The following is a 48,952-nucleotide window of genomic DNA, read 5'->3' on the forward strand; positions in this document are numbered from 1 at the left end:
TATCTTAATGAGAATATTTTTGCTATCTTAAATAAATAAAAACGCAATATTAGCTTACTGGAGCCGCTATGAAAACTCTTACTGTAACAGCATTACTAGCAACCGCTGGCATTTTTGGTCTCTCAGGCTGTGCTTCTACGGGTAATATTACGCCGCAATACATCCCGCCAAGCACCTATCAGAGCTATGATTGCCAAGCATTAAATCAAGAGTATATCCGTGTCAATAGTTATGTGAATGCTGCCCGTAACGAGCAATCAACCTTAGCATCGACAGGTGTGGGTGTTGGGATATCTGCAGGGCGCTGGGGCATCTCCCCTAATATCAGCTTTGGGGTTGGTCAAAGCAACAATAATAAAGCGCGTGATGCCAAGTTATCGCGTCTATACGGCGAACGTGATGCGATTATCCAGTCAGCACGTATTCAACGCTGTAGCTTTGCTAATGGCATCAAGATTTATGGTGAGTAGGCTAAAACTGCTCTAATTCATCCAGCATAATAAAAAAGCCAATACGCAATACACGTATTGGCTTTTTGTTGAATTCAATAAAGTCAGAGTTATGAGACAGCATTTATGGCAATAACAACTACTTTAAGCTTTGTACCCATTGCACGATTTGATGGCTTGGTAACGCTCCCGACTGCCGTGCTATCTCTTTCCCATTTTTAAACGCTACCATCGTTGGTAAACTGCGAATAGTATAAGGCGCCGCTGCTTGCTCATATTTATCGGTTTGTATTTTAGCAAACACGATTTGTGGCAACTGGCTGGCAGCTATCTTGAACTCCGGTGCCATCATAAGACAAGGTTGACACCAACTGGCCCAGAAGTCCACGATGGTCAGCACTTCATTTTTTTGAATAACTTTACTCACCGTTTGGGCATTTAACTCATGCGGCGTTGCAGTCAGTAAAGGCTTCGCACATTTACCGCAGTTTGGTGCAGCACTGAGTTTGGAATCTGGTACACGATTCGTTGCTTGGCAATGTGGGCATACTACATGAGCATTTTTTTCACTCATAATAAGACTCCGTTAAATTATCATAAATATGGAATTATCATAAAAATGCAGAATTAGATAACACTGTACTAACACGGTGTTTATTCCCCAAGGACATTGATAGGTACTTTTAGATAACGTGTACCATTATTCTCAGGTTTTGGAAAATGACCAGCATCGATATTGACTTGTACTGCTGGAATAATGAGTGTTGGCATCTCAAGATTGGCATCACGGCGCTCACGCATCTCTACGAACTCAGCTTCGTTGATACCCTCTTTTACATGAATATTGCCTAATTTTTGCGCAGCGACCGTCGTAGTTGGACAATGTTTACGACCCTTACTGGGATAGTCATGGCAAAGATACATCATCGTATCTTCGGGCAATTCGAGCAGTTTTGTAATCGATTGGTATAGAGTTTTGGCATCCCCACCTGGGAAGTCACAGCGCGCCGTACCCACATCAGGGGCAAATAAAGTATCACCGACAAACACCACGGTTTTTTCGTCGTCAGTGGCCAGATAAGCCATGTCAGCACGTGTATGACCGGGGACATACATAGCAGTAATAGTAATGCCGCCTAGCGCTAAAGTGTCGCCATCATCGGTCAAAACATCAAACTGACCGGCATCGGTGCGAAAACTGCTATCAAAGTTAAAAATCTGCTTAAATATTTTTTGAACTTCAGTAATGTGCTGACCGATTACTAACTGCCCGCCAAGTGTCTCTTTGACATGAATAGCTGCCGATACATGATCAGCATGGGCGTGAGTTTCGATAATATAGATCAGCTCCCAACCATGCTCTTTGACAAATTCAACCACTTCATCGACGCTCGTTGTACGCGTACGTCCTGACTTGGCATCAAAATCCAATACGGGATCAATAATCGCACACACTTGCTGCTCAATGTCGGCGAGCACATGGGTATAGGTTTCTGTATCGCTATGTAAGAATGAATGAACTTGCATGGCTACTCTCCATTTTTATATGAATGTTTTAATTTTCGATGAATTGTTACGTATAATAGGACGATATCTATCGTATTTAAAATAAGTCTATCAATTGGCTATGAGCCTCAATATAGCAATTATTTTATGATATATCAATTTATATAATGTAAATAATGATAACTTGCTATAGATGGCGATATGATTGATAATTAACCCTATACAGTTATATACAATCTTCCCATTTATATTTTTATCTCTTATCTCTTATCTAAGGAGCTCGCTCTGATCACTTCTACTTCAGTACTGAGCACATTTGATACCAATGGTGACAGCAATGAAGGCTTTGCGCCAAAAGACCTTGCTGAAAAAATGCAGCAAGCATCAATGCAAGCCAGCCAACTGCTTAAGTCACTCTCGCACCCTGATCGCTTGCTCCTCCTCTGTCAGCTAACTCAAGGAGAGTACTGCGTCAGCGAGCTTGAAAGCTTAGTCGGTGTTGGGCAGCCAAGCTTATCGCAGCAGCTTGGTATTTTGCGTAAAGATGAGCTAGTGACGACACGCCGTGAAGGCAAGCAGATTTACTATAGTATCGCTAGTGATGATGCATTAGCCATACTAGAGCTGTTATATCAGCGTTTTTGTGCCCCTGCTGAGGCATAGATGATTGGCTAAATCTCATTGATTAAATTCTGATGTTCATGAACATTTTTTATTGTGAGGACGTACTGCCATGCCCTCTATTGCCACTCGACTGATACCTGTTTGGCTACGTCAATATCAGCTGTCTGCCTTGCCAACCGATATCATTGCAGGGATCGTCGTTGGCGTGCTCGTTATTCCGCAAAGCTTGGGCTATGCGGTCTTGGCAGGCTTGCCTCCAGTCTATGGCTTATACGCGGCTATCGTGCCTGTGGCGGTATATGCGTGGCTCGGCTCTAGTAATGTACAAGCCGTCGGACCTGCTGCTGTGACCGCCATTATGACTGCAAGCGCGCTGCATCCTTATGCGGATAAGGGCGCTGAGCAGTATATATTGATGGCAGCCCTACTAGCACTCATGATGGGTGCGATTTTGTGGCTGGCAGGACAGCTGAAATTGGGCTGGATTATGCAGTTTATCAGCCGCGGCGTCTCTGCTGGATTTATCAGTGGTGCCGCTGTGCTTATCTTTATAAGCCAGCTTAAATATCTAACTGGCATACCTATTTCAGGCGATGGCTTAATCGGTTATTTATCGAGCATGCAGATGTATGCCAATCAGCTGCATCCGTTGACGCTAGTAATTGGTATCAGCGCCTTTGCACTCATGCTTCTTAATCGCTATGGTAAAAAATGGGTTTGGCAGTCTTGGTTATCCGCCTCTTATGCGAAATGGGCAGAGCGCCTGTTCCCTCTTATATTGCTGACCGCTGCAATCGCTCTCAGTATCGTTTTACATTGGACGACAAGCGGTGTGGCAACGATTGGTAATGTACCGCAAGGACTGCCAAGCTTTACAGCGCCATATCTGCCAGACTTTCATGAAGCGCTCAATTTATTACCGACTGCAGGACTGATGGCGCTGATTGCGTTTGTATCGAGCAGCTCTGTTGCTAATACTTATGCACGTTTGCGCGGTGAGCTATTTGATGCCAATCGCGAGCTGACAGGGCTTGGACTGGCTAATGTTGCCGGTAGCTTTTTTCAAAGCTTTCCTATCGCTGGCGGATTTTCGCGTACGGCTATCAATGTCGATTCAGGTGCCAAAACGCCTTTAGCGAGCTTGGTCACAGTGTTAGTTATGATAGCTGCCTTGATAGCATTCGGGTATCTGCTTGCCCCGCTGCCCTATGCGATTTTGGGCGCAACCATCATGGCAGCTATCATAGGTCTTATTGACATAGCGACGCTAAAGTCGGCATGGCACCGCGACCGCTTAGATGCAGCAAGTTTTATCGCCGCGTTTGTCGGTGTATTGATATTTGGGCTAAACACGGGGCTCGTCATTGGACTTATGGTGTCATTTGCTAGCTTAATTTGGCAGTCAAGCAAACCGCATGTCGCCATCGTTGGGCAGCTCGCAGGGACAGGTCATTTTCGCAATATTAATCGTCATGACGTAGTGACCTTTCATAATCTATTGATGCTGCGTATTGATGAGAGCTTGTTTTTTGGTAATAGCGAATCAGTGCATCGTCACGTGGTACAAGCCACGCGTCAATATCCAGAGGCAAGCGAGATTATTCTTATTATGTCGGCCGTTAATCATATCGATTTGACCGGACAAGAGATGCTTATCAGCTTAAACCAAGAGCTATTAAATCAAAATAAGCATTTGAGCTTTAGCTTTATTAAAGGCCCTGTCATGGACATCATTGAGCACACACCGGTGATTACTGATTTATCGGGACACGTTTATTTAAGCACTATGGATGCAGTTAATGGTTTAAAAGACACTCATTAATGTCATTTGTACTGTTTATTAGGCTAAGAATAATTAATGGCTATCTATAACATATAGATATGATAAAAGCTGTGTTATGCTAAATTATTAGGACTACTAAAAAAACTACTAGCCTGTAGCGCTTTTTTTGAACTCATTATATCCTCTACTTTTTTATAACCTTTATTGATATTACTTATGACCGATGACTTAACTATTTATAAGCAAATTTACCCAAGCCAATGTATCAAAATTGCAGAGCTTGGCTACCGCTCTGTGCTCAATATTCGTCCTGACGCTGAGGTTGATTCGCAGCCTAATAGCTGTGACTTTAGCAGTGCAACGGCGAAAGCCAATTTGAATTATCAGCATTTACCCTTTGATGATGAGCGCTTGAGTATGGCGACTGTGGAGCAGTTTGCTGCTTTTTATCGTACGATGCCAAAACCCATATTGATGTTTTGTGGTACGGGCGCACGTGCCAAACTGTTGTACCAAAGCGCATTGATGCAAGGGCTGCTATAAGCGTTGATATAAAAAAGCAATAAAGCTTACATACTTTATCTTTAGAAAATTATCCATTGCGCTTAGGCTTTGTATTCTCGTACTATCCATTTAATTTTAATATAAAAAATAAAAGGAGCTCTTATGAGCCATCAAGTAAGTATCACCGGACAAATCACCCCTGACCAAGTACCGATGATTGCAGAAAATGGTTTTAAAACCATTATTAACAATCGTCCGGATGGTGAAGAACCGAACCAGCCAACCAGTGCTGAGATTGCTGCTGCCGCCGAAAAAGCAGGACTTGCTTATAAAGAAGTGTCCTTTGCTGGTAGTGAGCTCAATCAGAACCATGTTGAAGAGTTTGCTGACTTTTTTAATCAAGCTGAGCAACCAATGTTGATATTCTGCCGTACGGGCAATCGCTCAACTGGCATCTATGAAGCGGCTAAGCGTATGGATTTGCTAGACGACTGATATCATAATCAATAATTTAAAGCAATAAACCAAGAAGCCCATATAAACATATGGGCTTTTATAATATTTAAGACTATATTTTAGATGCTGTAAAGCAATATATCGCCACAAGGAATGGGCGTTATAAATATAATGCAAGTATAACCGTTAACTTTACAAGGAATGTTCCATGAGTAATACCGCATTAGCTCTGCTGCCATTAGCCCTTGCTTATATTATGTTTACCTTAGGAACAGGGCTTAAGCCCAGTGACTTTAAAGTTATCGCAAGTCACCCCAAAGCATTCTTTATAGGGTTGATTAACCAAGTTGTCTTTGTACCACTCGTGGCTTTAGCGGTCGTCTTACTGATGTCGCCACCACCTGCCATTGCCTTTGGTATAATGCTGATTAGCTTTTGTCCCGGCGGTGTGACCAGTAATATGCTCACCTACTACGCCAAGGGTAACGTAGCATTATCAGTAGCCCTCACAGGCGTAGTCAGTCTATTATCAGTGGTGACCCTGCCTATCTTAATCACCTTGGCTTTCAATCACTTTATGAAAGACCAAGCAGGCTCTATCAGTGCAGTAAAAATCGGCGTTGTAATGTTTTTATTGACCACCTTGCCAGTGACGATAGGTATGCTCGCCCGTTATAAATTCGCTGATTTTATGGTACGTAGAAGCGGCATCCTGAACGGATTAGCCAGTGTCTTTTTTGTCTTAATCGTCCTTGCTGCTATTGCTACCAACTGGCAATTACTACAGGAGCAATTGGCTTCTATTGGACTTGAGCTTGTGCTGATTATTGTCACCTTATTTATCATCAGTATTTTGACAGCAAAGGCGTTACAGCTAAGCTGGTTTGATACCAAAACCATCGCTATAGAAACCAGTATTCAAAACAGTACGACCGCGATTACCTTAGCCCCTATTATTATGGGCGTGAGTACATTGCCAGTCATTGCCCTACCCGCTGCTTTATATGGCGTACTGATGTATGTGATTGCGCTGCCAATTATTTTTCTGATTAGGAATAAAAACTGATTGAATAAGTAAGCCTGAATGAGACTATGAGCTATGCCCGTCTATATCGGATGGGCATTTGCACAATGAAATACCTAAATAACAAAATCGTTTAATTCAAGTAGCCTATAAGTGCTACTTTTTAAAAAACTATAGAGTATGACTATGAAAAAACCGCTACTCATTATCGGTAATAAAAACTATTCATCATGGTCACTGCGAGCTTGGCTACTACTCAAAGCATTCAATATTGACTTCGATGAGCAACTGATTGAGCTGTTTCATCCATCAGCGACACCCATTCTCAATGAACATGCGCCAACAAGAAAAGTGCCGGTTTTGATCTATGGTCAAGGTGATGAAAAAGTTACGATATGGGATACTTTAGCGATTGCTATTCATGCCAATGATTATCTGACAGACTTAGATATTTGGACAGGGTTGAGTAAATCTAATACTGAGAGTAATAATAGCAACAGAATAAATAGTGCTTATTGTCAAAGTATCATTGCTGAGATGCACTCAGGGCTGATGGGTATCCGTAGTGAGATGCTGATGAACATTCGAGCGACTGCTAAAATACGTCCGAGCGCTGCTTGCTTAGCTGATATTGCCCGTATTGAGCATATCTTTGTAGAATGTTTGACCAACAGATCGTCAGATAGCTATTTGTTTGGTGATTTTACTGCCGCTGATGCGTTTTTTGCTCCTGTTGTTTTACGGCTGCAGACCTATGCCAAGGCTTCAGGAATCATATTAACACCGCTTACTGAACAATATTGCCAGACTCTTCTAGACAATCCCCATGTCCAAGCATGGCAAAAGTCAGCACTTAAAGAAACTCGTATCATTGAAGAAGATGAAGCAGGTGAGATACTATCTGTAGAAGGGATATTGGCTGAATAGCATTTACTTAACGTCTATAAGTAACAAAGCTCCGATACCTATTAGGATATCGGAGCTTTTTATTTTAGAAAATATTAAAGACTGGCTTACTGCATAACCAAGTATTCGAAAGCTGATAATGCCGCTTTACTACCTTCACCCATCGCAATATTAATCTGCTTAAAGGGTACGGTCGTGACATCACCACAAGCAAAGATACCTTTGCGATCTGTACGGCAGCGCTCATCAATTTCAATCTCACCAAAGCGGTTTAAATCGACGAAGCCTTTAACGAACCCAGTATTTGGTATCAAGCCAATCTGTACAAACACCCCTGCAACATCAAGATCTTTATTCTCGCTGCTATTGCGATCTTGGTAGACGATAGACGATACTTTACCATCAGTCGCTTTAATTTCTTGGGTCGCTGCACTGGTAATGATATCGATATTCGCCTTTTCTTTGGCTTTATTAATCAATACCTGATCCGCTTTCAAATCATCAGCAAACTCAAGCACGGTCACATGCTTCACGATACCAGCAAGGTCTAATGCCGCTTCGATACCAGAGTTGCCACCACCGACGACGGCAATATCTTTACCTTTGAAGAATGGACCATCACAGTGCGCACAGAAAGCCACGCCTTTACCGATGTTTTCTTCTTCGCCAACGACCCCAAGCTTACGCCACTGAGCACCAGTCGCCAAGATAATACTACGCGTCTCAAAGGTCTCACCGGTATTTAGATGAATGCGATAGTTTTCATCAGCTGTCTCACTAATCTCTTTGACGCTGACGTGCTCTTTAAGCGTAATATTATATTCACGCAAATGCTTTTCGAAGTTCATCGAGAGCTCGCCACCTGTGGTTAAAGGTACTGAGATTAAGTTTTCAATATCTTGCGTATCTTTTACTTGCCCCCCAATACGGTCAGCCACCATGGTGACTTTTAAGCCTTTACGCGCGGTATAAATCGCAGCAGCAACCCCAGCTGGACCCGCACCAATAATCGTCACATCTTGTTGCTCTAACTGTTCAGCATCATCTTCAGCTTCTGCTAACAAATCAGGGAATTGCTCTTGTAACTTCTCAATCAATTTAGCCGTGTCGATCAGACCATTAGCAAACGGCTTGCCGTTTAAGAATACTGCTGGTACACCTTGGATATTATTCGCTTCTACTTGCTCTTGGAATAGTGCACCATCGATCATCTCATTACTGATGTCATCGTTTAGCAGCGCGAATTGGTTTAGTGCTTGCACAACTTCTGGGCAGCTGTGGCAAGAAAGCGACACGTAAGTTTGAAACTGTAGTGGCTTATTAAAGCGTTTAATCAGCTTTTGAATGCCTTCGTCAAGTTTTAAGGTATGACCACCAGCCTGTAAAATTGCCAATATCAATGAGGTAAATTCATGACCGCCTGGAATACCACTAAAGACAATACCTGTATCCGTCAAAGCACCATCGATGTGACTACGCACGGCAAAACTGATTGGGCTTGGCAAACTGTCATCGTTAGCTTGTGCGTCAAAATTAATCTTATCTGTCGTACCAGCGATTTTGCTCAAAAAATCAATCAACTCAGCACGTTTGCTATGCTCGCCACTACCTAAGACAAAGCTGATTGGGCGGGTCATATTTACACTATAGCTCTTTACGGCATCTAATAAGCTTTGGTCTATCATAATTGTTCCTTGTTATTATCGAATATGTAACGTCAGCATCAGTGCTGCGCGTTTAAATGAGTAAGAGTCATATGCCAATACTTCTATTTATATGCGGCATATAACCTTTGATACGTCTATTATCAAAGGTTTGAGAGTTTTGAGCAAGCGGATAAACTCAAACCTTATGTTTTATAAAACCTATCATAAATCAATATTTTTATTTAATTTCAAAATTACTTCTAAATGATAATCAATACTAACTATAGTATCTAAGTATTTTTTTCGCTACAATCGAGTGAAGCGGATAGAAGAATTCTATGCGTGTTATGGCAGATTTACTTTTATAAGTATGCGATAAATCTGTTTATCAAACATACTTTTTAAAAGTAGATTCGCTGGCATTAAGCCTCATCGTTATTCAGTTAAATAACGGTTCGGTTCCATAAAATCTAAGTCTCATAATTATAGTAATTCATCAAAACAATCTTAAGACCATGCGCGGATGCTTATACAAGCTTGCGCTTCATAACAAGGATGACAAGATGAGAAAGACAGATACATGGCAAGATAACAAAGATATTATTGCTGAGCTTAAACAAAAAGACAGTCACTTTGCGACTATCTTTGATGAGCATACCCAGCTAGACCAGCAAATCAATCAGCTTGATAAAGATGTGGTCACGCACGCTAGCCGTGAAGAAGAAATCGAGCAGATGAAGCGTCGCAAGCTGCATCTAAAAGATGAGATTTATAAAATAATCGATAAAAATAAATTAGGATCTCATGCCTAACTAACAGCTATTTAGACTATTAGCTCTCATGAAAAGTGATAAAATTTAGATAAGAAAAAACCCCATTAGCATAAGTTAATGGGGTTTTTTATACTTTATTTAGTATGATGAATAAGCAGATACTGCCTTCTTTCACACTATCCAAGCAATAGTTGCTTAGATTTTACCAACCAGATCAAGACTTGGTTTTAAAGTCTCTTGACCAGCTTCCCAAGCGGCTGGGCAAACTTCGCCGTCGTTTTCACGAACATATTGTGCCGCTTTTACTTTACGTAGCATATCTTTTGCACTACGGCCAATGCCGCCTGCATGGATCTCAGCAACTTGAATTAAGCCGTCTGGATCTACTAAGAATGTACCGCGCTCAGCTAGACCAGCTTCTTCGATCATGACGTTAAAGCCACGAGTGATACGGCCAGTAGGATCACCGATCATTGGGTAAGTTACTTTACCGATTGCTTCTGAAGAATCATGCCATGCTTTATGGGTGAAGTGTGTATCCGTTGATACTGAGTACACTTCTACGCCTAAACCTTTTAACTCGTCGTAATGACCTGCCATGTCTTCAAGTTCAGTTGGGCAAACAAAGGTAAAATCGGCTGGGTAAAATAGGAAAATTGCCCAGCTGCCTTTTACGTCTTCTGAAGTAATGGTTTTAAATTCACCATTTACGAACGCATCTGCTGAAAATTCTGGGATTTCTTGATTGATAATAGACGCCATGGGTGGCTCCTTTTTTTGATTGATTAAAGTTTCGTTAATTTAAATTTATTTATAGATTTGCATCTATTAACCCTTACACTATCGGGGCTACCTGACAAACTATACGCGAATTCTATGGTTAATCCAGTTAAAAGTTTTTAATGTGATGTTTTGTTTTATTAAACTTGTTAAACTATTCTCTCTACTTTTTATATCTATACATCAGTGAACATTGATAGTGTACACAAGATAAATAAGTAAAACAAATCGCCTTACAAACCCATTGATAGAGAGGTTTTATGATTACTTTACGTCAACTTGAGTTCGCCTTAGCCGTCGCCAAACACCGTCATTTTAAACGTGCAGCAGAAGATTGTAATATCTCGCAATCAGCGCTGAGCTTGGGTATCGCTGAGTTGGAAAAACAGCTTGATACACAGATTTTTGAGCGAAATAATAAACAAGTCTTGATCACCCCTATCGGTGAAGATATCTTGGTGCGGGCGCAGCGGGTGTTTTCTGAAGTCAACGACTTGACCACCCGTGCGCATAGCCATCAATCGCCCCTTGCCTACCCTATGACCGTTGGTATTATTCCAACGATTGCGCCTTATCTGCTACCAAAAGTGTTGCCTGCGCTGCGTGAGCACTATCCAGAATTTCGTATGACTATCGTTGAGCAACAAACAGAACGCTTGCTTGAGCAAGTGCGTTATGGACATATTGATACCGCTATTATTGCCCTACCTTATGCGGTAGATGGTTTACATAGTTTTGAGTTTTGGAGCGAAGACTTCTTTGCCGTCTTTCCAAAAAATGATGTACATGCCAAGCTCAAAACGATCAACGCTGATGAGCTGGCAACGGCAAATCTCATGTTACTTGGCGAAGGGCATTGCTTGACTGACCAAACGCTATCTGTCTGCCATTTTGACCGTGCGCAGATGAAATCCAGCTTTTCAGATGCCAGCTTAAACACACTTATTCAAATGGCACTTGCTAATATGGGTACGACGTTAGTGCCAGAAATGGCGTTAGACCAGCTGCATCTACAGAACCAAAATGCAGTCGCGATACCACTAGCTGAGCAAGGCCCTCATCGTCATATTGCCTTTGTCACACGTCTAAATTATGCCCGTGTCGATGATGTCAATTTGCTTGGTAAAGTGTTTAAGCAGGCATTTGAAGACACTACCAATAAGAAGTAAGTAACAATTTCTAAATGATAGACAATCATTAAACGAAGGTTGAATATGGACGGATTGTCACAAATAGAGACTGAGCTTGGTAAGGTTTTTGAGTGGCATTTAACAGCTATTAATAATGCTATCAAGCTCGCGAAAGTTAAAGCGCTTTGGCAAGATATCGCCGTGCGCTATAACGCAACCCAGCGTGCTTATCATAGCTTGCAGCATATTCAGCAATTATTTTCGCAGTTCGAACAGATTAAGCATCAGCTGCATGAGCCGCATATTATCGCTTTGGCGCTCTATTATCACGATGTCATTTATGATCCAAGGCGCTCAGATAATGAACTAAAAAGTGCAGAGTATATGGTAGAGGCATTAAGATGCTATCTGAGTGATGAGCAATGTACCACTATCTATACGCTGATTATGATGACTGCATCTCATGAGCTGCATGAGTGTCTAGATAAAGATACTGTCAGTGACGCCGCTTATTTCTTAGATATGGATTTAAGTATTTTGGGTACGCCTTGGTCTGAATATCAGGTCTACGCACAAGCGGTGCGTCAAGAGTATCGCCATATAGCAAACGAGGATTATCGTACTGGGCGTATTGCGGTCTTGCAGAAATTACTCGCACACCCAGTACTTTATTTGACAGCGTATTATCATAACCACTTCGAAGTGCAAGCTCGAGACAATATCAAGCGTGAAATCACTCTTTTACGTGCATCTTGATAAAAAGCTCACTGCCTTGCCGTGCTGGGTGTGAATTGTAACTCGGCTCCATAATATCAATGTCAAAATGAGTCGCAAAACGCTGCTGATATTCATCTGTTGTACCGCCAAACGGTGGCTCATCTCGCCCAAAATCTTTGTCAAATAGCAACCCAATCAGCTTACCATTCGGTTTCAGTAATGCTGCCATCTGCTGCACATACTCGTCACGGCGTGATGGATTTATCGCACAAAAAAACGTCTGCTCAAGCACCCAATCAAACTGATATTGCTCAGGCGATAACTCAAAAAAGTCGGCACAGATTAGATGCTTAGCTGGAAAGTCAGGATAACGCTCAGCAAACGCTGCAATCGGCGCAGGAGCAAAATCAACCAAGGTAACATTGGTAAAACCTTGCTCATGCAGATAACCGACCTCGTAAGCGTTACCTGCTCCCGGCACTAAGACAGCCTGACTTTTAGCAGATTCAGGCAATTGGTCAATATAGGCTTTGAGCGGTGGTGACACCTGTCCCATATCCCAGCCGATACTATCCTCTTCATAACGCTGCTGCCAAAACTGCGCTTGATTGACGTTTTCCATATGACATCCCTGTAGATAAATCTATTATTTAAACGACACGATTCGTACCGTTATGTCTTATCATATCAGGCTTATCGACATTACTGAAACCACCTAAGTATTATTTCTAATCGAGCTGACCACCTTTACCTGCCAGCATATCGTGCCAATGCTGATAGTCAGGCATCGCAGTCGCTACGGTTTGCCAGAACGCGCTACTATGATTGGCATGATGTAAATGACACAGCTCATGGACGATGACGTATTCTGTGCACTCAATAGGATAAGCAGGCAGATACACAGATAACCAAATTCGGCGCGCACGCGTGTTACAGCTGCCCCAGCGCGTATGCATTTTTTTTAGGCGTATCTCATTGGCTGTCGCACCGACAATCGGTTGCCACTTTGCAAATAATGCAGGCATTGCTTCAGAAAGATGTTGCCGATAATAGGCAATTTTTTTATCGTGGTTTAAGGTGAATGGTTGCTTTATCCCCCACAATAGCAAGGTGCTGTCAGCCGTTGAAGATTCCTTTGAAGGAAATTGTTGGCGCTTATATTGTTCTAAGACTTGTGGGTGGTTTTCTATCGCCCATGGCACGCGCCTTGCTATAGCCTGTGCGACTTGTGCTGAGCTAATAAACGATGGCACAGACACCATTAGCTTATGTGGCTTTAAGCGAAAATTAATATTTTTAACCCGCTTTTTGCTTATTTGTAATTCAATGCTTGCCTCTGACAAACATTGAATAGTGTTTTGCAACAAAGGACTATGGTACTCAGGTGTCACATTCATATCATAGTGCTTGCAAATGGTTATCAAAAGACATTGTATGGCGTCTACTATCTATGCCGATATTGTCATTTTTGGCGATAGCGTCTGATTTTAGTTCTGAGTCTAATATTGTTAAATCATTGACCGTTAATCTGGTTAATTGACCTTGCCCATCACTAACGATAAAGCCAGATTGTTGCTCTATATTAGCCTTAACAACATCGTTACCACTGCATATATTACGGCTATAAACGGAAGCACCTGCACAATCTGGCAAACTGATAGAGTTGATTAGAGCTCGAGTCGTTAAATCAAATATTGCCGCACAGCCACCCATTGGCGTGGTTACACATAGTAAATTGCGTTTACTATCAACCGCGATGCTAGCGATATATTGGTGGAAGCGTTGCCATTGGTTATTTGGCATCATAAGGGGTTTAAAGCCAATATCACCGCGCTTGTGTGTCAATACTAATGGCACATTGATATGCTTTTCACCTTGGAACTGAATGCCTATCATCACTGTGCCATCATCGTGCATGGCTAGATGACGCACACTCATTTGATTATGCTCAGGCATAATTTGTTCAAGTAAATCGCCATTATGGCAGTTTAGGTACACCAATGATGGGTGCATAGTATCGAGATTAAGCTCTTCACGCGATGCTCTCTCGGTCTTGATACCGCCATTAGCAACTACCAACGTTTTACCGTCTGGATGCATAATAAGCTCATGTGGACCGATACCATACGATTCAAATTCTGCTATTTTTTGATAACCATTTTTAACATCATAAACACCGATTTTGCCGTCTAGAATTAGCGTATCATTTTCAGTCACGTATAACTTTGAGCCATCTGAACTATAGCAAGCATGACCATAAAAATGACGGTTGTTTGCAGCGTTGATCACAAATTTTACTTGTCCTGTCGCAGTATCAAGCACCCAGAATTTTTCACTAGGACGACGACCCATGACCACAACGTCACGATTTTTGTTATGATTAACAAAGGTGTTTTGAGAATCAAAGGCAGGTTGGACGACGATATCATGGACACGTTCAGGCATGGTCGTTTGCCAAACGATTTGTCTATCAGGATCGATACCAACCACACCAAAATCATTTTCATCACTCTCACTTAGCAGTGAGATGTCTTTTGGCATAGAAGCCACGCCACTGACCCAGTATACAGGGCGAGTCAGCATAGTAGTGGTATGCATTGACCTAAAATCATTCGCAGACAAATCACGGCTACTAGGCTGGTTATCATTCATTGGTAGACGATACGCTTGTTGCCACGTTGACGCTGCCTGCTTGCAGGCGTAGCGCAAACGTCTAAGCATTGACTTGGAACCAGTAGCAGCTGATTGCACAGCATTCAATTGAGCATAAATACCGCTCACATAATCTTGCAGGCGAGCGTCAGCTAGGCGTTGCTTACGATAACGATGATGAATACCGACGAATGTTGCCGTACCAAGCGCTGTCAATAATGAGGTTGTCAGCAGCTCATGGCTAAACGGTTTTGCTTTTAGCGCATACCACTGCCTATGATTTTTATTCACTGAGACCTTTTGACTCGCTTTGATAATAGCCATTATTTAATCACCGTCGTTACTGTTAAAGCCGACACGGAGACCAAGTGCCGGAATCAATTGACGCTTAATTAAGCGCGTAACGCTAGTAAGATGATCATACAGCTCTTGCTGCGTGGCTTTATCAGCAGTGGCTAAATCTTCTGGCATTTGTGCCAATAACGTAGTGGTATCAGCGAGCGCAGTCGATAGATTGTCAGCCACGTTATTTTCACTATTGCTGCCCAAGATAGCAGTCAGTACCGGATCGGTCATGGCTTTATTTAAAGTCGCTAATTTTGCATTGATAATCGCGCGGCTTTGCTCTGCGGTCGCAGCAGGTAGATGACCTTTGGCTTTACCGCTCAAGCCTAATGGCTGATCAACAGCGTTAGATTTCATCGTCTCAACCAACGACAGTAGGGAATTAATCCATTGGTTCAATCCTTGGTCGCTTTCAGCAGTTTTATCAATTGCTAATAGCTTAGTCGCATTTTGTTGCCAGTTTTTCTCAATAGCTTTTAAGCGTGTGCTCAGCGCACTACTCGCGCTTATAACATACGCACACTGACCAGCGTCCAAGCTGTCATTGGCATAAAGCACCTCTTCTAAACCGGGCACACCTTGGACAACGGCACTTTCGTTAGCAAGTTGTTCGGCGGTCAGTTTTGGATTGGCAGCGATAAGATCCGCCACTCCGCTATGTACCAAGCCGCGCTCGTCAGGGTAATAATTGATATAAAGATTACTCATACTGGCGGTAGCAGGACCGAAGTTGACCATTTCAGCACTTGCCCATGCTTGTGCCAATACTAGCCACTGGTCACGTAGCGCTTGCAATTCATCACCGCTGACTGGCGCTTGTTGACAATGTTTTTGTGCCAAATCATGCAACAAATCACTTTGTTTCGCCGCGTCAGCATAAGCAGGTATGACAATCTCATTAGCTACATGGGTTAAATAGGTTTTTTCAGTCTCAGCACTGATATCGACAGCGACTATTTTTTCAACATTCTTATCTGTATTGCCATCAACCGCAGCATTTTCGCCAGTTTTCAGCTCAGCACTATCTTGTGCAACTTGGCTATCTACTTCAGCCGCTTTATTGTCATCAGCAGGTTTGACGCAGCTAATAAGTATACCCGCACTTAATGCCGAGAGCGCCATTGCTAGCGCATGATTTATTTTCATAGATTTCTCAGTAATATTATCAATCGTTATCGTCGAGTATCAGTATCACAGTGATATAGCCGTCAGGCGGATAACCTTATCTATCTGTCATTCAAAGATTAAAAAATACACAGTCAGATGCTTATAATGACTGTAAAAACGCACTCAATTCAGTACGTCCTTGTTTATCAAGCATCAGCACTTTTTGCTGCTGTTTTTTTGCTTCGCCGCCATGCCATAATACCGCTTCCATCAGCGTGCGGGCACGTCCATCATGTAAAAACGTCGCTTGCGGATCAACGGTATGGGCAAGTCCAATTCCCCATAAAGCCGGCGTACGCCACTCATAAGAATTGGCTAAAAACTCAACTTGCCAATTTTTTGGCGGCAGTTTGCCAGCGATAGTGCGATCCGCAAGCTCATCACCCATGTCATGTAACAGCAGATCTGTATAAGGATAAATCACTTGTCCATGCTGCTCAAGATGATCATCAGCGGTTTTTGGTAGCTGATATCTTGGCGTATGACAGCTTTGACAGCCCATATCGTAAAAGCGTTTTTTACCTGCTAATACCAATTTATCCTCTGCATTACGGCGGTGCGGTACTGCCAAATTGCGCGTATAAAATTCTACAAATTTTGCCACCTCATCATTGACTTCAACCGCAGGCTTACCATTGCCTTGCTCATCTGCGCCCGTTATCGCATTCTTACAAGCGGTTTGCGCTGGCGTGCAGGATTCATGTGGGCGGATATTTGAAGTTAAACCCATGTCTTCATTAAAGGCGCTTTGATTTTGAGTAATCAGCTTGGTTTGCCCTGCTTTCCAGCCAAAGCGACCTAAGGCAACTTTACCCGTTTGTGGATCCATGACCCAGTTAAATTTACCCTTAATATCATTGCTGTTTTTATGATTGCTAGCCGCTTGTTTTTTAATATCCGCATCGGGTATTTGTTCGAGTAGCCCAAGCCCAATCATAGGTAAAGCAACACGTGGCGATACCATCATCTCATCATCAAACGCACCATACCCTGGATTGGTCAAGTTAAAGGTTGGTGCGCGCAAGGTTTCGATATGTCCATCGGCAAAGGTAACCGTTTTATCTGTCCACTGCACGGCAATTCTTGCTTCTGCTGGCACGCCTTGAATACCGCGATCTTGCAATTGACCACCATACATAGGATGAGCAACTTTCTCAATAAGTGAATCTTTTAACTGCTGACGCTGTTTATCCGTGGTCGCTGGCATCGCCAAACGAATCAGGAAACTATCGGCATCGTCCTCAGCAGTCATAGGAGCATGACCACGACCGTCTTTGACATGGCATGACTGGCAGGCAGCGACGTTAAATAACGCACCAAGACCATCACGGCTATCCGTACTGGCAGGCGCAATTACCCACGGCTGACGGAAAAACGCATTACCAATAAAGAACGAGCCTTTGCGAGATGCGGTAATGTTCGATGAAGGTTTAGAGTAGCTCTCACTACTGCTAATAGCAATCCCAGTATCACCGCCTTGCTTGATTTCTTGCGGATCAAAGCTTGCAAGCTGCTGCATAGGTACGCCAGCCAGCGCCTCAATCGTCTGAATACGCTCAGAGCCCAGCAATTCAACGCCTTCCGTATTTAGCTGGTCTTTGTTGGCTGCGTTATCATTAGCATCTTTGACTGGCTGACAAGCACTGAGTGATAAGACACCCACTAATGCCAGTGATAAGGTAAATGGCGCAGACATGCCGACAGAGGCAGTTTTAAACTGAGATATAAGAGAAGAGTGGAGTATGGGGCGTGGTTTGCTGATAACACCTTTTTTGATGTGCATAGAGTACCTTAGTTCTGGTATAGAACCATTAAAATCGCATGCTATAAAATTTTTTATTGCTAGTCGATAAGTGGCAGCGGCACGCTGATTTATCTGGCTATTTTAATACGCTATGAAAAAACACGTTGCCAAGCAAAATTGACAACGTGTTCATTATACCTATATTGTTTTCTTATGAAAATAAGTCTCATTCACTGTTAGCGACTCATTAGGCATTATCGATCAATGCTATGCTTGCTGTTAAGACAGTAGATTAGTGAGCAATTAAAACTGCGAACCTGCATCTGCATCTAAATTGTCAATACCGACGGCTTTTGCGGCATTTTCAATTCCAGCTGTCAGCTCTTGCAGACTTGTGATACTGGTTTCAATCCAACCGCGACGCTTGTTTTGCTCTTCAGCAGAAACACCATGTTTACTCGCCTGTCCTACAGTGGCAATCATTTGATCAATCTTGATATTTTCCTTCTCGCCTTTTTCAACAATGACATTAAAGGCCGCTTCTACTTTTGCAAAATCAGCAGCCAATTTATCAGCAGCTTCGGTATTGCCAGTATCGACAAGATAGTTTTTCAGTCCATAACCACCTACGGTTTTGCCCGCGACTGTTTTGTAGCTACCATTAAAGACATTTTGGATACCGCGAGCGTTATTGGCATAGCTTAAGTGTGTCAAGTCACTAAAACACTCATGCTCATCTTCAGTAGAGCCAGTGACGAACGCTACTTGGATGCGCTGAGAGGCAAGCTCCCCAAGTGCTAAGCTGCCCATTTGATACATAATTTGGCGTAAACTATTGCTATCCCTACGTGCCATCATATCGCTACGCAAGGTGTTTTCACTGTCAGGTTGCCACTGCGCTTCCATCGCGGTCAAATCATCAACCAGTAGTTGAGTTGCTGCTTTTAGATACTGTCCGCGGCGCTCACAGATACTAGCGTCAGGATTGACATTCTCGCCGCTAGTGCATTGACCATCAGTCGTTAGATAATCACTGAACGGGCGGTTGCCAGCACCTTCAGCGACGCCATTGGTATCTTGACCCCATAGCATAAACTCAATAGCATGGTAGCCTGTGGTCACATTGGATTCACTACCGCCAATCTCATTCATCTCTGCGAGTAGCTCAGGCGTGATGGTACTGGTATCTTGCTTGAGGCTACCAACGCTAATGCTATCGCTATTAATGATGTTGTCTTTACTATTGTACTCGCCTTCATAGTCAGCGCTTACGTAGTCAATCAATGCTTCATCTAAAGGCCAAGCATTCACCTGCCCCTCCCAGCTGTCCGTACTACCAATATTACGATTGTCGTTGGCAGTCACAAAACCTTCATCGAATCTAAATACTTCAGTCTGTGAGTATGGCTGGCGCGCGGCTTTATAAGCGGCTTTTGCAGCATCCAAATTTGCTTGCGTTGGGGTTTCTACATAAGCATCGACGGCGCTCTGTAAAAGCTTTGCCATCTCTAACGAATCTTTGTATGCAGCATGTGCCATATCCGCATAACTGATAAGCAAGCGATCCATATGAGCTTTATCAGCAGCTGATGAAGTTTTGCTAGCTGTCTTCTCTGCGGTTTCAACTGGTGCATCTGTGGTCGCTTTTTCATCAGATTGTTTGCTACAACCTGATACCATCAATATCCCTGTCAGTGCAGCAGCTAAAGTAGTCGGTAAGATTTTACGGCTTGTCACTGTCGTGATATTCATAGATGTCCTTGATGGGCTACAAAATAAAGAAGAGATAAGATAAATCTTTCACATCGATACTAGTAATGAAAATAGGCGAAACCAGCACTGTATCGGGCATTGAAACAGCTTGATTATAGATAATAGCAATGATCAGTTTGATATTAAAAACTGAAAAAATAGCTATCCGCAAAATAAATGCATGGGAATTATAATGTTATTGATAACTATTATCAAATATAATTTCTTAATGAAAGACAAAATTCAAGCCAAAAAAAAGGCCAGCTTTATGCTGACCTTTTTTCGATATTAATTATTAGCTAATCATTTAAAATTAACGAACGCTTTGTGGTGCGTTAACTGTCAGCTCAACACGGCGGTTCTGTTGACGACCAAATTCGCTATTGTTATCAGCAACAGGACGTGACTCACCATAAGCAACAACATTGATACGGTTAGATGCTACGCCACGCGCACTTAAGTAGTTCGCTACTGCATAAGCACGGTCACGTGATAACTTCATGTTATAAGCATCAGTACCTTTGCTGTCTGTATGACCAGCAATAGTGATGGTGTTTTGATTATACTCATTCATAGTTGATGCTAGTTTATCAAGCGTTGGCTTAAATGAGTTGTTCAAAGTCGCATCATCAAACGAGAAAGTGATGCTACCTGGCATAACCAGATCAATGTTACCGTTAGCGTTTGGCTTAACCGTTACGCCAGTACCAGCCATTTGTTGCTCAAGCTGACGAGCTTGACGCTCCATATAGTAACCAACGCCAGCACCTAATGCAGCACCAATAGCAGCATCACGACCAGTTTTATCACCACCAGTCGCTTTTGAGATAGTCGCACCACCTGCAGCACCAGCTAGAGCGCCGATAGCAGACTTGTTAAGACGTTGTTGTCCAGTGTTAGGATCAGTGACACAGCCAGTAAGAGCCAAACCTGAAGCGATTGCTGCAACCATTAATGTATTACGCATAATATGTCCTCTTAAGTTGAAAAAATAATCGTACTTTTATAAAAGACGCTAACGACAAATTAGCCATTAACTATATTGTTTGGGTGTTTATCGACACTAAAAGTATTATGGCAATCTCATTCTAATTCTGTGTAATATTTTGTCACATCTATGTATGAGAAGTGCATAAGTGTTGATAAATACGATTTTGTTAAATGCATAATTTGCTATCGCAAGTCACGTTTACAGCCGTACACTCTATTTTTTTCTGCTAAAATTACTCAGCAACATTACAAGAATAAAAGTAAGGGTCTTATCACTTAAACGCTCTTTTATTAACAGCCAGTGCGAAAATCTAAATATGAAATCACTCTACATAGAAGACTCTTTACTTAAAGCCTTATCTATAAAAGGCTGCCGTTAACTATTAATATTAGCAATATCTGTAGGCTAAGTGAATATGACTACACTATCAAGAGTCTAGCAAAGTCAAAATGGGTAAAAATAAGACTTATTATATGTTGTCCTATTAGCTGCAAGCTAAGTCTTCGAGGCTATGTAGTGTTAGAAATACTTAAAACATACTATTGATATATTTGTAAAATTAACAGAGAGGAATGGGTCATGCGCTTAAACGCCACCATGCAAAAACTCCATCAGCGTGCCCCTAAATTGGGCAAAGCGGTTTCGCTAGCAACGGCAACGGGTGTCATTGCTGCCAATAGCTTTGGTGGTAGTATTCCCTTGTGGTTAATGGGTATGGGCAAAATTATCACTGGCGCCCCTATTGCAGATCAAACAGTGATTAAAATTACCAATCACTGGATTAGTAGTAACAATGCTTTAATAAAAAACCTCTTACCAATAAAAGATTGGCGTATCACGCTACCTGATGATGTACATGTGCATGGCAAATATTTGCTCGTCAGCAACCATCAGTCTTGGGTTGATACCAGTATTGTGCAGTACATTAGCGAAAAACGCTTACCCCTCACGCGATTTTTTACGAAATTTGAGCTGATTTATATCCCGATTGTCGGTCAGGCTTTTTATTTCTTAGATTTTCCGATGATGCGTCGTCACTCTAAAGAAGCGGTTGCCAAAAACCCTGCTTTAAAAGGTAAAGATATAGAAGAAGCAAAGCGTGCTTGCGCGTTATTAAAAGACAAACCTTTTACCTTGCTGAACTATTTAGAAGGTACACGCTTTACCAAAGAAAAGCATGATAAGCAAAACTCGCCTTATACCCATCTGCTAAAACCAAGAGCTGGCGGTTTATCGCTGGCGATTAGTGCTTTAGGTGAACACATCGATGGTATCTTAGATATGACCATTGTCTATCCTGATGGGGTACCAACTTACGGGGATTTGTGGAAAGGCAATATCAAGCGCTTAGGCGTTGATGTGCGCTATCTTGAAATACCTGATGATTTATTTTCTGGAATTAAAGAAGGTGGCTATGAAAACGATGAGGATATAAAAGCACAAATGTTTGATTGGGTAGAGCATGTTTGGCAACAAAAAAATCAGCGTATCACCACTATGTTGGCTGAGTTTGAAACCAATTCTAAGGTTGATAATTCGAGCAGTTAAAATGACAGGATTGTTTGAAAGAATATAAATGGCAAAATACCAAATTATAATGGTCGATGGGTTGTTTTTTGGCGTTATTCATTGATAATGTGAATGACCGTTAGAACGCTGTGTTGATTTTGTTGTGATTGGTGTAATACTTCTCATGACTGCTGCCATTTATTACTTATAAGGACTGACTGTGCCCGCCTCTTCCACTACTCGCCCGCCCATAGAGTCAACGTCCACGCTCAATCAGTCCTTAGCAGGGTCGGAGCCACCAACAGGGTCACCAGAGACTCCGCCTTCAAGACCAAATCGTCCTAAACCAAATCGTTTAAAGCTTACTTATGATATCGTGATGATTATCGCCATCAGTATTGATTTATTGGTTATCAGTACTGATGCTATTTTGATGAGTAGTTTTAGTAGTGACGCGGCAAACTGGCTTGGAATTTCCAATCAATTAATCTGGTATCAAAGTAATATCCATGACTCATTACGTACCGTAGGCGGCTTTTTTACCTTGTTTTTGATTGCAGAGCTGCTATTACGCTGGGCGATTGCCATCAAAGAAAAAATCTATTACCGCTGGTTCTTTTTTCCTTTTGTGCATTGGTACGAGGTATTAGGCTGTTTTCCGCAATTGCGTGCGCTGCGATTATTTCGCGTTGTTATTATCGGACGACGCCTATATCAACTAGGCTATCAAGTATTGCCCCAGCCATGGATCAATAGAATCAACTTCTATATCGATGTAGTATTAGAGGAGTTGTCTGACCGAGTTATTTTAACGACCATTCAGACCTTTCGGCAGGAGCTTACTGATCCGAAGAGGCAAAAATCGTTTATCGACTCTACCATCTCGCGCAATCGTGATGAGATTGAAGCCGCTATACTGTCACTACTGCGTAAAGAGATGACACCAAAACTACAAGCTCTAACTGAGTCAGCAGGTGGCGGCGCTATCATCGCTAGTGAAGTGGGCAATGCGATCCAAGATGGGCTTGCCAATACGCCAGAATTGCGCCGCTATCTGCGTATGATACCTATTGCGGGTAGCTTGATTGAATCACAGCTACAACATGTGGGGCAAAATATTGGTGAAAATGTGGTTTATGCGCTCAACGAGCGTCTGCTTGACGCCGAACGCCTTGACGCATTGATGGTCGCTATCGCTAGTGGTATCGCTCAAATCGATACAGACAATCCGGCATTAGACCATCTCATTGCTAGTATTATCGATGATGGTCTGACAGAATTTGAAGCGCAAATAAAAGTTCAACAGTGGAAGCATCAAGACTTGCTTAAATTATAGAATCTTTAAAGCTTTAAAATAATGATTTGATAAGAAAAATATCACCACGAATATAGCATTACGATTACCTTTTGAGGATGTAGATTATGACCATTGCCGACAACTATACCGACACTTCGTCAGCCACACCTGCTTTAGCCTTTTATGGCAAAATGCTGACCTTTTCACGGGTACAGTTTAGTACCGATGACTTTGTGGCGATTGCTGCTCAATTACAAAGCACGTTGAGCAATAAGAGCAGTCATATTCCTGTGTTGATTGATAGCGAGGTTGAGCAAGATCTATCAGCACTGGTCGAGTTGCTATGGTCTTGGGGTTTACAGCCTATCGGCGTCGTGACGGGGCTACTTGACGCGCAAGCACGTGAGCTACGCTTGGCAATATTTCCAGCAGATGGTAAGCGTATTGAGCGCATTTTACCCAGTAAAAAAGCAGTAACGCAATTAAGCCAAGTTGCTGCTTCTACAACGGCTGCTACTGATAATAGTGAGTCTAAGACGGATAACGTGAGTGCTCATCAAGCGCTACAAACAAGCGCAGAAATGCAAGCTGATTTATCTGTAGAAACAGCAGAAACCCTTATCAGTACTGAGCATATTACCAGTCTTATCTATGATCAAATGCTGCGCTCAGGACAAAGTCTCAATCATGTCGGTGGCGATTTGATTTTGACCAACAGTGTCAATAGTGGCGCTGAAGCTATTACTGATAATAACTTGCACGTTTATGGTCGTGCTCAAGGTCGCTTGGTCGCAGGTGCTACGGGCGATAAAGACGCACGCATTTTTTGCCAAGTTTTTAACCCCTCTCTGGTGTCAGTCGCCGGTACTTATTGCTTACGCGACAATCTGCCTGAGCATGTGATTGATAAATCGGTCGAAGTGCGGTTTTTAGAAGGTCAAGGTTTGGTATTTACGATCATTGATGAATCTCAGATTAATAAAGGCGTCAAACCCTAGTCATTTATATAGATATTGTTAAGGTTAAAAAGTAAATATGTCAGAAACCCTTTTAATTCATATTGTAGTAAGTTTATTTAACAAAACTGCGCTATGATGAATTTTTAGCTCTGCCACTATTTACCACACCTACGTCCTTATATATCAGTTAGGTAATCGCTTAATTTTATATCTTAGCCGTTTGTATGCTTTAATAGAGACTTGCTATAAGTTCTGCTAGATTTATGCTAGGCTTACGCTCGCAGAGAGTATATATACAGCGTATGGACGACCAGAAAGCATAATGCTTTATATAATATATATCTCATCAATTCATCAATTTATAGGAGTGTGCCATTGTGGCGAAGATTGTTGTAATCACTTCGGGTAAAGGCGGTGTGGGTAAAACCACGACCAGTGCTTCTTTTGCCGCCGGTTTAGCATTACGTGGCTATAAGACAGTTGTTATCGATTTTGATGTAGGCTTGCGTAATCTAGACTTGATTATGGGCTGCGAAAATCGAATTGTTTATGACTTTGTCGATGTAATCAATGGCAATGCACGCCTATCACAAGCGCTTGTCAAAGATAAGCAATTAGAAAATCTTTACATTCTACCTGCCAGTCAAACGCGCGATAAAGATGCGTTAACAGATGAAGGTGTGGCAGAGATTATGGAAGAGCTTTCTAAGCAATTCGATTACATTATTTGCGACTCACCTGCAGGTATCGAGCGCGGCGCGCAGCTCGCCATGTATCATGCGGATGAAGCCATCATCGTTACCAACCCTGAGATCTCATCAGTACGTGACTCAGATCGTATCATTGGTATCTTGCAAAGCCAGACCAAAAAAGTGGCTGAAAACCAAGGTTCTGTACGTGAGCATCTGATTATCACACGCTATAATGCAGAGCGTGCCGCAGCCAATGAGATGATGGATATTGAAACCATCTCAAATGACATCTTAAAAGTTCCATTACTGGGCGTGGTTCCTGAGAGCCATTCCGTGCTGGAAGCTTCTAACCACGGTGAGCCCGTGATTCATTATACCGACTCTATTGCTGGTCAATGTTATGATGATATTGTCGCTCGCTTCCTAGGGGAAGAACGTCCATTACGTCATATTGATGTGAAGAAAAAGAGTCTATTACAGCGCTGGTTTGGGGGTTAATAATGAGTAAGAAAAAAGGATTTTGGAGTAGCTTATTTGGTACTGACGACAGCAATGCAGGCAGTGCCAATATGGCAACTGAGCGCTTAAAGGTTATTGTCGCAAGTGAAAATCGCTTAAACAATCGCTTGACCGCAGACCGTATCGAAAAAATGAAACGTGAGATATTAGAAGTGGTCAATAAGTATGTCAATGGCGTACAGATTGATGATGTCAATATCAATCATCGTTCTGAAGATAGCTTGGACGTGCTTGAGATGAATATTAATTTACCTGAGCATAAAAAGTAAATTTATAGTTAGCCCATATTTATTTTGATCATTAAAAAAAGCCCTGTGTATGATACGCAGGGCTTTTTTACGGGTATATTTTACACTGTGGAAACTAAGAAATAGATGCCATTTCTTAATACAAAAGTGCTAGAAGCAGCACTTTTGATATGTCGTAACGACATTAAAAGTCTATTACTTGATACGTGCTATGAGGTTGTCTTTTTTCACAAACTGATGATACAAAGCCGCCCCGATATGAAGCACAATAAAGGCGATAATCATTGGCCAAATGATATCTACATGCCAGTCATTAAAGAGTCGAGCCAACCCTCTATCTGGGGTTACTAGTACAGGTATCTGAAATATACCAAATATATCAACCGGACGGCCACCATACAAAGACATCATTAACCCTGCTATTGGCATCGCAATCAACAGAGCATAAAGTACAAAATGCGACAATCGGGAAAGCAGCATTTGCCATTTCGGCATCAATACTGCTGGTGGCGCTTTGGTAAAGATGCGATTAATGACTCGTGCTATCATCCAAAATAATAGGCTAACCCCAAAGGCTTTATGTAGCCCAATATAGAGATTACTATCTAGGTTGTCATATAAAAAAATCATGGTCCATGTAATCAGCAATAAAATCGCGCTAATCCAGTGAAAAAATCGACTGGCAAAGGACCATTTTGTTGGGTTGGAATGAGTAGTATTCATAAATTTACTGTGTTACCTCTGTCGCTACTGATTGCTTAATAAGCGCTTAGGCATAGATATAGATATAGATATAGATATAGATATAGATAGTGACTATCTAATGAGCAAACTAGCTGTCTAAATCTACCAATTGATGCGCAATTTTATCCAAATCTGGCACCAGATACAGCATATTATCAATCATGATCGTCTGAAAAAGATAGGATAGCACAACCTCTTCTTGTACACGTTCATGAACCGTATCGATATTGCTATTTGACTTGATAAAATGCTCAGGTAGCTCAACATCTTTCACATCAGAGATACGCGCCTGTAGTTGACGCACCTCACCTGAAGTTTGCAAAGCAATACGATGCGCTGATGTATTTCCTTCCAATATAACCATCTTATCTGGCGTTTGATGGCTCGGCAACATATGGAACACAGCGATTTGTTGCTGTTGCCACTCATAAAATTGTGTATATTCGCTGTACTCATCTATACTCAAAATCAAACCACTAGGAACAAGCCAATCCGGCTGATCAAGCGCTGGAATGATCGTCACATCGAGCATACCATTAGTGGTGGTCAGTAAGCTTACTGCCTCAAATGAATGTTTTAACATCTGTCTCATAATTCGCTCACAATAAATGAATGTGGAGTGTCGTTTGTCGCTTTATTAGCAATATAGTTGGTCAGCTTTTCTGCCAATGCTTGAGGACTGCCGATAAAGGTACAATATCCTGAGTCAATGATAGCCTGTGGCTGACTGGGACAAGTACTCAAACTTGGGTCTTGTGCCCATAATTGACTGTCATTATCTTGTATCAAATCTAAATACTGCGTGCCATCATTGCCCATACCTGAAAAGATAATGTTTATCAGTTCGCTACCATAAACATCGCTGGTGTTTTTGAGAATCTGACCAATAGCAGGTTTATAATCCCCTACCCAAGCCTGATCTAATAAGATAATGCGACCAGTTGAGTCACAGACAATCTGTTGATCGATAGGTACGATCAGACATTGACCTGTACGCATGCGCTGCGAGGAAGTAATCATCTGGCAGTGCCAGTCATTATGGCGATTTAATATACGTGGCAAGGTACTAATCATGGTTTGATTAAAATGATGCGCTAGTAAAATACTTATCGGCAGTGTTGGCGATAGGTGATCTAAGAACGCTTTAACCGCACTAGGACCACCCATAGATGCCCCTAAGAACACCACATAACGCCAATCACTAATATCATCCTTATAGACAGAATTATCGATAAGAGTTGGCAAATCCAGCAGTTGCGCAAGCTTACGTTTGAATTTACGTTGCCATTTAGCGTAATGCTGCGCCTCATTAAGATAAGGCGCTTGACTAAACCCGACCAACATCGCTACAGGATTGGAAGCAGCTGTCATGGTCGCTAGATGCTCATCGTAATCACTGTCTATCAACCAGATATCAATAGCGCTTTCATAACCATCAAACTTATCTTTCAACTGCGATGGTGTAACGCAATCCACCAGATGAAAGCCACAGCTCCGCACTGTATCAGAGAACGCCATCCGCTGCTGATGGTCTTCTGCCACCACCAACACTTTAATCTCACTTTTATCTTTTAACGCCAAGGCACGTATGTTACCCATGATGAGTTAGGCGGACCTTTTCATCCAATAAACTTTGGATTTTATCAAGCAGCTGGTTTTCTTGGAAAGGTTTGCCCATATAGTCATTTACCCCAATCTCAAGGGCACGTTCACGATGCTTCTCACCGGTTCGTGAGGTAATCATGATAATAGGCAGATGCTGCAAGCGTCCATTATGTCTGACTTGGGTAGCAACTTCAAAACCGTCCATACGCGGCATTTCAATATCAAGCAGCATTAAGTCAGGCGTCATCTCTTGTAGTATCTCAAGCGCATCGATACCATCTTTGGCAAGTACCACATTGAACCCTTGACGCTCTAAGAATCGTGATGTTACTTTTCTGACTGTGACTGAATCATCAACGACCAGAATCGTGGTATTGGAATCCATATTTCTTTGTTCAGTAGCTTTAGAATACGTGACGTCTTTGACTAAAGCCGCGTTACGCATCAAGGCTATCAAGTCTAGAATGAGCATCACTGAGCCATCGCCCATAATGGTAGCCGCTGAGATACCAGATACATTTGAGAACTGTTGCCCCAAAGGTTTTACCACTACTTCAATACGTGAGCCTGCTATTTGATCGACTTGTAGGGCCATATTCTGACCACTGCGGTTTTTGATGATAATAAGCGGTACGCTGGTATTGGTATTAACGACCAGCTCATTGAGCTTATTACCAGATAAAATCTCATTTAAATAGCGGACACGATAGTCAGTGTCTTCAAAATTGAGAGTCGCCTCGCCCGATTGATAATAGTCATAAACTTTTTCTGGATTGATACGTACAACGCGTTCAATCTGCACCAAAGGTATGGCATAGTAACGATCCGCTGCTCGAACCACCAAAGCATCGGACACAGCTACCGTTAATGGTACACGGATGGTAAAGCTTGATCCTTTGCCAAGCTCTGATACCACGGATACAGCACCACCTAGCTGACGAATCTCACTAATAACAACGTCCATACCGACGCCGCGCCCTGATATCTGCGTGACCTGTTTGCTGGTACTAAGACCGGCATTAAAAATATATTGCATGATATCAAGGTCGCTAAGATTCCTATCTTTGGCGTCGATCAAACCCTGAGAAATGGCTTTTTCACGTACTGCTTCTACATCAATCCCTTGCCCGTCGTCATTGAGCAAAATGACAATTTCACTTCCTTCACGTAGTACTTCTAGCGTGATTTGACCACTGCGCTCTTTACCTGCTGCCAGCCTTGCTGCCACATTTTCGATGCCATGATCGACTGCGTTACGTAACATGTGCTCAAGCGGTGAGGTGATGCGCTCTAGAATGGTTCTATCCATCTCATCATCAGCATTGATAATTTTTAGCTCAACCGACTTATTCAGCTCATTAGCCGTTTGGCGGACAATACGCTCAAGCCTTGGTGTTAATCGCGTAAAAGGAACCATACGTGAGTTCATCAAACCATCTTGTAATTCAGTCTGCGTCCGAGATAACTGGAGCAATAGACTTTCACTATCACGCGTTTTTTCTAATAAAGTATGGTTAATTTCGACCAAATCCGATGCCGACTCTGACAAAGATTTTGACAGCTGATTCAAAGAAGAGTATTGATCCATCTCCAGCGGGTCAAAACCTTCATGATTGACCAGCTCTTCATCAATCTGCGATAAAATCTGCGCCTCAAGCTCAATTTCCATACGGCGCAACTGATCCGCTAGACGCTGTACGGTAGTACCCATCTCTTCAATACTGTTGGTCAAGCTACTGATACCCATGTCGATACGAGCACGGTTAATCGCAGACTCACCTGACAGGTTAATCATATGCTCAATCAGACTGCCTGAGATACGAATCATCTCATTATTATTGGCATTTTGCTCTTGTTCAGTCGCATCGTTAACCATCAGCGGCATGGCGCTGATATCTTCTTGAATATAGGTTGTTTCTTGATTTTCTTTGGCAATTAAAATCGTTTCACGCTGAGCTTGCAGGGTTTCTGCTGGTACCTGCTTTAAGCTATTAGGGTTTTTACTAAATTGCTGTAATGCCTCAATTAGTAAACTAGGTGTTGGCGGATTCACTTGCTGCGATAGGATAAAAACAGCATCTGCTAGCCAGTCATAACAAGCAGCCAGCAACTCCAGCACTTTCGTGGTTGCAGGGCGGCGCTGAGCAACAAAGTCTTGATAAACTGATTCCATTTCATGAGCTAAATCAGCAATACCAGTAGCAGTAACCATACGTGCACCACCTTTTAAGGTATGCAAGTCGCGCTGTAGTGCTTGCAGCGCAACCATGTCACCAGCATCATTTAAGAATAACTGTAGATATTCATTACGATTGGTGAGCGCTGTGGCCTCTTCTAAGAAAACTTCTAAAATATCGGCATCAGGTAAACCATGCGCCCACGATTGCTGAATGATTTTATCTAAACTTAACGCATCTGCCTCATTTGCTACATGTTGGGTATCTTGATTGGCAAAGATTTGAGGCTCAGCTGCCACATGGGTATTTGGCATAGGAATAATAAGCTGTACCGTTTCTGGCAATGCTTGTGCTTTTAAGAACTGCTGTAATTGAGCCATGAGCTCAGGCGCAAAAAAAGATTTTTGATAACGTACAATGTGTGCTACCTGCAGCGATAAGGTATCTTGCACCACTTGCATAATCTCAAGCCACTGCGCGGTTGGCTCGCATTTAGATTCTACAAACGCCTCATAAACGCTTTCTGCTTCATGAGTCAAGTCGCCAATACTGCGGATACCTGCCATACGCGCACCACCTTTGATGGTATGCAGATGGCGTTGGAGTACCTTTAAGGTATTAATATGGGTGATGTCTGCACGCCACTTACTGAAACTATCGACCAGCGCATCATCAAGCTCTTGCGCCTCTTCTAAGAAGATTTCTAGTAGCTCAATATCCGTATCGATAGTTTCAAGCTCTAGCTCAGGTGCGGCAATACTTTGTACAGTAGCCTGTTCTTCATCGGCTATATTTTCATCACTTTCATTCTTATCTTGCACGATATTGTCTTGCACGATATTGTCTTGCACGATACTAGCTTGCACGATGTTGTATTGCTTGATACTCTCTAACTTCTCTAGTACTTGCTCATCAATTTTTAATGACGTACTGCCTGCTAAAGCATCAAATAAACCAACTAACTGCGCATGACCTGCAAGTAGGATTTCTTGGATATCAATATCTGACGCTTCTTTTGGATACTGGCTCAAATAATAATAAGCATCTTGTAAGGCATCAAGAATAGAGACGAATTTTGGAAAGGCTTGTGCTTTGTCAGTTAAATATTTAATTTGTAAAATTTGCTCAGCGATATAGGCTTGGATTTGCTCGATATCAGCACTGTTAAGCGCTTCATCTAATTGCCACTCGGCATCTAATAACTCATCAATATTGCCATCTAACAAGTCATTAATCGTTGGTTTATCCTCAGTGCTTGCCTCACTATCGTCATCTTGCTCCTCAAGCATCGCCTGTAACGAGGCGATATCCTGCTCGCTTTGCATATGCTCTGCCGACATATCTTGCTGGTTTGCATGTTGTTTATAGTTATGGAGATAACCATCAATAAGCGTGACAGATTGGGCCAGTGCAGTTAAATGGCTTGCATTCATCGGTATATCCTGCTGCTGTAGAAGCTCTAAGCTTTGCTCTATCGTCGCACTCACGTCGCTAATGGCAGTCAATGCACTAGAGCCAGAAGCTGCTCTCAAAGTATGGAATGCGCGCACAATCTCGTCACTTACCTCGACATATGGCTCATTTTTATGATGACGTACAAAGTCATTAACGCCTTCTAACAACTCTTCTGCCTCTTCAATAAAGATGTCAAAAAACGCCTGTTCTTCTTCACTTTGAGGCATCACAATAACTGGTGCTTCTGCCATTTTTTCATTGACCGAATAAATCGTCTGCAAGGTACGATCAATTGCTTCATCATTCTCCAAATCTTGAATACGACTGTCTAAATCAATGTGACTTGGCGTATGCTTAGCAGGCTGTAACCATTGATTGTATAATGCACAGTAACTGAATTCATCACCTAATTGTTTGCTATAAGCATTAGCGCAGGCCACCCACAATGGCATCATAGTAGGATAATCTTGGCTTTCACGCTCGAAAGTGCTTAGTAACTCAGGATATACGGCCAATACATCACCAATCAGCTGCTGTATATCCGCTGAGGCAGTTATGCTCTTATCTAAAATGCGGTTTAGCATGTTTTCTATAGACCATGCTAATTCAGCACTGTAATGAGCACCGACCATCCGACCAGAGCCCTTCAGAGTGTGAAAGCCACGGCGTATGTCTTTCAGTTCAGTCAAATCAGTAGGTGAAAGCTGCCAATGTTCATATAAAGGGATGATTTCATCTAAGACTTCATTAGCCTCTTCTATAAATATCTCTTTAATATCAGGATCAGCATCGTTTGCATCTGTCACTAGCGACTGTGCTTCCAAAATAAATGGCTGCAATACCAAAGGGAGCTCTAAATCTGACAATGCATTCAAAGTGTTAGCTGGCTCAGAGACTGAGCTTATGGCTTGCGCGTGTAAATTATGGTCAAGTACATAATGATCTAATGCAAAGTCCGATTCTTCAATATCAGCTGTTAATAACGTAGGTGCAGCTACTGGTAAACCTGCATTTAGTGGTTGCTGAGTCATCAAGTTATGACTTTGCAAAAGAGTAATAGCAGGGTCAAAGCTTGGTGGTTGCTGTGCTGCAAAGTCAAATAGCATAACGGGTAGGCGTTTGGTGGTTTCTGTTATCAACGTTACTACATCGTCCGTTACGGATAAGGTTTTATCCAATAAACGGTTGAGTAGATTTTCGATAGACCATGCCATCTCACTGATGCTAACAGCACCAACCATACGTCCCGAGCCCTTTAAGGTGTGGAAACCACGACGTAGTTCCGTTAATGGTGTTAAATCTTGCGCATCTTCCTGCCATATTGGTAAAAAGTCTTCTAGATCACCAATCACTTCTTCAACTTCTTCAATGAATATTTCTCGAATGTCTTCATCGATATCGAAGGTATCAGGATTTAGCTGTTGGCGCATTTTCAATAAAGCTTCGCTATACTCTGTCCCTACAGCTTTTTCATTGTCTAATAGTGAGTCAGTCAACGTCTCAGCATTAAAAGACGGTTCAGTGCTAGGCGCAATCTCACCGCTGTCGTCATAGCGCAATACATCATTGGCGGCTGGTTTTTGGGTAAGCAAAGTATCGTTGACTGCTTCAGGCGCATCGATATATGCATTAAGTAGCTTGGCTGCCGTATCAATATAAGCATTTGCTTTTTCTAGTAGTGTTTGATCAACAAACTGTTGCGCAAGATAATCCAATAATAGCTCAATGGCACTCAAGCTCTCTGCCAACGCTTCGATAACGTCCCAGCTCAATATGGCAATATTATGAGTACGTATCTGTGCAAATATATCGGCTATCTTATCGACTACTTTACCAATCGCTGGCAGCCCCATACTGTTAAAAGTCTGGCTCATGCTCTCAAAACTTGCCTGCTCTGGCAATAATTCTAACTGTTGGCGTTGTATATAGTTATGAAAATCTTGCTTAACTTCTTCAGCCGCAATACGTAACTCACGTAAATCCACATTAACAGAACCAACATCTAAACTGTTTGCTGGTTGCAAGTCATTATCAGTGCGAGCAGAAATAGTGAATGCAGCTACATCATCCATTTTGATAGAAATCATTTGTTCTGTATTATAGACAGCGCTATACAACTCTTGTAGCTGACGTTCAATCTGCCATTGTTCTTGCGTAAAATCCTGCTCTGATAAGAGGCTACGCTCTACATTAGTCACAATAGCATCGATTTGTGAGGCAAATAATGTCCAGCCACGACTTTTAAGCTGGTTATTTATTTTCGCTAAAGGTTTTAGCAAGGTATGAGGCTTATCAAGTGCAAAAATAATCGTCTCAATCTCACTCAATATACGAGGTAAGAGACCTACTTCAGCGTCTATCTGTACACTGCCATTCAATAAAGATTCAGCATTATCACTGTTATGAATAAGGCTACTTAATTCGCTATAAATATGACTAATGAGACTTTGAATCTCGCTTATAGATGGCTCAATCTGATCTTGATGACTGTCTATCAATTGATCCAGCTGACTTAATATTCCTGCATACTGCTTAGGTAGTGGTATTTCATTTTGCCCAAGATCCTGTAGCCACAGCTCAGCCATATACCACAAGCGCTGCAAATCAGCTTCTTGCGCCGTTTGCCATAAATAATGGCTGACCTTTTGTAGCACAGTCAGGATAGCAGGCTCATTCATATTGGCAGCGAGCAATTTTTGCGTCTGTTGGCGCCACACTAATAGCAATTGCCGATGCTGTTGACTATCTAAATCTGACACTGCCCTACTCACAGGTAGGGTTATGTCAATATCATCATAATCCGATAAGCTAGCCAAATGACTGTCTGTCGTCAATGATAACGTATCTGCAAGCGGCTCTGTGACTATATCAAACTGCGATAAGACTTGCGCTAGATCAGTCAGCGTTTTATTCATTAAAACACTATGATATCTACCTGTGCGCACATAATGTTCCAGCTCACGCTGTAACACTTTATGAGCAATCTGCCCTATTCTGAGTTTCTCAGCAGCCAAATTTATATCTAAGCTGCCATTATCTAAACCATCAAAAACAGTGGCTTCTGCTAATAAGCTAAGCTTATTAGCTAAACTTGCTAGAGCAGGCAAATTAATCATGATCAGGGCACCAGCAATTTCATGATAGTACTGTGCCATTTGCTCGTCATTAGTACGTGCTGTCTCTAATTGCCAGCCATCAGCTACCTGTGTTAATTGCTGAGTAAACAGTGGCAATAACCACTCAAGCGTTACCATGTCATTGGGCTGGTTTTTCATAGATTCATCCTGACTCTTTTAGGCGCTAATTTAGGTACTGATTTTTTGCCACGCATTGAGATGTGGGTGCGCAATACGGCGCATATTTGAAGGACGCCAAAATAGCGCCTCACCTGGAGCCAATATAATATAACCACCCAAGGCGCATTGTTTTGATAATCGAGCTAAAATATCACGCTGATCAAACTTGCGAAAATATAGCAGCATATTTTGACAAACAATCACCTGTTGTAGATGCGCGGTAGGCGGTTTTTCATCCATAATATTGTGTAAAGCAAAACGGACCTGCGATTTTAACGTTGCTGTGACCTGCCAGTAGCCATAGCTACTACTTGCCGTGGTTCTATTTAGATAAGTGTTACCAATACTCGCTTCGTCAGCCATGATTGCTGGTAATAATGGCTGCACAAACTGCTGACAATATGGTGGGATTAATGATTGCTGTTTAGCGTCATATTGACCCAATCGCGCCTTTGCTAGTACTTGTTGACTGACATCTGTACCCAAGATCGTGTAATTGCTCAATTGCTTTGCAGCCAAACTCATTGCCAGAGACCAAGTCTCTTGTCCGCTCGCGCAGCCCACACTCCATATGTGAAACATCTCACTAGTATCAGCATCTATCCGCTTGCGGCGCTGATGCTGCTCTGCACATTCTGTGACGAAATTGATAGAAGGCAGATGACGGAAAAATCGGCTTTCATGGATCAATACTTTATCAAGCAAATGCTGGCGTAGCTCATTGTTAAACGGCAACTGCTGCCACAACTGGACGGTAGTCAATCCATAAAACAATGCCGTGTGAATCACCGCATTTTCCAACCAATTACATTGAATATTAGGTAAAATAAAACCAATCTCACACTCTATATAGCGTTGCCACTGTCTATTATCAAAATACTCGTCATGCCGTATCATTTTCACATTATCTTGCATGAGGCTGTCTATTGATGTAGCTTCAATTATATGAATACTGCCTTTTTGAATATGATGATTCATACGACCTGCTATTAATGTTGCTGCTCCAAATTTTATAATGTCTGTTTAGAGCAGCAATGTGGTTAACATTTCCATAGAAAAAATCATAGCTATTATCGACAGTTATTACATACTGGCTGAGACTCTCTCATCCATATCGAGATATTCATGATCCATGCTTTCATGATTCAACTGCTCATCATCATTTGATATTTTAAAGCCGGTGACTGATTCTTGTAGTGCTGCAGCCATTTCGCTTAGCTCACCAATAGAACGTGCGGTCGCCATCGTACCAGAAGACGTTTGAGAGGTAATATCTTGAATAATGTTCATAGTATGAGAGATATGACCTGCCGACTCAGCCTGTTGCAGAGCAGCATTTGAAATATTCTGAATGAGATCAGCCAAAGTATTAGAAACGGTTTGCACCTCTTCTAGTGCTTCACCCGCATCTTTTGCCAACCGCGCACCACGTACGACTTCAGACGTCGTTGATTCCATCGACATGACCGCTTCACTGGTATCTGCTTGAATGGTTTTTACCAACGTCTCAATCTGCTTAGTTGCATTGGCTGAACGCTCAGCAAGACGCTGAACCTCATCAGCAACGACCGCAAAGCCTCGTCCAGCTTCACCTGCCATCGATGCCTGAATCGCTGCGTTTAATGCCAAAACGTTAGTTTGGTCTGCAATATCATTAATCAAACCAACGATATCACCAATTTCCTGCGAAGACTCACCAAGACGTTTAATACGTTTTGAGGTTTCTTGAATCTGATCACGGATAACGTTCATACCTTCAATAGAGCGCTGTACTACTTCTGCTCCATTGTAAGAGATGGCAACCGAACGCTGAGCAACCGTTGCAGATTCTGCAGCGTTATTCGAAACTTGGTCAATGGACACCGTCATCTCATTAATAGCCGCAGACACACCAGCGATTTCTTGTGCTTGATGCTCAGAGGCTGCCGCAAGCTCGACTGCATTCATCTGTGTTTGCTCTGATGACTGCGAAACGCGATCTGCGGTACTGTTAATAACCAGTACCAATTGGCGTAGTTGGTCAATAGCAAAGTTAACAGAATCGGCAATTGCACCCGTGAAATCTTCTGATACTGTTGCATTAACCGTCAAATCACCGTCTGCCAAATCACCCAACTCATCAAGTAGGCGCAAAATAGCAATCTGGTTACGCTCGTTTTCTTCTTGGATTTGGCGCGCACGTTCAGACTCGGCTTCCGCTTCTTGACGACGACGTAAGGTCTCTTTTTCAATAAGGAGACGTTCTGAGCCACCGCGCTGCTGTAGCAACTTATAAAAAGCGAAAAAGATACCCAGTACACTGAGCACAAAGACAACTACTGGTATTATGACAGCCTGATTAAAATCCGTTAAATACTCACTGACCGAGGATATGGCATTGATCAGCGCCAATAGAGCACCCATAGCCACTAGAGCACAACCGCCTAGTAGTAGTTTCCATTGACTGTTTGCATTTGTCGCGGCTTTATTTACACCGCTTACAGGGTTATTTATAGCATCACTCATCGCACTTATTCCTTTCAAACAATCATCAAAGTCTTATTGTGACTGACTCTGAAATCATAGTGTTATCAAAACAACCGTGATGAACAAAGCCTGTATGAATGCTGACACACCACCGGATCATGTCAGCTATGATTCTTCTGCCATCGTTTTAATGAACACCTAATGATCAAACTTGACGGGTCATTAAAGACAGTTATATTGCAGCATCGGTATACTGTAGATCCTGTGTCAGTAAGCTTGGCATAAACACATACCAATCTTGTTCATCTTTGAAAAATTTGCCATGGTTATAAGGTGCAAATGGCGAATTCGGTTCAATGGCTTCTGGACGATATTGGTCTTGAGTAAACTGTTCGATACCGATCACTTGGTCAACAAGTAACCCTGAAAACACATTATCATGGTCGATGACCATGACTTTACGCTGACTCATTTGCGCTAACCGACTGGGCACTTGTAAAAATCGAGACAAATCGGTCAACGGCAGTAAACGCCCACGAATATTAGCAATACCAAGCATCCAAGGCTTTACTAAGGGCACGCTGGTATATTCTGGCATGGATAATACTTCTGCTACTTGACCCATTGGCGCAACCAAACGTTGACCGCCAATCTCAAATACTACCCCTTGCCAGTCAAATTCTTGTCCGCCGCGGCGTCCGCTTTTACGCGAACGTGCCATATCTGCTATACGCAGAAGCTCAATAAATCCTCTCGATGCCACAAGCTACTCCATTACTTTACGAATGATCTGGACCAGACCGCTTTCATCAATAGGCTTGGTAAGATACTCTTTTGCGCCTTGACGCTTGCCCCATACACGATCGGTTTCTTGATTTTTGGTACTGATCATGATGATAGGAATATGTGCTGTTGCCTTGTCACGAGTGATTTTACGAGTTGCCTGAAAACCATTCATTTCAGGCATAACCACATCCATCAAAATGACGTCTGGTAGATGAGCAATGGCCATCTGGCAGCCTTGTTCACCATTGGTCGCTTCCAATACTTGATAGTTATTTTTAGAAAGCATGTCGCGAAATTTCGCCATCTCAGATGGTGAATCGTCAATGACTAATACAGTAGTCATAGTTATTTCCTTTATTTTCGATGATATCTGTTAGATATATAGTGTTAAAACAAACCGATTGAAGTAATATTTCATGCTGAACTGAATGCATATTACTGATTATGACAACAATATTTTATCGTTATATGAAAAAGCCTTGACCACTTTTGATGATCATGTTACAGATTAACGATACTGATTAATTGCCTCAAAAAGCTCATCCTTACTAAACGGTTTGGTCAGATATTCATCAGAACCTACAATACGTCCACGGGCTTTATCAAATAAACCATCTTTAGATGACAACATAATCACAGGTTTACTGGCATAGTCAGGGTTATTTTTAATCAAGGCACAAGTTTGATAACCGTCCAAACGTGGCATCATGATATCCACAAAAATAATATCTGGATTATGATCGACAATCTTAGCCAAGGCATCAAATCCATCAATGGCAGTGACAACTTCACAGCCCGCTTTTTGCAGCAAGGTTTCTGCGGTACGGCGAATGGTTTTTGAGTCATCAATAACCATTACTTTTAAACCATCAAAATTATTTTCCATTCTTATTGTCCTATTAACGACTGTTTATTCATTATGCGATATGTTCACAGTACTACTCACGCGTAGTACTGTTTACTCACAATGAATTATCTTAGTATGTTGGGCGTTATGCTAAATTTCTTACAGCGTTATTATAGCCATAAATTCAATGATTACTCATACTCTGCAACCATTAATTATCGCAGGCAAATTTAATGAATAATGGAATCGAATCCTCTGTCAATAAACGAGTATCTCTTATTCAATATTGCTTGCTATAAAAACAGTTGAATATCTAGTCTCATCAAAAATCTACTATATTGAAAACCGAAAAAATCAACCAAGTTGCAAGTGAATAGCTTCGTTGTTAAATGTCGTCTTTCCAATCGTAGCCATTATATAGAACCAGCATTCATCTTACTGAATAATTTACCTTTGTGATAAAAATGTATCAATATATTTTGATATGTTCGTTTTAGCACAGTTACCAGCCATTATCCAGTAATTAGTGAAATTATGTTCTAAATTTAGCCACTTAACGACTATTCTCTATATAAAAACGGCATTTTACAGGGTCTCATCTAGCGATTAAAAAAACCAGTTAAATACAATATGGTAGAACCATTTCCCATACTTGTAATTCCCTATATAATAAAAAGACGTTTATGATGGTGATTGGTATGACATTTTTTATGCGCTCGCTGCATTACATGCGTTTTATATGCTTACAGACTGCGCCGTTAAAAAAGAGCGTTTATATATTGAGCGCCCTATTTCTTATCGCCTGCCAGCCAACATCTCCTACTGAAGCGTTGACTAGCGAAAATAATGAGGCGGTTGATATGCCGCTTATTAGTGCCGATAGTGTCACCATCACACCTGATCATATTTTAAGTATCAAACCTACCCGTTATCAGCCGAGCCTTGGCTTACAAGGTCGTATCGAACCTATCAAGCAAATCAACCTTATGGCGGCACAGCCGCTGACGGTAGAGCAAGTATTAGTCAGTGACAACCAATGGGTGAAAAAAGGCACGCCACTACTCACAGTTCGACGTCAGGAAATTTTAAACAAAGTAATAGGCTTTGATGATACTGAAACCAATATAGAAGCAGAATTAAATACAACTGCTAGTAATAGCAAAGACAGAACAACGGCAAAGCAGTCCTCTGATTTAATCACATTGCGTGCCCGCTTTTCAGGACGCATAGAGAATCTGTCGGTGCAAGCTGGACAAAAGATAGAAGCTCAAACAGTGTTATTGAAGCTCAGTGACGAAACGGAATTGCATTTTATCTCAACGCTGCCGATTGAAGCTGAATCGCAAATTTCTGTCGGTCAAACCGTCAACTTTACTGCCGAAGATAGAGTGGATAAATTTACCGGTCAGGTCAGTAAAGTGCAGGTGGTAAAACAACCGATGCAGCTTTTGGTTTATGTAAATGTGATCAACAATGAAGTCAGTCGCAATCAGCTAGTGCCTGATATGCAAGTTACTGGCAGAGTTGACTACGGGCAGATAGAAGTGGGTACTATTGTGCCTAAAATTGCCTTACATAATGTTGACTTGACACAAATACAGGTGCCGCCTTACAAACCGCTGCGTTCTTTGACTGCCAATATCTGGATTATAGGACAAGACCAGCGCTTAACCCGCCAGCCTATTGAAGTAATTGAGTACGATCCACTGACCAAACAATATTTAATCGCAGGTATCAGTAGTGACAGTTTGATTTGTTTGGCGAACTTACCCATTGAATCTAAAGGCAAAAAAGTGGTGGTTTCTTAAGCACAGAGCCATGCAGTTACATTGTGTAGAAACATTAACAAAGCACGCCTTGTTTAATAACATCCTGTTTAGGCAATATAGCGTATTATGGATAGTACGGATTACATACTTTTATTGCATAGCATTAAAGCATGGCTTGTATCTCTTGTATGGATAGCTACTTTTGATTTACATATTTATCATATGAGCATTTGGGATAATTGAAAACTAAGGGCAGACGCCACTTTTATAAATTGTAAAAGTGCATTAAGACAAATTATAACAACAACTAGAGGAAACATTATGAGTAAGCAGATTTTGTTAATTGAAGATGATCCAGATTTAGCAGAATTAATCAGTGATTATCTGACCATGAATTATTATGATGTGCATCATGCAGGTCTTGGTCAAGAAGGTCTGGATTTATTAGATACCAAAGAGCGTGATATTGACTTGGTAGTACTTGACCTCATGCTACCCGACATGGATGGTATGCAAGTTTGCCAAAAAATCCGTGGCAATAAAAACAATATGACCAATAAAGTGCCGATCATTATGTTGACGGCAAAAGGTGATACCACAGACCGCGTATTGGGTCTTGAGATGGGCGCTGATGACTATATTGCCAAACCGTTTGAGCCGCGTGAACTGCTAGCCCGTATTCGTGCGGTTATTCGCCGCCATGAGCAGCCAAACCAAGCGGACAGTCAGTCAGATAGCTTAACTTTTGGTCGTTTGAGCGTGTTCCCTGACAGTCATGAAGTGACTATCGATGATTTACCTGTACGCTTGACAACGCATCAGTTTCAATTGCTGCATTATTTTGCCACTCATTCAGGCAAAGTACTAAACCGAGAGCAATTGTGGCAAGCTATGCCAAATGATGACAGCTCAGACAATATTGATCGCGCCATTGACGTACATATCTCGCGTCTTCGTGCGTTGATTGAAGACAATCCACGTCAACCAAAGCGTATTATTACAGTGCGCGGCGTCGGTTATCAGTTTGCCACTGACCAAGTGTAGTCAGTAGTAAACTGTTGGTAAATAAACAGTCAAACAGCTTTAAAATAGTTCATTAAAAGGGGTATCATATGCATGATAACCCCTTTTATGTTTGACCATACAAAGTGGCATAAGTTTTTGATAATAGAGATTATTTAATGCAGCAATTGGGTTTTCGTTCCGTGTTTGCCAAGCTATTTGCCAGTGTCATGCTGGCGCTTATCTTGTTTGCTGTTGCGATGGTATTATTGACACAGCTGGTACATGATAAAGATGCGGGCATTCGCTCAGAGGTATTGGCCACGCAAATTTTAGGACAGATCGATCCTTTTTTGCATGAGCTAAATATCGCAGTTAGTAAGGAAAATCGCCTACAATCGCGTTTTATGCTAGCCGTAGTCAAAAAAAGCTTCGATATCTTTGATGAGTCATTGCAGGCAAAAATGGGTTTATATGACAGCGAAGGTCATCTGCTGATGCAAACAGATAATAGCGATTTGCCGCTAGAGCTTCCTGCTACGCCGTCTTTATTCTCACGTGTTTTCCCCTCTTTTGCAGAAACGTCACCAACCAAGCAAGCTCAAGTTTATAGTAGTACTGGCTATACGCTATTATATGAGTCACGCTTGCCACCCAAAAAGCCGGTTCTCTCTGCAGCGCTTAACTTATTTACTGGCACGCTCTTATTGCTACTCATTATGGCAGGCGTCCTTTGGTGGATTGCCCGGACCATTACTTGGCGTATTAATCAGATGAGTCTACAGATGGCTCAGCTTGGCGATGGTGACTTTACGGTACGGGTAAATGCACGCGGCAATGATGAAATCGCCTCACTGGCACGTGGATTTAATCAAGCAGCACAAAAGATTGAACACCTTATTGATGCCAATAATTTATTACTTGCACATGCCTCTCATGAGCTGCGTACGCCCATAACACGTATTCGCCTACAGATTGAGATGATGGACATGCTGACAGGTCCATTGCCAAGTGACAACAAAGCCAAGTTTGATAAGCGCGCTCAAGCCATTAATCGCGACCTCTCAGGTCTCAATGATTTGGTTGAAAGTATTCTATTAGTGAGCCGTTTGGATGCTGGTCATGCCTTACAGCAAGTTGAAAATTTAGATTTATATGATTTGGTGAATCAAGAACGCCAACACTATCCTGAAGCCACGTTAATTGGTGAGCACATTGTAATTGACGGTCAATCATCAATGCTCACCCATTTAATTCGCAATCTATTAACCAATGCCATGCTGCATGGAAAACCACCAGTCACTGTGCTGCTGTATGGGGTGCAAACCCTTGAAGAAGCTGAAAATATCCCTGATTTTTTATTGCAGACAGTATTGTGCAGTAGCTTTATAGACTATAACAGCTCAGACTTTTATTCTGATGAGTCATCTCATAGTACAAATCCGCTTGCTCATCAACAAGATACCGTATCAGAGCTGAATAATTCTAGTAGCGCAGCGCTTCCAAAGCCAAAAGTAGCAAATAGTGAGTCTGTAGTTATATTACCAGCACCGCCTATTTATCAGAATGGTGAAAATTTGGTGAATGATGCTCATATTAGTACTGACAATGAATCTGATAATATTGTGAATCAAGAGAGTGATAGCGCCAATTTAGAGCAAGTAGAGCCTACTAATACGAGCGAGACACTTGAAAAGGTTGGTAATTCTTCATTGTTTGATAATTATCATAGTTTTACATCAGATTTGACCGATAAGCTAAAGAAAGTGATGTGGCGTGCCGTGCCTGAGAAGCAACGGTCTTCTGAAGATCCTGACCATGCTATTGATGACATCTCTGGTAAAAATGCTATCAATAGCAATAAAGAAGATACCAATAAAGTGAATAAAAATAGTGATGTGGCTATAAAAGAAAGTGATAAAGCAATTGATAAAGAAAGTCCTGAAACGTCAAATACCACCCGTAAAGAAAGCCTATTTAGCAAACATCTCAAAAAATCTAAACCAGAGCCAACACGTCCGCTTCCGAAGTATGTGGTATTGGCAGTGATTGATGAGGGTGATGGCATCCCTGAAAATAAACGTGAAGAAGTTTTTAGCCCCTTTGTGCGTTTGCAGCAAAAAAATAAAGGCTCAGGTCTTGGGTTGTCCTTAGTATCACAAATTGTCACCGCCCATCAAGGAAGAATCACTACTGACACTATCAATGGTCACACGCGATTTTTGGTGGTATTGCCTGTTAAACTCGATCCGCATTACCATCATCATGACAATCGTGACTGATTTTATTCATTCATATCATAAACAAACTCTCAGAAGTGCTATAGAAGAAGAAATGCAAGCCTTTAGCGTGCATAGCGATCAATAAGTCAGAAAAACATACCATAATGACATCCTACCTATTTCATTCTATATATCTTGATATTGACTAAGCTAAGTTCAAAGTCAATCATCGATGCCTGTATCAAAAACCTTGCATAATATGCTATATTAGCGCCCCTTATTATGGGGTTATCGAATGTGGTTTTAACTCAACTGCTCAGCAGTCAGAGAGACGACGACCACTTCATAACCACTAAAACATTTATTGAATTTTGAGCCTTCCATGAGTGACATGATTGTCTTAAACGATGTGACCAAGAGTTTTTTGAGTGACCGGTCTATAAAAGATAAAAACGGCAAGCCGCATTGGTTTACTGCTGTCGAGCCGACGTCACTAACCGTCCAGCAAGGTGAGATTTTTGGCTTGATGGGCTATTCAGGTGCGGGTAAATCAACACTTTTACGCCTGATTAATTTGCTTGAACGTCCTGATTCTGGTCAAGTGATTATCGATGGTACAGACCTGACTTCTTTATCTGCCAGTGACTTGCGTATCGCCCGTCACAATATCGGTATGATTTTTCAGCAATTTAATCTGATGTCTAATCGCACCGTCTTTGACAATGTTGCTTTTAACTTAACGGTTGCAGGCTACCCTCGCGCTGATATTCATAAGCGTGTCATGGATTGTCTAGAAATTGTTGATTTAACCGACCGCGCTAGTCACTATCCTGCGCAGTTGTCAGGCGGACAAAAACAGCGTGTTGGTATCGCCCGTGCGATTGCGCCAAGCCCAAAAGTACTCCTTGCTGATGAGCCAACCAGTGCGCTCGACCCTGCCACTACGCGCAGTTTGTTGACTTGCTTGCGTGATATCAATGAGCAGCTTGGCGTCACTATCGTCATTGTAACTCATGAGATGAGCGTCATTCGTAGACTATGTGACCGTGCAGCCTTGTTACATCAAGGACAATTGCTCGAAGTAGCAGACATCCGCGATGGTCTCATTCAGGCCACCACCCCAATTGGCAAAGGCTTAGTCCACGAAGACTAATGAGGCAGGAGAAATAAACATGATAACCGGTGCAGAATTATCCGCCTCGATAGACAAGCTACTCGCCCTGCGTAAAGAGATTTGGCAGGCATTTTTAGATACTTTTATTATGCTTGGTATCTCAACGACAGTTGCCATTCTTATCGGTGGTCTGTTTGGCGTCTTCTTATTTTTATCTAGTGATCGGCAGTTTTTACAAAATAAAACGCTCTATGCTGTACTTGGTGGCATCACAAACTTTATGCGTGCTTTTCCATTCGTCATTTTGATGATTGCCATGAGTCCCTTTACCAAAGCTATCGTCGGCACTGGTATTGGTCCTATCGCCGCATCATTGGTGCTTGCGATTGCTGGCTCATTTTACTTTGCGCGCTTGGTTGAGCAAAACTTACGTGAAGTGCCGCGCGGTATTATTGAAGCAACTGAATCGATGGGCGCCCGTCCCTTTACCATCATCAAAGTACTGCTTAATGAAGCACGCTCTGGCTTGGTCTTGTCTGTGACCATCCTTTGTATTAGCTTGCTCTCTTTTTCAGCAGCGGCTGGTATGATTGGCGGCGGCGGTTTGGGTGATTTGGCAATTCGATATGGTTACTACCGTTATCAGACTGAGGTGATGGTATTCATCGTCATTATGCTGTCAATCATGGTCATCGGTATTCAAGCCTTAGGAAATTGGGTTGCGACTCGATTAGATAAACGTTAAAAACCTGTAATCACTTGGCTCATTAAAATTAGATATTAATGACTGAGTGATACTTGATATGAATAGTTTACAGGGTCTAATGCTGATTCATCCTAAGCAAATGCTTGACTTTGTAACTGATTCCCTTTAATTTTGATACTATCTTAACACTCGTTAACTTAGCAGCATTACTATTCATAATGTTGCTTTTTTAATGTGGTTTTTTAATTCTATTTTTAATCTCAGTATTTTATCCTTTGACTCCTACCCTTATTAAGGAAGTTCCATGAAATTAACAGATATCAGCCGTCAAGTAGCGACTGCATTTGCTGCTGTTGGCGTATCAGGCCTAGTGTTGGTCGGTTGCAATAATTCATCAGCACCAGAAGCCACCAAAGAGCCAGTTACTGAAGGCGCAACCGAAACTACCAATACAGAAACCACTGCTACCAGTGATATTGATCCTGAACATAGCAAAATCGTCATCGGTACGACCGAAGGTGACTTTGCAGATATGGTTCGTAACCAAGTAAAAGGTTCATTAGAAGCACAAGGCTATGAAGTTGAACTGGTAACCTTTACTGATTATGTCCGTCCAAACGTTGCGTTAGCAGATGGCGATTTAGACATCAACATCTTTCAACATAAGCCTTATCTAGATACCTTCAAAAAAGAAAATAACCTTGATTTGGCAGAAGTATTCCAAGTTCCTACTGCCCCATTAGGTATTTACGCTGGTAAAAAAACCAAAATCGAAGACGTTTATAAAGGTATGAGCGTTTCTGCGCCTAATGACCCGAGTAACTTTGCTCGCGCATTAGTCATGATGAATGAGCTTGGCTGGATTACGCTAAAAGACAATATCGATCCATTGACTGCCTCAAAAACTGATATCGCTGATAATAGCAAATACGACATAAAAATCGTTGAGCTAGAAGCGGCGCAGTTGCCTCGTGCGCGTGACGAAGTAGACTTTGCCATTATTAACGGTAACTACGCGACCGATTCAGGTATCAAGCTGACTGAGGCGCTATTCCAAGAGCCAAGCTTTGCTTATGTAAACTGGTCTGCTATCAAAACTGCGGATAAAGACAAGAAATGGGTAAAAGACGTTACTAACGCTTATAACTCAGATGCCTTTAAAAAATATGCTCACGACAGCTTCCCTGGCTATAAATATCCAAAGATTTGGGGTGCTGACACTACAAGTACCGCACCTGTAGAAGCTGCTAAATAGTGAAAACAGTCATGAATAGTTAATAGATTTAATACGACTCATCTATTCAAATGATTCCGTTTTAAGTAATAACAAAAAGCCCATTATTGATAAATAATGGGCTTTTTTTGATCTGTATTTTAGTAATGATAAACAAAAAATAATTTAAATGACGTTACAGCCTGTTTGTCGTTTGTAGGAAAGCGTCACCTGCCCTTTCACTTACCGCAATTTCTTTCTATAGTGGTTAAGCTTATTAGAGATTGAGAACATTATATTTCTGATCAAATACTTTATTAATAACTATAAAAGCTATTAGTAGATCACAAAAAAGATAAGGACAATAATATGCGTGCTAAAACTTATAATATTCGCACCGCTGGACAAGCAAACATTCCGGTACTCGGACTGGGTACTTGGCAATCAACCGGTCAAGACTGTATCGATGTCGTCAGCCAAGGTCTAAAAATGGGCTATGAACACATTGATACGGCCCAAGCATATGGCAATGAAGTCGAGGTTGGTAAAGGTATTAAGCAATCAGGTGTCGCTCGCGATAAGTTCTTTTTAACGACCAAAATATTCCCTGATGACATGAAGTTTGAGCCAGAAAAACTCGTTGCCGCTGCTAAGCGCTCATTGGAAAATCTAGATACCGATTACGTTGATTTACTGCTGCTACATTGGCCTGATGATCGTGTGCCCTTATCTGAGACCATCCCCGCGCTTTGTGAGCTACAAAAACAAGGGCTGACTCGCAATATCGGTGTATCTAATTTTAATATTGCTAACATCATTGAAGCCAAGAGATATGCTGACGTGCCGATTGCGGTCAATCAGGTTGAATTTCACCCCTTTATTAAGCAAAAAACGTTGCAGACCTTTTTAAACAATCACCATATTTTATTGGAAGCGTATTCGCCGCTTGCCCGCGGAGATGTTTTTGATAATAAAATCATTAAAGACATCGCTGATAAACACGGTATCACCGCCGCACAAGTGTCGCTGGCTTGGATTCTATCCGATAAGCACCATATTGCGATTCCAAAAACGTCTAATCCTGAGCACTTACAAGGCAACTTAGATGCCATCAAAGTAGAGTTGAGTGCGGATGAACTTGAGAAAATCGGCAGCTTAGCGCGTAGCGACGGGCGTAAAATTAAGCATCCAGATTATTCGCCAGAATGGGATGATTAATAAATAACTCATACTTATTTAAGTATTATGTTTGTCTCGTCCTAAAATAGATTGATAGTTTTTGCTAAGCCAGATACCCTGAGTATCTGGCTTTTTTGTATTAAGCAGGACATGAATAACCGTCATGTACCTCAGCAGGTGTTCTCATATTTAAACTTA

General features: G+C 41.9%; 41 protein-coding genes and 1 pseudogene. 22 read left to right on the forward strand and 20 right to left on the reverse strand.

Annotated features, from left to right (window positions below; all coding sequences use genetic code 11):
• Positions 1-68: 68 nt before the first annotated feature.
• On the forward strand, positions 69-470 hold the full coding sequence (locus JMX75_RS03965) for a hypothetical protein (RefSeq protein WP_011514382.1): 402 nt from the start codon (positions 69-71) through the stop codon (positions 468-470).
• A 118-nt stretch (positions 471-588) separates the two neighbouring features.
• Here JMX75_RS03965 and trxA read toward each other — a convergent pair whose 3' ends face one another.
• Positions 589-1,023 carry a thioredoxin gene (gene trxA / locus JMX75_RS03970; protein ID WP_201531136.1) on the reverse strand — a complete coding sequence of 145 codons (435 nt, stop codon included), beginning with the start codon at positions 1,021-1,023 and terminating at the stop codon, positions 589-591.
• An 80-nt stretch (positions 1,024-1,103) separates the two neighbouring features.
• Positions 1,104-1,976 carry an MBL fold metallo-hydrolase gene (locus tag JMX75_RS03975; RefSeq protein ID WP_201531137.1) on the reverse strand — a complete coding sequence of 291 codons (873 nt, stop codon included), beginning with the start codon at positions 1,974-1,976 and terminating at the stop codon, positions 1,104-1,106.
• Positions 1,977-2,327: 351 nt separating this feature from the next.
• On the opposite strand from JMX75_RS03975, the gene JMX75_RS03980 reads away from it, so the two are divergent.
• From JMX75_RS03980 to JMX75_RS04005, 6 genes are all read left to right on the forward strand, one after another.
• A complete protein-coding gene (locus JMX75_RS03980; RefSeq protein WP_011514385.1) occupies positions 2,328-2,618 on the forward strand; it encodes an ArsR/SmtB family transcription factor in 291 nt (96 codons plus the stop codon).
• A gap of 70 nt (positions 2,619-2,688) precedes the next feature.
• Positions 2,689-4,401, forward strand: coding sequence for a SulP family inorganic anion transporter (locus JMX75_RS03985; protein ID WP_201531138.1), 1,713 nt, complete (start codon positions 2,689-2,691; stop codon positions 4,399-4,401).
• A gap of 177 nt (positions 4,402-4,578) precedes the next feature.
• Complete coding sequence (locus JMX75_RS03990; protein ID WP_020444227.1) at positions 4,579-4,905, forward strand: beta-lactamase hydrolase domain-containing protein; 327 nt, start codon at positions 4,579-4,581, stop codon at positions 4,903-4,905.
• A gap of 123 nt (positions 4,906-5,028) precedes the next feature.
• A complete protein-coding gene (locus JMX75_RS03995; RefSeq protein WP_011514388.1) occupies positions 5,029-5,361 on the forward strand; it encodes a TIGR01244 family sulfur transferase in 333 nt (110 codons plus the stop codon).
• 169 nt (positions 5,362-5,530) lie between these two features.
• Complete coding sequence (locus tag JMX75_RS04000; RefSeq protein WP_201531139.1) at positions 5,531-6,388, forward strand: bile acid:sodium symporter family protein; 858 nt, start codon at positions 5,531-5,533, stop codon at positions 6,386-6,388.
• Positions 6,389-6,532: 144 nt separating this feature from the next.
• Complete coding sequence (locus tag JMX75_RS04005) at positions 6,533-7,273, forward strand: glutathione S-transferase family protein (protein WP_227673136.1); 741 nt, start codon at positions 6,533-6,535, stop codon at positions 7,271-7,273.
• Between the two features lie 86 nt (positions 7,274-7,359).
• Here the strand turns inward: JMX75_RS04005 and ahpF are convergent, their stop codons facing one another.
• Positions 7,360-8,937, reverse strand: a complete 1,578-nt coding sequence (ahpF, locus tag JMX75_RS04010; protein ID WP_201531141.1) for an alkyl hydroperoxide reductase subunit F — start codon at positions 8,935-8,937, stop codon at positions 7,360-7,362.
• Between the two features lie 524 nt (positions 8,938-9,461).
• On the opposite strand from ahpF, the gene JMX75_RS04015 reads away from it, so the two are divergent.
• Positions 9,462-9,710: a YdcH family protein gene (locus JMX75_RS04015; RefSeq protein WP_201531142.1), complete on the forward strand. Its 249-nt coding sequence runs from the start codon at positions 9,462-9,464 to the stop codon at positions 9,708-9,710.
• Between the two features lie 156 nt (positions 9,711-9,866).
• Here the strand turns inward: JMX75_RS04015 and ahpC are convergent, their stop codons facing one another.
• Positions 9,867-10,433, reverse strand: a complete 567-nt coding sequence (gene ahpC, locus JMX75_RS04020) for an alkyl hydroperoxide reductase subunit C (RefSeq protein WP_011514393.1) — start codon at positions 10,431-10,433, stop codon at positions 9,867-9,869.
• A 278-nt stretch (positions 10,434-10,711) separates the two neighbouring features.
• Here ahpC and JMX75_RS04025 point away from each other — a divergent pair, with 278 nt between their 5' ends.
• Positions 10,712-11,620: a hydrogen peroxide-inducible genes activator gene (locus JMX75_RS04025; RefSeq protein ID WP_201531144.1), complete on the forward strand. Its 909-nt coding sequence runs from the start codon at positions 10,712-10,714 to the stop codon at positions 11,618-11,620.
• 45 nt (positions 11,621-11,665) lie between these two features.
• The gene (locus JMX75_RS04030; RefSeq protein WP_201531146.1) at positions 11,666-12,337 is read left to right on the forward strand and encodes a hypothetical protein; all 672 of its coding nucleotides are present in this window, start codon (positions 11,666-11,668) and stop codon (positions 12,335-12,337) included.
• On the opposite strand, the gene JMX75_RS04035 is transcribed toward JMX75_RS04030, so the two are convergent.
• From JMX75_RS04035 to JMX75_RS13085, 7 genes are all read right to left on the reverse strand, one after another.
• Positions 12,315-12,920 (reverse strand): methyltransferase domain-containing protein, encoded by a 606-nt coding sequence (locus JMX75_RS04035; RefSeq protein ID WP_201531148.1) that lies wholly within the window; start codon positions 12,918-12,920, stop codon positions 12,315-12,317. The two genes, JMX75_RS04030 and JMX75_RS04035, sit on opposite strands and share 23 nt — an antisense overlap.
• A gap of 106 nt (positions 12,921-13,026) precedes the next feature.
• Positions 13,027-13,695, reverse strand: a complete 669-nt coding sequence (locus JMX75_RS04040) for a M48 family metallopeptidase (protein ID WP_201531149.1) — start codon at positions 13,693-13,695, stop codon at positions 13,027-13,029.
• 1 nt (position 13,696) lies between these two features.
• Positions 13,697-15,274 carry a DUF1513 domain-containing protein gene (locus JMX75_RS04045; protein ID WP_201531151.1) on the reverse strand — a complete coding sequence of 526 codons (1,578 nt, stop codon included), beginning with the start codon at positions 15,272-15,274 and terminating at the stop codon, positions 13,697-13,699.
• A gap of 3 nt (positions 15,275-15,277) precedes the next feature.
• A complete protein-coding gene (locus JMX75_RS04050; protein ID WP_201531153.1) occupies positions 15,278-16,441 on the reverse strand; it encodes an imelysin family protein in 1,164 nt (387 codons plus the stop codon).
• A 121-nt stretch (positions 16,442-16,562) separates the two neighbouring features.
• Positions 16,563-18,245 carry a di-heme oxidoredictase family protein gene (locus JMX75_RS04055; protein ID WP_201531155.1) on the reverse strand — a complete coding sequence of 561 codons (1,683 nt, stop codon included), beginning with the start codon at positions 18,243-18,245 and terminating at the stop codon, positions 16,563-16,565.
• Positions 18,246-18,509: 264 nt separating this feature from the next.
• Positions 18,510-19,958: an imelysin family protein gene (locus tag JMX75_RS04060; protein ID WP_201531156.1), complete on the reverse strand. Its 1,449-nt coding sequence runs from the start codon at positions 19,956-19,958 to the stop codon at positions 18,510-18,512.
• Between the two features lie 313 nt (positions 19,959-20,271).
• Positions 20,272-20,925, reverse strand: coding sequence for an OmpA family protein (locus JMX75_RS13085; protein ID WP_020444242.1), 654 nt, complete (start codon positions 20,923-20,925; stop codon positions 20,272-20,274).
• Positions 20,926-21,528: 603 nt separating this feature from the next.
• Here JMX75_RS13085 and JMX75_RS04070 point away from each other — a divergent pair.
• The 5 genes from JMX75_RS04070 (at position 21,529) to minE (ending at position 26,194) form a co-directional block, all read left to right on the forward strand.
• Positions 21,529-22,497, forward strand: a complete 969-nt coding sequence (locus tag JMX75_RS04070) for an acyltransferase (RefSeq protein WP_201531157.1) — start codon at positions 21,529-21,531, stop codon at positions 22,495-22,497.
• Positions 22,498-22,678: 181 nt separating this feature from the next.
• The gene (locus tag JMX75_RS04075) at positions 22,679-23,794 is read left to right on the forward strand and encodes a hypothetical protein (protein WP_201531158.1); all 1,116 of its coding nucleotides are present in this window, start codon (positions 22,679-22,681) and stop codon (positions 23,792-23,794) included.
• Positions 23,795-23,880: 86 nt separating this feature from the next.
• Complete coding sequence (minC, locus tag JMX75_RS04080) at positions 23,881-24,753, forward strand: septum site-determining protein MinC (protein WP_020444245.1); 873 nt, start codon at positions 23,881-23,883, stop codon at positions 24,751-24,753.
• Between the two features lie 338 nt (positions 24,754-25,091).
• Positions 25,092-25,904, forward strand: a complete 813-nt coding sequence (gene minD, locus JMX75_RS04085; RefSeq protein ID WP_011281068.1) for a septum site-determining protein MinD — start codon at positions 25,092-25,094, stop codon at positions 25,902-25,904.
• 2 nt (positions 25,905-25,906) lie between these two features.
• Positions 25,907-26,194: a cell division topological specificity factor MinE gene (minE, locus tag JMX75_RS04090; RefSeq protein WP_011514407.1), complete on the forward strand. Its 288-nt coding sequence runs from the start codon at positions 25,907-25,909 to the stop codon at positions 26,192-26,194.
• A gap of 174 nt (positions 26,195-26,368) precedes the next feature.
• Here the strand turns inward: minE and JMX75_RS04095 are convergent, their stop codons facing one another.
• The 9 genes and pseudogenes from JMX75_RS04095 to pilG form a co-directional block, all read right to left on the reverse strand.
• Positions 26,369-26,896 carry a cytochrome b gene (locus JMX75_RS04095; protein WP_201531159.1) on the reverse strand — a complete coding sequence of 176 codons (528 nt, stop codon included), beginning with the start codon at positions 26,894-26,896 and terminating at the stop codon, positions 26,369-26,371.
• A 109-nt stretch (positions 26,897-27,005) separates the two neighbouring features.
• Entirely contained in the window at positions 27,006-27,500 is a 495-nt protein-coding gene (locus JMX75_RS04100; RefSeq protein WP_227673137.1) for a hypothetical protein, read from the reverse strand.
• A 5-nt stretch (positions 27,501-27,505) separates the two neighbouring features.
• Positions 27,506-28,516 carry a chemotaxis protein CheB gene (locus JMX75_RS04105; RefSeq protein WP_201531161.1) on the reverse strand — a complete coding sequence of 337 codons (1,011 nt, stop codon included), beginning with the start codon at positions 28,514-28,516 and terminating at the stop codon, positions 27,506-27,508.
• Positions 28,509-35,429: an Hpt domain-containing protein gene (locus JMX75_RS04110; protein WP_201531162.1), complete on the reverse strand. Its 6,921-nt coding sequence runs from the start codon at positions 35,427-35,429 to the stop codon at positions 28,509-28,511. Before JMX75_RS04110 ends, JMX75_RS04105 begins: the two co-directional genes overlap by 8 nt.
• Positions 35,430-35,459: 30 nt before the next feature.
• Complete coding sequence (locus JMX75_RS04115) at positions 35,460-36,428, reverse strand: CheR family methyltransferase (protein ID WP_201531163.1); 969 nt, start codon at positions 36,426-36,428, stop codon at positions 35,460-35,462.
• Between the two features lie 189 nt (positions 36,429-36,617).
• Positions 36,618-37,622: pseudogene (locus tag JMX75_RS04120) on the reverse strand (methyl-accepting chemotaxis protein); the annotation flags it as partial.
• Positions 37,623-38,148: 526 nt separating this feature from the next.
• Positions 38,149-38,679 carry a chemotaxis protein CheW gene (locus tag JMX75_RS04125; protein WP_020444252.1) on the reverse strand — a complete coding sequence of 177 codons (531 nt, stop codon included), beginning with the start codon at positions 38,677-38,679 and terminating at the stop codon, positions 38,149-38,151.
• Between the two features lie 3 nt (positions 38,680-38,682).
• Entirely contained in the window at positions 38,683-39,045 is a 363-nt protein-coding gene (locus JMX75_RS04130) for a response regulator (RefSeq protein ID WP_011514415.1), read from the reverse strand.
• Between the two features lie 165 nt (positions 39,046-39,210).
• A complete protein-coding gene (gene pilG / locus JMX75_RS04135; protein ID WP_011514416.1) occupies positions 39,211-39,588 on the reverse strand; it encodes a twitching motility response regulator PilG in 378 nt (125 codons plus the stop codon).
• A 659-nt stretch (positions 39,589-40,247) separates the two neighbouring features.
• On the opposite strand from pilG, the gene JMX75_RS04140 reads away from it, so the two are divergent.
• From JMX75_RS04140 to JMX75_RS04170, 7 genes are all read left to right on the forward strand, one after another.
• Positions 40,248-41,357 (forward strand): efflux RND transporter periplasmic adaptor subunit, encoded by a 1,110-nt coding sequence (locus tag JMX75_RS04140; RefSeq protein ID WP_201531165.1) that lies wholly within the window; start codon positions 40,248-40,250, stop codon positions 41,355-41,357.
• A 282-nt stretch (positions 41,358-41,639) separates the two neighbouring features.
• Entirely contained in the window at positions 41,640-42,362 is a 723-nt protein-coding gene (locus JMX75_RS04145; protein ID WP_011514418.1) for a response regulator transcription factor, read from the forward strand.
• Between the two features lie 137 nt (positions 42,363-42,499).
• A complete protein-coding gene (locus JMX75_RS04150) occupies positions 42,500-44,602 on the forward strand; it encodes a sensor histidine kinase (RefSeq protein ID WP_201531166.1) in 2,103 nt (700 codons plus the stop codon).
• Between the two features lie 322 nt (positions 44,603-44,924).
• Positions 44,925-45,695 (forward strand): methionine ABC transporter ATP-binding protein, encoded by a 771-nt coding sequence (locus JMX75_RS04155; protein WP_020444255.1) that lies wholly within the window; start codon positions 44,925-44,927, stop codon positions 45,693-45,695.
• Between the two features lie 19 nt (positions 45,696-45,714).
• Positions 45,715-46,401 carry a methionine ABC transporter permease gene (locus JMX75_RS04160; protein ID WP_011514421.1) on the forward strand — a complete coding sequence of 229 codons (687 nt, stop codon included), beginning with the start codon at positions 45,715-45,717 and terminating at the stop codon, positions 46,399-46,401.
• Positions 46,402-46,666: 265 nt separating this feature from the next.
• On the forward strand, positions 46,667-47,617 hold the full coding sequence (locus tag JMX75_RS04165) for a MetQ/NlpA family ABC transporter substrate-binding protein (RefSeq protein ID WP_201531167.1): 951 nt from the start codon (positions 46,667-46,669) through the stop codon (positions 47,615-47,617).
• 327 nt (positions 47,618-47,944) lie between these two features.
• A complete protein-coding gene (locus JMX75_RS04170) occupies positions 47,945-48,793 on the forward strand; it encodes an aldo/keto reductase (protein WP_201531168.1) in 849 nt (282 codons plus the stop codon).
• Positions 48,794-48,952: the final 159 nt, after the last annotated feature.

It is taken from the genome of Psychrobacter sp. LFX-11D (assembly GCF_904846475.1).
GTDB lineage: Bacteria > Pseudomonadota > Gammaproteobacteria > Pseudomonadales > Moraxellaceae > Psychrobacter > Psychrobacter cryohalolentis.

Coding starts and splice junctions, on each gene's coding strand:
- trxA (WP_201531136.1), bottom strand. CDS start 1,023: ATGAGTGAAAAAAATGCTCATGTAGTATGCCCACATTGCCAAGCAACG.
- minE (WP_011514407.1), top strand. CDS start 25,907: ATGAGTAAGAAAAAAGGATTTTGGAGTAGCTTATTTGGTACTGACGAC.
- JMX75_RS04045 (WP_201531151.1), bottom strand. CDS start 15,274: ATGGCTATTATCAAAGCGAGTCAAAAGGTCTCAGTGAATAAAAATCAT.
- JMX75_RS04105 (WP_201531161.1), bottom strand. CDS start 28,516: ATGGGTAACATACGTGCCTTGGCGTTAAAAGATAAAAGTGAGATTAAA.
- JMX75_RS04150 (WP_201531166.1), top strand. CDS start 42,500: ATGCAGCAATTGGGTTTTCGTTCCGTGTTTGCCAAGCTATTTGCCAGT.
- JMX75_RS04040 (WP_201531149.1), bottom strand. CDS start 13,695: ATGAATGTGACACCTGAGTACCATAGTCCTTTGTTGCAAAACACTATT.
- JMX75_RS04095 (WP_201531159.1), bottom strand. CDS start 26,896: ATGAATACTACTCATTCCAACCCAACAAAATGGTCCTTTGCCAGTCGA.
- JMX75_RS04070 (WP_201531157.1), top strand. CDS start 21,529: ATGCGCTTAAACGCCACCATGCAAAAACTCCATCAGCGTGCCCCTAAA.
- JMX75_RS04005 (WP_227673136.1), top strand. CDS start 6,533: ATGAAAAAACCGCTACTCATTATCGGTAATAAAAACTATTCATCATGG.
- JMX75_RS03995 (WP_011514388.1), top strand. CDS start 5,029: ATGAGCCATCAAGTAAGTATCACCGGACAAATCACCCCTGACCAAGTA.
- JMX75_RS03965 (WP_011514382.1), top strand. CDS start 69: ATGAAAACTCTTACTGTAACAGCATTACTAGCAACCGCTGGCATTTTT.
- JMX75_RS04035 (WP_201531148.1), bottom strand. CDS start 12,920: ATGGAAAACGTCAATCAAGCGCAGTTTTGGCAGCAGCGTTATGAAGAG.
- JMX75_RS04050 (WP_201531153.1), bottom strand. CDS start 16,441: ATGAAAATAAATCATGCGCTAGCAATGGCGCTCTCGGCATTAAGTGCG.
- JMX75_RS04115 (WP_201531163.1), bottom strand. CDS start 36,428: ATGAATCATCATATTCAAAAAGGCAGTATTCATATAATTGAAGCTACA.
- JMX75_RS04110 (WP_201531162.1), bottom strand. CDS start 35,429: ATGAAAAACCAGCCCAATGACATGGTAACGCTTGAGTGGTTATTGCCA.
- JMX75_RS04165 (WP_201531167.1), top strand. CDS start 46,667: ATGAAATTAACAGATATCAGCCGTCAAGTAGCGACTGCATTTGCTGCT.
- JMX75_RS13085 (WP_020444242.1), bottom strand. CDS start 20,925: ATGCGTAATACATTAATGGTTGCAGCAATCGCTTCAGGTTTGGCTCTT.
- JMX75_RS04130 (WP_011514415.1), bottom strand. CDS start 39,045: ATGACTACTGTATTAGTCATTGACGATTCACCATCTGAGATGGCGAAA.
- JMX75_RS04100 (WP_227673137.1), bottom strand. CDS start 27,500: ATGTTAAAACATTCATTTGAGGCAGTAAGCTTACTGACCACCACTAAT.
- JMX75_RS04030 (WP_201531146.1), top strand. CDS start 11,666: ATGGACGGATTGTCACAAATAGAGACTGAGCTTGGTAAGGTTTTTGAG.
- ahpC (WP_011514393.1), bottom strand. CDS start 10,433: ATGGCGTCTATTATCAATCAAGAAATCCCAGAATTTTCAGCAGATGCG.
- JMX75_RS04155 (WP_020444255.1), top strand. CDS start 44,925: ATGAGTGACATGATTGTCTTAAACGATGTGACCAAGAGTTTTTTGAGT.
- JMX75_RS03980 (WP_011514385.1), top strand. CDS start 2,328: ATGCAGCAAGCATCAATGCAAGCCAGCCAACTGCTTAAGTCACTCTCG.
- JMX75_RS04015 (WP_201531142.1), top strand. CDS start 9,462: ATGAGAAAGACAGATACATGGCAAGATAACAAAGATATTATTGCTGAG.
- JMX75_RS03985 (WP_201531138.1), top strand. CDS start 2,689: ATGCCCTCTATTGCCACTCGACTGATACCTGTTTGGCTACGTCAATAT.
- JMX75_RS04025 (WP_201531144.1), top strand. CDS start 10,712: ATGATTACTTTACGTCAACTTGAGTTCGCCTTAGCCGTCGCCAAACAC.
- JMX75_RS04000 (WP_201531139.1), top strand. CDS start 5,531: ATGAGTAATACCGCATTAGCTCTGCTGCCATTAGCCCTTGCTTATATT.
- JMX75_RS03975 (WP_201531137.1), bottom strand. CDS start 1,976: ATGCAAGTTCATTCATTCTTACATAGCGATACAGAAACCTATACCCAT.
- pilG (WP_011514416.1), bottom strand. CDS start 39,588: ATGGAAAATAATTTTGATGGTTTAAAAGTAATGGTTATTGATGACTCA.
- minC (WP_020444245.1), top strand. CDS start 23,881: ATGACCATTGCCGACAACTATACCGACACTTCGTCAGCCACACCTGCT.
- JMX75_RS04145 (WP_011514418.1), top strand. CDS start 41,640: ATGAGTAAGCAGATTTTGTTAATTGAAGATGATCCAGATTTAGCAGAA.
- JMX75_RS04140 (WP_201531165.1), top strand. CDS start 40,248: ATGACATTTTTTATGCGCTCGCTGCATTACATGCGTTTTATATGCTTA.
- JMX75_RS04055 (WP_201531155.1), bottom strand. CDS start 18,245: ATGCACATCAAAAAAGGTGTTATCAGCAAACCACGCCCCATACTCCAC.
- JMX75_RS04160 (WP_011514421.1), top strand. CDS start 45,715: ATGATAACCGGTGCAGAATTATCCGCCTCGATAGACAAGCTACTCGCC.
- JMX75_RS04060 (WP_201531156.1), bottom strand. CDS start 19,958: ATGAATATCACGACAGTGACAAGCCGTAAAATCTTACCGACTACTTTA.
- ahpF (WP_201531141.1), bottom strand. CDS start 8,937: ATGATAGACCAAAGCTTATTAGATGCCGTAAAGAGCTATAGTGTAAAT.
- JMX75_RS03990 (WP_020444227.1), top strand. CDS start 4,579: ATGACCGATGACTTAACTATTTATAAGCAAATTTACCCAAGCCAATGT.
- JMX75_RS04170 (WP_201531168.1), top strand. CDS start 47,945: ATGCGTGCTAAAACTTATAATATTCGCACCGCTGGACAAGCAAACATT.